A 51,899-nucleotide genomic window follows, 5' to 3' on the forward strand; every position below is an offset into this window, starting at 1 on the left:
ACTGGAACCCAATTCTTGATATTGATTAACCCATCTTCTTACAGTTTCTACAGTGATTTCATTTTCACTTGCAAGTTGTATCTTACTTTTCTTTCCGCTTAAATATTGTTCACATATAGTTACTTTTTCTTTTTCTGATAATTTATGTCTTCTTCCCATACAAAAATCCCACCTCCATAGTTACACGTTTGTTTTTTTCGTGTGTCTACTTTAGTGGGATCATATCATTCCATGACAGATCTTTTTTAATCGGAATAAACGTAATCAGATAATTTCTTTGCTTTAGCACTGGCATTCATCACTAAACCGATAACGATGAAGTAAGAGAGCAGTGAAGAACCACCGTAAGAAATAAAGGGGAGCGTTATGCCGGTAATTGGCAGTAAACCAACGACCATTCCCATATTTTGAATCTGCTGATATACCATCATGGCAAGGAATCCGCAGATCATGTATTTCTCAATTGGATTTTTAGATTGTATCGTAATCGTATACAATTTAAAATCGAGCGCAAAACATAAAATCAAAATAAATAATGCGCCGATGAGTCCAAAGCTTTGACCAAAAACAACAAAGATTAAGTCAGTATGCGCTTCAGCGATGAAAATCGTGTCCGGCTGCAGACCGATGCCTGTCAAACCCGCTGATCCTAAAGCCAACAAAGCAGTATACAGCTGATGACCTTCATCGATGTAATTCTTTTCCGGATAGATCCAACCGTCAAATCGTTTCAGCTTATAGGAAGCAATGAATTGTTCAAGGAACGGGCGCTGAAATAAATAGAGATAGAAAAACAGCGCGCAGACAATCAGTACCAAAATCAATCCTATTGTGAACCATTCCTTGCGTACACCTGAACATAAAGTCATGATTGCGATGCTGATAAAAATAATGATACAAATACCGGTATCCGGCTGTAAAAGAATTAATAATACAGGAACCAGACATGTTTTAATGATTTTATAAAATAAATTTAAATCGCTTTCGTATGTATCATCTGTTTTATCCTTGTTATGTTCATCTATGATGAGCGCAGTTTTCACAATCAATACAATTTTCATAAATTCAGATGGCTGAAAGGTTCCAATACCCGGTATCTGATACCAGGATACAGCACCGTTGATATCTTCAATCAACCCGCCGGGGAAGTGACGTCCGGTAATTTTCCAAAACATCATGTCCAAGAACAGAACCACCAGCATGACAAGCAAAATCCAATAAACGATTTTAATAAAATCATAAAGCGCATCATTGCCAAAGTACATAATTACGATAATGGCAACTAAACCTACGACCGCCCACATGAGCTGTTTCAAGATTAACCCATATCCGCCATAAGATGCCGGCACCAGCTTTAAAGAAGAATAAATAGAAAGCAAACTGGTCAGAATCATGACAACGATAATACTAGCTAATATGAAATCAAAACGTTTGGGTTCCTTTACTCTGGATAATTCCTGCTTCATAGTTCCTTCACCATCATTCGGTGCTGGATATCCGCATCGAGAAAAATATCTCCATAAGCATGATAACCTTGTTTCTCATAAAATGGCAGTGCGTGAAGCTGCGCGCCAAGCTCGATTTTTTTATAACCTAGCTTTCGGCAATGCTTTTCTACTTCTTTAAGCATATAAGCTCCATAGCCATGGCCTCGAGCTTCCTTTAAAACAGCAACTCGGCCAAGATGTGCAACGTCACCATGCTTCAGAACACGGCATGTTCCAACAGCTTTTCCTTCATCATCATAGAGACAATAATGAGTACATGTCTTGTCTTCTTCATCAAGCTCAAGACTGATATCAACATTCTGTTCAATCATGAATACCCGGGATCGAATGAGCATGCATGAAAAGAAATCAGATTGGTTTTCGGCAATTTTCAGATTCATAAAACAACTCCTTTCTGTTTGATAAGAAACTATAATAATGGTATCATATATGAAGAGGTGATGGTATGTCAAAATGGCATTCTTTATTAGAATTTATGCAATTTCCGTTAAAAATCCTCTTTTTAGCAACCGTTTTGTTAGGGGTCGGCAGCGCAATAATCAATCCTAATGTAGCATTTTTATGGTCAGTTACGAATCAAAACATCATTCGTGCCAGTGAAATGTTTCGATATATAGGTGCTTTCCTGATTAATATTTTTCCTGTGCTGGTATATTTAAAAGTTTTATCAAAGAAATTTGAAGACAGTGTGCCGGTTATTGTAGGTGTCATTGCCTATCTGTTGATTAATATATCCATGACTTTCTTTTTGGATACAACATTTCCATCATATTTCTATAAGGAAGTCTTAGGTATTTCAATCAACTTTGATGTTTTGCCAATCAGCGGTTCAGGGATTGTAGATCCATATAATATGGGTATTTTTTCATTAGTTATCAGTTATTTTATTACGATGAAATGCTATCAGCATTCACGCCATCATTCAGTATATGGTATCTTTTCCTTCATTGATCATGATGCTTGGGCAGTAATCACAATTCTGATATTAAGTGTGGTCAGCGGTGTCGCACTGGCATTTATATGGCCTTATATAATCCAGGGGTTAAACCTATTCTTTGACTTAATTGCCAAGGATATTACGAATCCGATTAACTTAATGCTGTATGGCATGTTTGAAAGAATAAGCGCTATTTTAGGACTGGTCGATATCCCAAGAAATATTTTCTGGTTTACAAGTTCTGGCGGAACATGGATGAATGAAGTAGGGTTAAATTTCTTTGGCGATGTCGCTATCTGGACAGCCCAAAAGGCACAAGGTGTTCAGGCGACGACTACCGGTGGTTTTATTACACCATATTATGTGATTAACCTATTTATTATTCCGGCTTTTTATATCGCGTATTATAGTTTGTGTACGAGCCGCAAAGACCGCGGGCGTTATTGGCTGTTCTTTTTACTGGCCATCTTAATATCGGTATTCTGCGGGAATCCGCTGCCGGCGGAATTTTTGATCCTGCTGCTCTCACCGATGTTATATGGTTTCTATATTGTAATCGTTGGTTTGTTATATGCGTTCCTGCATATCTTTAATGTAATTATTGGTTATAATTTCAGCGATGCACTTTTATTTGCCAATCCGGGTGCTGGTTTAGATCTTATTCAGTATTTCCGCAGTGCCTATGTTTTGCCAAGCTTAATGAAAATGTTGATTATCGGTTTAGGTGCCGCGATTTTATTTGTTTTCCTGACCAGAGCTTATTTTAGTAAATATGCTTTCGGCCTCTTCCAATTTGTTGATAAAGAAAAGACAACAAATGAGATTATTAATGCTTTGGGCGGTATCGATAATATTATTGATGCCCAATCAACACCGGATAAATTAACGGTGGAACTGAAAAACCGCGAATTGATCGATTATGCTGTTCTGCAGAGTTATGGGGCTTATTTGATTTTGGAAGCGAAGGGCGGTTATCTGATTCGTTTGGGAAATATGTCAACGATTATCCGTAATGAAATATTGCACCGAAGTAAATCGGTGGCTGAATTAAATCAGCGCAAAAAGCTGCGCGTACGGAAACGTAATAAGGCTGAGGAGGCTTGATTCCAAGGCCTTTTTTCTTTCATTGAATAGGTAATTTTGTTATAATAGAGAAAGTGAAATGAGGGTGTAAGAATGTCAGAAGAAGTAAAATATACACCGATGATGATGCATTATCTTGAAGAAAAAAAGAAGTATCAGGACTGCATTGTTTTCTATCGGCTCGGTGATTTCTATGAGATGTTTTTCGATGATGCGAAAACAGCATCAAGAGAGTTGGATTTAGTATTAACAGGCAGAAATGCCGGTGCTGAGGAACGTGTGCCAATGTGCGGTATTCCTTATCATGCCGCGAATGGTTATATCCTGCGTCTGACTCAGAAGGGATATAAGGTTGCGGTTGTGGAACAGCTGGAAGATCCCGCAACGGCTAAAGGTATCGTACAGCGCGGCTGTATCAGAATTATTACACCAGGTACGGTGATGGATGAAAATGGCAATGAGAAGGAAAGTGTTTATCTGGCTTCATTGATTGATTATCAATATGGCATCGCTGCTGTTTATTGTGAGATGACTACCGGTGATATGCATGCGCAATTATTTGATCGCAATGCAGCGGGTATTCAGAAGATCTGTTTAAGCTGTAATGTTCGTGAAGTAATTCTGCCTAATAATTTTGATAAGAAATATATCAAGCTGATTGAGGATTTTGAAACTGTGACAATATCTATGTTTAATGATATTCAGCTTAAGGATGAATATCGGTCACTGATGGAAGCGATTGATAACCCGCACGTTCAGCATGCGGTTGGTTTGCTTACGAATTATTTGGATGAAACACAGAAACAAAAGATGGAGCATCTGACACCAGTTGTACTGCTTGATGAGGAAGACAGCTTGCAGATGGATTTTTCTACCCGTCAGAATCTGGAATTAACGCAGACATTAAGAACCTCAAGTAAATCAGAAACGCTTTGGAGTTTTATGGATCACTGTCAAACGGCTATGGGATCAAGAATGCTGCGCCGCTGGATTGAGTATCCGCTTGTTGATCAGGCGAAGATTGAACAGCGTGAGGATGCTATCGATTATTTGAACAGCAATTTCATTCTGAAGGACGAGCTTCGGGAAGAATTATCTAATGTATATGATCTTGAACGCTTATGCGCCCGTATTGCTTACGGCAGTGCTAATCCCAAAGACTGTGTCAGACTCTTTGATTCATTGACGGCTATTCCGGCTGTTTTAAGATCATTTGCTGACTGCGCGCCTTACAGCTACCTCCAAAATCTTGATCCATGTACTGAATTAAAGACGATGCTTGACGGTGCGTTTGTTGAAAATCCACCGATCAGTATCAAAGACGGTAATATCTTTGTGGAAGGATACAATGCTGAATTAGATGAACTGAAGCGTATCAGTAAATCCGGACAGGATTGGATTTTAGAGCTTGAAGCTAAGGAACGTGAACGGACACAGATCAAGAATCTCAAGATTGGTTATAATCGTGTGTTTGGTTATTATATTGAAGTCAGCAAGGGGAATGTTCCTTTAGTAAAAGATGAATATGGTTATATCCGTAAACAAACACTGACGAATGCGGAACGTTATGTAACTAGTGAATTAAAAGAAAAAGAAGATGCGATCCTGCATGCTCAGGAAAAAAGTATCCGGATGGAAATCGAATTGTTTAATCAGCTGATTTCACAAATTAAAACATATCTGCCAAAGCTTCATGAACTGGCATCGGCAGTGGCGATGATTGATGCTTTGTATTCATTAGCTATTGTATCAAATGAAAACGGTTATGTTCGGCCTGTGTTCCATAAGACTCATGAAATTGACCTGGTTGATGCAAGACATCCAATTCTTGAGAAAGTATTAAAAAATAACCGTTATATCGCCAATGATTTAAAAATGAGTGAAACAAATGATATTGTACTGATTACCGGTCCTAATATGGGCGGTAAATCAACCTATATGCGTCAGCTTGCATGCATTGTCATCATGGCCCAGGTTGGCTGTTTTGTACCAGCTAAAAAAGCGCATCTGCCTATTTTTGATAAAATCTTTACACGCATCGGCGCCAGTGATGATATCATGAGCGGCCAGTCTACCTTCATGGTTGAGATGACAGAGGCAAATAATGCGCTGAAATATGCAACAAAAGATTCACTGATTTTATTTGATGAAATTGGGCGCGGAACTTCCACTTATGACGGTATGTCATTAGCCCATGCTATTCTGGAGTACATTGATCAGAAAATCGGCGCTAAAACATTATTCTCTACGCACTATCATGAATTGACCGCATTAGAAGAAAAATATCCTTCTATCCGGAATCTGCATGTCGAAGTACACGAAGAAAATGATCATGTAACCTTCTTGTATAAAGTGAATGAAGGCAGAGCTGATAAGAGTTATGGTATTAATGTAGCTCGTTTGGCGAAGCTTCCGGAATCAGTGCTTGAAAGAGCAAAACAGATATTGGCAGGTTTGGAATCTCAGCAGTCGCTTGATCTTGAAGCGGCCAGCGAATTCCAATTTCCTAAAGAGGAATATATTATCGAGCGTGATGTCTGCGATCAGCTGGCAGCAGTTGATTTAGATGCTATGTCAGCGCGTGACGCATTGGCATATTTATATGAAATAAAAGCAAAATTAAAACGCTGAGGAGGTGTTTCACGTGGCAAGAATTCATACGATGAATGAGCATTTAACGAATATGATTGCCGCCGGTGAGGTAGTAGAAAGACCGATGGGTATTGTTAAGGAATGTGTTGAAAATTCGATTGACGCGAAGGCTTCATCGATTGAAGTCAGAATCATCAACGGCGGTTTAGACTGCATTACAATTATTGATGATGGCATCGGTATGGATTTTGAAGATGCCCGCATGGCCTTTGAACGTCACGCGACAAGTAAGATTCAAAAAGATGAGGATCTGTGGAATATCCATACCTTAGGCTTTCGCGGAGAGGCACTGCCCTCGATCGCATCTGTGGCAGCGGTTGACCTTTTAACAAGTGACGGAACTTCATCGACAAAGGTTCAGGTACACTATGGCAAACAGCTGATGCATGAACGTTTTGCGGCACCAAAGGGTACACAGATTGATATTCGTGATCTCTTTCAAAGAACACCGGCTAGATTTAAGCATTTGAAGTCACCGCAATATGAATTTTCACTTATTTCTGATGTCATTCAGAAATTTGCCTTTGCGAATCCGGATATTGCTTTTCGATTGGTACATAATGATGTTGAGACATTCAGAACCAATGGCAGCGGCAATCTGCAGGAAGTATTAATGCAGATTTATGGCCGTGATCTCGCTAAAAGTGCCATCCGCATTGAAAACAGCGATGCCGACTATACTATCAGCGGTTATGCGGCACAGCCTAATTTCAACCGGGCAACGAAGTATTACATGCTGATTTATATCAATAAACGAATGGTGCGTTCAATGCGCCTGCAAAAAGCGATTCAAGATGCGTATGCGCCTTATCTGCCCAGTGATCGTTTCCCGATTGTTGTGCTGAATATTGAAATGGACGCACAGCTTGTTGACGTCAATGTGCATCCTTCAAAATGGGAAATTCGTTTATCAAAAGAAAAACAGTGTGAAAATCTGATTTATTTATCGTTAAGTGAAGGGTTAAAAAAGGCGCTTCAGGTCAGTGAGGTTAAAACCGTAAAAGAGAAAGTCATTGCGGAAATGCCTAAATTTGATTTTGATGAGAAAAAGGAACAATCCGTACAATTAAATAAAGAGCTAGCGAATAGCTTTGAAATGAATGAGGCTGAGGCATATCCAATCTATACCGCTGATTTCACTAAAAATGAAGCACAGAGTAAGCCGATGGTACCAAAGGATTCAGCGCCAAAGCCGGTTCAGCCAATGTTAAAAGAATCAGCCTCCATTTTTGTGCCGCTTCAGCAGTTTGCGAAAAAGGCAGAGCCTGTACAAATCGAACCAGCTTCAAAACCTTTGCCTGAACCAGAAAAAGACGCTTGTATTCCAAGTCAGGAGGATCTTGTTAAACAGGTTGATAAGGTTAATGAATCATTTCCTGAATTAACGGTTATCGGACAATTCCATAATTGTTATATTCTGGCATCGGGAGAAAAGGGCTTGTATGTTATTGATCAGCATGCGGCGCAGGAGAAATATCATTATGAACAGTTAAAAAAGAATATTTTCGCAAAGGATGTCATGATGCAGCAGCTTTTAATACCTGAAACGATTAAATTAACACCAGCGGCTATTGTCCAGCTTGAGGATATTAACGCGATGCTTTCACCGATGCATATTGAGTTGGAATTATTTGGTGAAGACAGTGTGATTCTCCGTGAAATACCGCTATGGCTTAAGAATACAAATTTGAATTATTTTGTTCATGACCTAGTTGATTTGTTTTTAAAAAATAATGAAATATCAGAAGCGAAGCTGCGTAAATCCGCGTTAGCTTCCTTGGCATGTCATTCAAGTATTCGATTCAACCGGGCTTTAACCATGGATGAAATGCGTCAGGTCATTGAGGATTTAAAAAAATGTGAGCAGCCGTTCCACTGTCCGCATGGCCGTCCTACAATGATCTGCATCACCGACGCTCAGTTGGAAAAGGACTTTTACCGGGTAGGATAAATGATGGAAAAAATATTAATATTAGCTGGTCCGACTGGTGTCGGCAAAACAAAGTGCAGCATTGAATTAGCAAAACATTTTGATGGTGAAATTATCAGCGGTGACTCGATGCAGGTTTATCGCGGCATGAGTATCGGTACCGCTAAGGTCAGTGAAGAAGAAGCTGACGGCATCGTTCATGAATTGGTTGATTGTTACGATTTTGATGAAGAATATAACGTGATGATTTTTCAAAGTGAAGCACGTAAGGCAATTCATTCAATGACTCAGCGCAGCAAGCTGCCAATCATTGTCGGCGGTACGGGCTTATATTTGAAATCACTCTATTATGACTATGAATTTCATGAAGAAGAAATTGATGAAGAATTCAGTGCATTCTTAAAAGAACGCAGTAATGATGAGGTTTATCATATGCTTTTGATTGTAGATCCAAAAGCATGCGACACGATTCATAAAAACAATCGCAAACGGGTGGAACGAGCATTAATGCGTGCCCATCTTGGTCAGCGAAAAAGCGATGCCGAGCAACAGCAGCAGCATAAACCAATCTATGATGCGCTGGTACTTGGTTTAACCTGTGACCGTGATGAATTATATCGCCGGATTAATCTGCGTGTAGATAAAATGATTGCTGATGGACTTGAAGAGGAAATTCGTAAGCTGATTGAGCCTCGTGATGAATCAGTTTGGGATTTACAAAGTATGCAGGGGATTGGCTATAAAGAATGGAAGCAGTATTTCCTGGGAAATCAGACAGTGGAAGAAACGGCGGAATTAATCAAAAAGAACTCCAGACAATTTGCCAAGCGGCAGTATACATGGTTCAACAATCAGATGCATGTGGAATGGTTTGACATTGGCGATGAAGATTGGCATGAGAAGCTGTTTGCCAGAGTTAAAGAATGGCTTGCGAATAAGGGTTAGCATCATAAACATAGGGATGACAGCCCTTTTTTCTTTTTGATCATCCTATCAAAAGTGTCATAATTCGACCATTTTGTTGATTTGTGGTATATTATATTGCAAAGGAAGTGATTGCATGCGGATTGCATTTATTGCGGATGTACATGAAGATTATAATCATCATCATGATTTTGTTAAGTGCTTTTCGGAATTTTGCGAGGATAATAAGATTGATATCCTGATCTTTGCCGGTGATACATCTACCGGGGCAGTGAAGACTTTGTATTTTTATCGTCAGCTGCAGAAATCATGCCGCGCGAAGGTAATGCAGATTCCCGGCAATCATGAACTCTATTGTGAACTGAAAAAGAATCTGGCCGGTGAGCGTATTCAGACCATGGAAGAATCACAGCATTATTTTGAACGGCTGATGCAGGATGAGACAAGTCTTGCAGCGCATCCGATTGAAACAAAGAATTGGATCATTCTTGGTGAATGCGGCTGGTATGATTTTTCCTTTGATCCAAGCTATCCAAACTTAGATTATCAAAAGCTCAGCAAGAAAAAGGTTTCGCTTATCCGCTGGCCTGACCGTAAATTTATCGACGGCAATATCGTTGATGAAAAACTAGATGTGGCACGCACTCAGGAAAGTCTTGACCGTTTGGAAAAACTGCTGGCCGCTGCCAAAAAAACCAATAAGAAAATTATGGTTGTTACACATATGCTGCCAACTCCGCAATGTATTAAAAAATGGAGGCTCCCGTATTTTAATACTGCAGCCAATTATTTAGGCAGCAGCCGCTTTTTAGAATTGTTTAAGAAATATGATGTAGAGATGAATATCTGCGCGCATTCACATATGCGGATGTCAAAAGAAATTGAAGGTATCCGTATTGTTAATGTATCGCTTGGATATAACTATCAATGGAAGCATATTTTAGATGCCAAGGCAGAAATCGCCGAAACATGTTATATATTGGAGGACTGAAGATGAACAATAGCACACGATTATTGAATGCGTTAGCATGGCTTTTAGCCAATTTAAAGAAGAAAGGAAACCGTTAAATGAATGAGGCTTTGCAGCGGGTTGAACTGCTGATCGGCGAAGCAGGTGTCAAAACGTTAAATGATGCTTGTGTATTAATCGCCGGTGTTGGCGGTGTCGGCTCATTTGCCGCGGAAAGTCTGGCGCGTTCAGGCATCGGCACATTGATTTTGGTTGATGCGGATACCGTCGCGGAAAGTAATTTGAATCGCCAGATTCATGCTGTATATACAACGATCGGAAAAGCCAAAACACAGGTGATGGCAGAACGGATTCATTCTTTTAACCGGGACTGTAAGGTAATTGAAAAACCCTTATTCTACTCAGCGGCAGTCAATGATGAAATCTTTGATCAGCCGATTGATTTTGTTATTGACTGTATCGATACAATCACCAGCAAAGCGGATTTAATTGAAGCATGCAAAGCAAGAAATATACCTTTTATTTCAAGTATGGGTATGGCCAACCGGTTCGATCCGACTAAGATTGAAATCTGTGATTTAATGAAAACCGCAAATGATCCGCTGGCTAAGGTCATGCGCAATATCGTCCGCAAACGCCGCATTAAAGGTAAAATACCGGTAATCTTTTCAAAAGAACTGCCGATTACCCAAACACGGGTGATCAATGAAGAAGGTAAGACACGAAAAGAGAAAATGCCGCCGGCAAGTACATCCTTTGTACCGGCAGCGGCTGGTTTAAGTGCCGGCAGTTATGTGGTGCGGGAGCTTATGAAAAAGGCAGAAATAAAAATAGTGTAATGCAGATTTTATCAGTAAAATTACAGAATTTTTATTAACTTATAAGAGGTGATTTATTTCATCTCTTTTTTCTTACGGAATCATTTAAAAATACATGACAATCTTTTAAAAAGCTTGTAAATAGCTGATAGTCAAGGGCTTATGCTTTGAAAGGAATTGCCTTTTTATCAGCTCTATGATAGAATTAGACCATATAAGAATGTCGCTGAATTTAATACAGAACCATGAAAATTGACAGTTGATGGACATGGATAAGTTAACTTTTTTTTCTTCAAATCCGTTTGTACTAGTATCCTGTATAATTCAAGGAACAAAGGGGGACATTGCATGTTTTCAAGAAGGAAGGTCTTGGTTGTTGAAGATAATGAGCTGAATCGAAGCTTGCTTTGTCAGATACTTGATTCCAATTATGATGTATTGGAAGCAGAAAATGGCGAAGAAGCATTAAAGAAGCTTAAACAATACGGTGAAGGAATTTCACTGATCCTTTTAGATATTGTAATGCCAGTCATGGATGGCTATACTTTTCTTTCTATCATGAAAGCTGATCCTTCTTATTCTTTTATTCCTGTTATTGTTACAACACAAAATGACGGCGAATCTGATGAGGTTGCCGCTTTATCTCATGGCGCTACGGATTTTGTAGCGAAGCCATATAAACCACAGATTATTCTGCATCGTGTAGCGAGTATCATCAATCTTAGAGAAACAGCTGCAATGATCAATCAGATTCAGTATGATCAGCTGACAGGGCTTTACAGCAAGGCATTCTTTTATCAGCGTGTAAAAGAAATTCTGCTGCGTAACCCGGATCGTAAATATGATATTATCTGTTCGGATGTTGAAAATTTTAAATTAATTAATGATGTATTTGGTATCCCGGCCGGTGACCGCTTATTGCGCGGTATCGCTGATATGTATAAAACAAGAGTGAATAATATCGGCATCTGCGGACGGCTTAATTCCGATCGTTTTGCGTGTCTTTTAGAACATAACAATATTTATACCAATGAATTATTCAGTGAAATCAGCACTGAGGTAAATAATTTTTTAGAAGTACGCAATATTGTGATGAAGTGGGGTATTTATTATATTGAAGACATCAGTGTTTCGGTTGAACAGATGTGTGACCGCGCGCTATTGGCTGCTCACAGCATTAAAGGTCAGTATGGTAAATATTTTGCTGTATATGATGATAAGCTTCGTAATGAATTATTAAAGGATCAGGCTATTACTGACAGTATGGAAGATGCTTTGGCTAAGGAACAGTTTTTGGTTTATTTACAGCCAAAGTATCGTATCAAGGATGAAAATTTAGTGGGTGCGGAAGCGTTAGTTCGCTGGATTCATCCTGAGCTTGGTTTTCAGCCGCCTGATAAATTTATCCCTTTATTTGAAAAAAATGGTTTTATTACGAAACTGGATCAATATGTATGGGATAAAACATGCGCTTTGATTAAGGAATGGGATGATCGTGGTTTTACTCCGATTTCAGTATCCGTCAATGTATCAAGAGCGGATATTTATAATGCTGATTTGGCAGATATTTTAATTAAAATTATTAATAAGTATGGTTTAGCGCCTTCACGGCTGCATTTAGAAATTACTGAAAGCGCCTATACGGAAAATCCTAAACAAATTATTGATACTGTAACCCATTTGCGTGAGTTAGGTTTTATTATCGAAATGGATGATTTTGGCAGCGGTTATTCATCTTTGAATATGCTGAATGAAATGCCGATCGATATTTTAAAGCTGGATATGAAATTTATCCAGAATGAAACGGCAAAACCAAACAGTCAGGGGATTCTGCAATTTATTATTGATCTGGCTCGTTGGATGCATGTCAGTGTTGTTGCTGAGGGTGTTGAAACAAAGGATCAGCTGAGCCGCTTGAGTGAAATAGGCTGTGACTATGTGCAGGGCTATTATTTCGCGCGGCCTTTACCAAAACTTGAATTTGAAAAGCTTTTATCTGCGGATAGCCGCAAAGATGCTGAAAGCGAACTGGACGATGTCTGTGAAATATTGACGGAGCTGCCGGTACTGCTGATTGCTGATGAAGATAAAACTTATTGCGAGAATATCCGCAAAGCACTGCGGGGTTCTTATCAGATTGTTGATACAAATAATAGTACAGAGACCTTCGGTTATCTTGAAGATCATCCGAATACGGCAGGCCTTGTAGTGTCGTTAACTTTGCCGCATGATGATGGTTTTAAAATTATCAATTTTATACAGAGTGAGAAGCAGTATTGGAATCTTCCGGTCATTGCGTCTTCAGCAGCTAATGCTGATTTGGAAAGCCGGGCGCTGGACAGCGGGGCTGATGATTATATTGCTAAACCGCATAATATGGACAGCTTATTAAAACGCGTACAGCGGTCTGTTCGTGACGCGGCGGCACAGCGCAAAATCCGTGAGCTGCAGGAAACCGCCTATAAGGATCATCTTACAGGTCTGTTAAATCGTCACGGTCTTGAAAATGCAGTCCGCAGCTTAAATAAAAAAGATCTGCCAGCAGCGGTATTTATTTTTGATCTTGATGATCTTAATAATCATAATGACGAATGCGGACACCGCGCGGGTGATCAGGAATTGACTCAGTTCAGTATGATTCTTCGTGCCTGCACAAGCGAAAAGGATTTACTGGCGAGAATCGGCGGCGATGAATTTGTCATCGTGGCTACTCAGACATCCGCTGAGGGTATTGAAAAGCTGGGTCATGAAATCTGTACCGCAAGTAATAACAAGTGTATTAAAAATGAATATACATGGTCATGTTCAGCGGGAGCTGCCGTTATGGAAGAGCTGGATATTTTTAGTGATGTTTTGGAAAAAGCTGATCAGGCACTGCTTCAGGCTAAAAAGGAAAACAGAGGCAGCTGTTGTTTTTGGAAAGAAGGATGAATGGAATGAGAAATGTCGATGCCAAGCAAACAGCTGTAAATTTTTGTATCGCCTGGTTTCAGGAGCGCGATCTAAAGCAGGCAGCTAATTATTTATGTGAAGATGTACAGTTTATCGGTACAAGTGAGAAAGAATTCGCAAATGGCAAAGACGAAATGATGAATTATATCATTGAGGATATTAAGGAAATCAGTGAGCCATTTCATGTAAAGCTGGAATTTATTTATGATCGGCAGTTAAGTGATACGGTTTATACACTTTCTGCACAGTTTACTCTTAAAAATTCAGTTTATGCGTGGCATTTGAATGGCTTTTTTGTGATGCGTAAAGATAAAGAGGAATGGCTGATCTGTAATCTTCATTTCTCAGAACCAAGTGTAACCCAGCAGCAGGATGAACATTATCCGAATACCATCGTTATTGAGAATGTGATGAAACAACGGCAGGAGCTGCTTAATGATGCAATTGCCGGCGGGATGATGGGCGGCTATATTGAGCCTGATTTTCCATATTATTTTGTTAATCAATGGATGCTGAACTATTTAGGTTATGCGAATGAAGCCGAGTTTGTAGAGGATATTAAGGGCTTAATTATTAATTGTATGCATCCGGATGATCAGCAGCGAGTGGATCAGGAAGTAAGTGAACAATTAGCTTATAAAGATGAATATATAGTAGAGTATCGGATGCGTAAAAAAGATGGCTCATATATTTGGGTTCATGATACCGGCCGTAAAATGAAAGCCGAAAATGGCAAAGATGCAATCGTATCCGTGTGCATCGATATCAGTGAACAGAAAAGAGCACAGGCAGAGATTTTAAATCTTTATAATAATATACCGGGAGCTGTTTTTCGCTGCCGCTTTGATGATGATTATTCCGTAATTGATGCCAATGACGGTCTTTTTGACTTTCTTGGCTATACCCGTGAAGAATTTAAAGCGATGGGCAATAAAATGTCGGCAGTTATCTATCCTGATGATTATAAAGTGATGAAGAATATATTAAATGAACAGCTTACCCAAGGGAATACGATACATAATGAAAATCGTCTGATTTGTAAAGATGGTTCAATTAAATGGATTTCAATTAAAGCCCAGCTTTTTATTGAGGGAGATGAACCATGTTTCTATTGTGTATTTGTCGACATTACCGATGAAAAGAAAGTACAGTCCAGAGTAAGAGATCTTTATGAAGAAGAGCTGGCTTATTTTACTGAGCTGTCTTCGGTAGGCGGAACGCTTCAGGGACGAATGAATGTAACTAAAAATATTATTGAAAATTATCTTGGCGCGTCTGAAGTTACCGTGGCGCATGTTGGGGATACGTATGATCAAACGATTGAGAGTCTGGCGGCTTCTGCTGTTGATATGATTGCCGGTGATCATATTCGAAAGACATTAAATCGTCAGAAGGTTCTCGCGGATTATCAAAATGGCAAAGTGAATTACCGGCTTGAATATCTGCGCCGGCGCAATGATGGATCAACTTTTTGGGTCAGTACCAATTTAAGGACTTATCTGAATCCGGAAACTGATGATTTGATTATATTCTTCTATACGTTTGATACAACGAAACAAAAGCTTCAGGAGCAGCTGCTTAAGCGGATTGCAGATTTAGATTATGATGTGATTGTGGATATTGATATTATTCAGGGGACTTATCAGATGGTTTCATTCACCAATAAGCCTGAAAATATGCTGCAGCCTGAGGGTGATTTTCAAAAAAATATTCATGATTTAGCCAAGCGCTGCATGAATGAGAAAGCAAGTCAGGAATATCTTGAAAAGCTTGATTTTGAGTATATGAAAACTCAGCTGGAAAAGCAGGATGTCTATACCTTCGTTGTTGAAATGAACAATAAAGAAAATATCCCTTTAGTGAAACGTTTCCAAGTGTTTTATATTAATAAAGAGCTTGGCCGTGTCTGCATGGCAAGAACGGATGTTACGGATGTGGTGCGTAAGGAACAGAAGCAGAAAGCTGAATTAGCAGCTGCATTGGTAGCGGCTGAACAGGCTAATGCTGCTAAGACGGACTTCCTTTCACGCATGTCTCATGAAATTAGAACACCGATGAATGCAATCATTGGCATGAGCACCATCGCGGCTCGTTCAATTGGTGATGATGAGCAGGTTCAGGACTGTATCTCTAAAATTGGTATTTCTTCCCGCTTCTTATTATCACTGATTAATGATATTTTAGATATGAGCCGTATCGAAAGCGGAAAGATGCTGCTTAAAAATGAAAAGATACCAACAGAAGAATTCTTAAATGGTATCAATTCAATTTGTTATGCACAGGCAGCAGCTAAGGGTGTTGACTATGAATGCATCGTTGATCCAACGCTTGATGATTATTACATGGGTGATGCAATGAAGCTTCAGCAGGTTTTAATCAATATTTTAAGTAATGCGATTAAGTTTACCAATGAGGGAGGCAAGGTTACCTTCTCAGCTGCTCAGCATCGTAAAACGAAGAATGATGCCGTGCTGCGATTCATTGTGAATGATACCGGTGTGGGTATGGATGAAAGCTTCCTGCCGCATATTTTTGAACCATTTGCTCAGGAAAGCACCGGTACAACCGCACTTTACGGCGGTACTGGTCTTGGTCTTGCAATTTCTAAGAATATCGTTGATATGATGGATGGTAAAATTACTGCCCGTTCAATCAGAGGTATTGGTTCAGAATTCACCGTAGATGTGAAATTAGGAATTACTGAAGAAGAGAAGCTTCGTCATAATCAAAAGAAGATTCATTACAATTTCTCACATTTGAAAACATTAGTCGTAGATGATGATGTGGCGGTTTGTGAAAGTGCAGTAATGACACTAGAAGAAATTGGCATCAAGGCTGAATGGGTAGACAGCGGCCGGAAAGCAATTGATCGGGTAAAGCATCTTTGGGGCAGCAGTAAATATTATGAAATGATTCTTATCGACTGGAAAATGCCGGAAATGGATGGTATTGAAACTGCCAGAAGAATACGTGAAATCGTTGGCCCAGACGTAACGATTATTATTATGACAGCTTATGATTGGATTGCTATTGAGCATGAAGCGAAGCTGGCAGGCGTAAATCTATTAATGAGTAAGCCGATGTTTAAATCTTCATTAATTTCAGCTTTCTCAAGAGTATTAGGTGAAAAAGAAGAAAAAGAAACATCGTCAGCCACTCAGGATTATGATTTCACAGGCAAGCGGGTGCTGCTTGTAGAGGATAATGTAATTAATACTGAGGTAGCTGTTATGCTGCTTGAAGATAAGGGATTTATGGTTGAAACAGCTGAAAATGGGCTGCGGGCGATGGAGAAATTCAGTAAATCAGAAGCTGGATATTATGATGCAATTCTGATGGATATTCGTATGCCGTTGATGGATGGTTTAAGTGCATCAATGAATATTCGTCATTTAAGTAATCAGGACGCATCTTCAATACCAATCATTGCCATGACGGCAAATGCATTTGATGATGATATTGAGAAAAGCAAAGCGGCGGGGATGAATGCTCATCTTGCGAAGCCAATTGAGCCTGAACGCTTATATCAAACACTTTATGATTTCATTTTCGGCAAGGAGGCTTAAGCTGATGGAAGATTTTAAGGAAATATTCGAAAATTATGGCGGTGATTATAATTCAACAATGCCTCGTTTCATGAATAATGAATCGATGTATCGGAAATTTTTAAATATGCTTTTTAAAGATGATAATTTAAAAAAGTTAAATGATGCTATACAAAGCGGTGATTTAGAAAAGGCTTTTGAGGCTGCCCATACATTAAAGGGTGTTGTAGCCAATATGGGGCTGACACCGATGTATAATGCAGTTTGTGTCATTGTAGAACCACTGCGGGCTAAACGTGAGGATGCAGATTATAACGCGATGCTGAGTGAAATTGAAAAAGAATATGAAAAAGTTCAGGAGCTTAGTCATTTGTTGGAAATGTAAAACTGAATCAGTAGTTATTGCTGAATTAAAATGCTTAAATAACCGCCTGTGGATGGATGATGCCATGGGCGGTTTTATTTATCGAGGTTATAAAGCTAATTATTCATTATAAATTCAATTAATGTTGCTGTAATAGCAGCATTTTTTCATTTTTGGTATTGACAATACCTATAACCTATTCTATTATTATATTGTCATATGAACAGATGTTCATATATTGAGGTGAAACTATGACAGATGAATTAGAACAAGGATCTGGTGTGATCCATCAGGATATTATTGATAAGGTAAAAGCAGAACTTCCTGCAGATGAGATTTTATATGATCTAGCTGAATTATTTAAGGTTTTCGGAGATTCAACAAGAATTAAAATTATTTGTGCATTATTTGAAAAGGAATTATGTGTCGGAGATTTATCAGTGCTGCTGAATGTTTCTCAATCAGCGATTTCCCATCAGCTTAGAACGCTGAAACAGGCGCGTTTAGTAAAATTCCGCAGAGATGGTAAGGTCATCTATTATTCGTTGGATGATGATCATATTAAGAATATATTCGATGCTGGTTATAAGCACGTAATTGAAGAATAGGAGGTTTAGTGAAATGAATGAGGTTAAATATTTACTTCAAGGTCTTGATTGTGCAAACTGTGCGATGAAGATTGAGAAGCAGCTTAATAAATTACCAGAAATTGAAACAGCGGTTGTAGATTTTGCTACCCTGAAGTGTGTTATTAATTATAAGACTTATTCAGAGGAGATTGAGCAAAAGGTTATTCAATGCATTATTGATACCGAAGATGAGGTAACGGTAATAAAAAAGAATGCTTCGCATAAGCATGAGGAGCATCATCATGAAGGTGAATGCAGCTGCGGTCATGATCATAAGGAACACCATCATGATCACCATGACCATGAGGAACATCATCATCATGAGGATGGCTGTAATTGCGGTCATGAGCATCATCATGAAAAGCAGCATGAAGCACATTATTTATTAAAAGGTCTTGATTGCGCGAACTGTGCAATGAAGATTGAAAGCCAATTGAACAAGCTGTCTGAAGTTGAAACGGCGGCGGTAGATTTTGCTACATTAAAATGTGTGGTTAAATACAAGGAATTTTCTGAAGCGGCAGAAAAACATGTTATCGATACGATTACTGAGCTTGAGGATGAGGTTGAAGTTATCAAAAAGGATAGTCACCATCATCACGATCATGAATGCAGCTGCGGCCATGATCATGAAGCAGTGTCAGAACGTGTTCAAAGCGGTAAGCACAAATGGAATATCAGCGGTCTTGACTGTGCTAATTGTGCATTAAAGATTGAGGATAAACTTAATACTCTTGATGGTATTAAACAAGCTTCATTGAATTTCACAACCGGCGCCTTGCTGTTTGATATTCAGGAAGGCTATGATGAAAAGCAAGTTAAGGAACTCATGAAGAAAACCATATTATCGATGGAAGATGAAGTGGTCATTGAAGAAACTGAAACAAAGTCAGTTAAGAAAGCCAGTGATGGTGTAAAGCAGCAGCTGGTTCCAATTGTAATCGGTGCCATCCTGCTGATTCTAGGTATTGTTTTCAGAGAGAATAATGTACTGTCACTTGTATTCTATTTGACAGCGTATCTGATTACCGGCTGGAAAGTTTTAAAGAAAGCAATTAAAAATATTCGGCGCGGAGAGATTTTTGATGAAAATTTCCTGATGGGTATTGCGACTATCGGTGCATTAGCAATCGGGGACTATAAAGAAGCTATTGCAGTTTTGATTTTCTATGAGGTTGGTGAAATGTTCCAAAGCTTCTCAGTAGGCAAATCAAGGGAATCAATTGCTAATCTGATGAATATTAAAAGTGAGATTGCCCACTGCATTAAAGATGGCAAAGAAATAGATGTGCATCCTGATACAGTAAAAGTTAATGATTTGATTCTTGTGAAACCAGGTGAAAGAATCCCGCTTGACGGCATTATTGTGAATGGCAGCGGTTCAGTGGATACATCAGCGCTGACTGGTGAAAGTATGCCGGCTGAGGTTGAAGAAGGTAATGAAGTTATGGCTGGCTGTGTAAATCTAAACAGTGTTCTTCAGATTAAAGTAAGTAAGCCTTATGGTGAATCAACGGTATCAAGAATCCTTGAGCTTGTGGAAAATGCCTCAAGTAAAAAAGCTGTTACTGAACAAAAAATCACAAGCTTTGCGCGGATTTATACACCGATTGTCTGCGGCTTGGCATTGGCTATCGCGATTATTCCTCAATTCTTTAATACTGGCTATGAATGGACTGAATGGATCAGCCGTGCATGTACTTTCTTAGTCATCTCATGCCCATGTGCTCTTGTATTATCTGTACCTCTTGGTTATTTCGCGGGTATCGGTGCTGCCAGCAAAAAAGGTGTGCTGATTAAAGGCGGCAATTATCTGGAAGTATTAAAAGATTTAGATACAATCGTATTTGATAAGACCGGTACATTAACAACCGGTACATTCTCAGTGACTGAAATTAATGGCAATGATGAAGATGCTCTGCTGCGCTATGCCGCTTATGCGGAAAGCTATTCTACGCATCCTATCGCGCAGTCAATCGTGAAACGTTATGGAAAAGCGATTGATAAAGCTGAAATCAGTGATGTAGAGGAAATTGCCGGACATGGTGTCAGTGTAGTTGTGAATGGCGAGCGTATCTATGCCGGTAATATAAAGCTGATGAATAAGTTTAATATTCAGGCTCCAACGGTGGATGCTGACGGTACTTTAGTTTATGTAGCAAAGGATAATCAATATCTTGGTTATTTGGTAATTGCTGATACAATCAAGCCATCTACCAAGAATGCATTAGCTGAACTTAAACATTTAGGAATTAAAAAGACGGTCATGCTGACGGGTGACCGTGAGAAAACAGCTTCTCATGTTGCTGAACAGGTAGGCATCGACGAGGTTCATGCGCAGCTGCTGCCAACAGACAAAGTTAATGAAATCGAAAAAATATTATCAAACGGCAAAAATGGCAAGGTTGCTTTTGTCGGTGACGGCATCAATGATGCACCGGTACTGGCTCGCTGTGATTTAGGTATCGCAATGGGCGGCATTGGCAGTGAAGCCGCGATTGAAGCAGCTGATATCGTATTAATGAAAGATAATATTGATGCGATTGGTGATGCTATCCGAGTAGCAAAGAAAACACAGAAGATTATGAATCAGAATATTGCCTTCGTATTGGCAGTTAAGTTTATAATCTTAATTCTAGGTGCATTTGGTTATGCTGATATGTGGATGGGTGTCTTTGCGGATGTTGGAGTGGCAGTGCTTGCGATTCTTAACTCAATGCGGATTCTTAAATAAAATAAATCTAAAGAAAGCAAGGTATTGTGTGATATGCACGATTACCTTGCTTTTTACTATTAGTTATAATGAGCCTTCACTGCCTAGCTGATAACCTTCAATGATTGTATTAGCTGCCATACTGCCATCCTCATAGAAGAAATACCACTTACCATAAATAAACTTCCAACCAATTACAGCCCCGTCATTTGTCCAGTAATACCATTTTTCATTTTCTGAATCTAGTTTCCAGCCTTCATGCATCTCACCATAATCGTTAAAATAATAGGTCAGATTATCAATAGACTGCCATCCTGTAAGAATATTGCCTGCTTGGTAATAAAGCCAATGACCTGAATCATTTCTTACCCAGCCGTTTGCTGTATCAGGATCTATCATTATTTCCACAAAGCGATGCAGCATTGCTGAACCCTCTGCACGATTAACATAAGCTAATGGATCGAATCGATTGCCGTCTTTGCCCTTGATAATACCTGCTTGATACAATGCCGTTACATCTTTTTCCGATTCTTTGCTGATTAGATTCTTGTCTATGAATGGCATTGAAACAAGTGTATCAGGAATTGTATAGCCTATCTGTTTTGCGTAATTCATCATCACATCAGCCATTTGTTCACGTGTGATTGGCGCGTTGAGATTAAATAATTCGTATCTGTTTGGAATGATGTTTTCTTGTATAGCCCAATCAATGTAAGGCGCATAAGCAGCATCAGCTTTGATATCTGTCATAGATGCTTCAAGCTGAATACCGGCAAGTTTACCCAATGCGGTTATTAATTCGGCATATGTCAGATTGGCGTTTGGGGAAAATTCATTGGTTTTGCTTACTATAAACAAATCTCTTGCAGCTACGAATTCAATATCATTCTTTGCCCAATGATCAGTGATATCTGTATAGGTTGGTGTTGATATTTTATAAGCTATGCCATAGGTTGAGAAGTGATCGACACCTGCGACCATGAAACCATTATGATAACTGGAATGATTCAGCCATTCGATACTCTTATCGTCTATATAAACAATAAATAGGCTGCCAAGTGATTCATTTTCTAAAGGCGTATAGTTAAGCTGAATCGCGGCCGAGCCAGCCGGGAACTCAGCATTTACCGGTACATTAACGCCCTTATTGTTTTTATATGTGATAGAAAAATCATAAGCAGGATGTGAATCGATGATTGTCTTTGTCTCAGGGGATTTACTTAAATCTGCAGGCATGGCTGTAAATGTCACCTTGCTGCCTGTTGTATTTGCCAGAATGGCTTTCAGCGCAGCCGGATCAAAGCTCATAACAACCATGTCGGATTCAAGCGTCAAGCTCTTACCAGCATTCGCAAGCCTTCTAAGGTTAGTACGAGTGATTGACTGATTGATGCTGTTTCCAGAAATTTTATAGCTGTCCTTAGGTATCGAAGGTGTATATGAACTACTTGAAGAAGTTGGTAAAATTATACTACCTTTGCTGTCATATTCTGTACGGTTTCCGTTTTTGTCAATAATGATACAATTTTGGTAGATTGGGTTAGAGACATTGGTGCCGTTATTTTTCATTACCAGCGTGGCTCCGCCCGTGACTGACAAACTGCCGCTACTTCTGCCACCTCCTATATCGGTACCACCACGAGCGCTGCTATACGCTGTAACAGTAGTATGCGGTCCAGAAATTTTAACTTCACCTCCATTGCCACTGTTGCCACTACCGATACCTATGGCAATTCCCGTTGCGGTGACTGAGCCACCAGTGATGGTGATCTCTCCGCCATCACCGGGGTCAAAGTAAATGCCACTAAAGCTGCCGCCAATACCAGCGCCGCCATTGTTGCTTTTTGCTATGACTACGCCGCCGTTGATGATAATCTTTCCCCCATCACCACCCTGACTACTATATCCACCACCAATGCCTGCACCATTATCACTTATTGCTGTAATTTCTCCGCCATTAATGGTAATCTCTCCACCGTCGCCATTGTAGCCTCCACCTCCAATACCCGCGCCGTCTCTACCTGTAGCTATGACAGAGCCTTTATTGATGGTTATTTTACCTCCATAGCCTTCATCGCCAACTCCACTACCGCCACCGATACCGGCTTGGTCACCTTTAACCTCTAGCCTTCCAGAGCCTCCTATGGTCAGTGTACCTTTACTTTCGCCGATGCAGATCACTTCTAGACCAGCACGATAAGAGCCGCTTATTAGGGTGTTATTTGAGTTGTCTGCCAGCATTATGTTGGCCGTACCACCAGGTTCAATGTAAAAGGCACAGAATCCTTTCGTGCTGCTCACGTCAATGGTTACACTGTCAAACGTTATGCTAGCATTCACGCCAGACGGTACGGTAATGACGGCTTTTTTTTCATTCGCACTCAGACTACCGCTCCATGTACCAGAAATGATGTAGCTGCCATCCTTAGTCAGAGTGAAGCCGCTGTCCTTTGTATATGTCACCTCGCCGCCGTTGTCAAAAATGATTTTTATTCCGTCCTGTTCGATGTAATTGTTAACCGTATAAGTATTCGTACCACTAAGCAGTACCTTGACTTTAATTGCTGCCGCTTCTGAAGCGAGTGTATATCCGCTTGCCAGTTCCGCCACAAAGGTATAATCACCGATTAATGGCCAGTTGTCCTCTGCATCCTGAATGAATGAATCACAGCTCCAGCCAACGATGCCGATCATGCTTGGGGATATTTCGCCCTCAAGATAAGCATTGATTGCGGTGGGCAGCATAGCAACTACCTCATCGAAGCTGAACTGATTTTCTTTGCTTATGTTATCAAGATTAAGATTACCATTATTCAGTTGTTCATCATTTATAAACGTCCAATCAGTGATGGATTTGACAAGGGTGTTCTCTGTCTTAAAATCATCTGCCATTATCACCATTGGCAGCTGTGTAATCACAAGTGCTGTTGATAAAAGCAATGCCCTTATTCTTTTTCGTTTCATATTGTTTCCTCCTTTTTTACTTTTAAATTATTACTGTTTTGCATCGGTGACTGCCGTCAGAAGTTCATGGCAATCACTTAGAATAGGCTGGCTCTGCCGTTCAGTGAGATATCCAGATTTTACTGCCATTTCCAGAATGTAGCTTATCTGTTGTAAATTATCAGCCGCTTCTTGATAATTATCTTTTCGGATAAAGATACCAGCACTGATAACACAGTCCAGCAGCTTATCACAAAGCGGAAAACCACTGTCATTTTCCTTTAAATAGCGGACAATTTCAGCAATCCTTACGGAAAAATCATACATCCTGTCCTCAATTGCCATAACCTCACCACCTCTATGACCAAAGCATAGCACAGGGCTATAAAAAATAAAATCATACGGTATGAGGTTTTAGCAGCATTATTTTAAATTATGTTATAATGAAACGATAAAGAATGTTTAATATTTAAGTGAGGCGATGATCATATGAAAGAGAAACCCATTTTTTTAAGTGATAAATTTGTTCCTGCTCAGCTTCCTGAAATTTGTGCTCCACGTAAAAGTCTATTAACATGTTTTGATGAAGCAGCAATGGATGGTTTTGTTTTTGTTTCTGCCCAAGGCGGCAGCGGCAAGACTGTGACTACATTATTATGGCTGAACAAAAACAAGCGAATCCCTGTATGGATAGGACTGGATCGTTATGATAATTCACCCTCTGTATTTTATAAATTGCTGGCTACAGGTTTATATTCTCTTCAGCCTGATAATGAAAATATGGGACGTATTCTCACAGATATTGCTTTTTCTGCGACACCGGTTGAACATACTGTGGAATTGCTCAGCGAATTACGTCCAGAAACGGAAAGATATGTCATTGTACTTGATGATTTTCATTTGATTACGAATAATGAAATTATAAAATCGCTGCCAATCATTTTACGTCGGCTGCCTCATACCTTCACTGTCTTTATCTTATCGAGAGGCGATGTTCCAGTTGAATTTGAGCCTTTCATCAAAGATAAAAAGAGGAATGTTATACGCCGCGAATCACTTAGGTTTACAGAGACAGAAATTCGCCAATATCTGAATAAACTGGGTCACTTTCTCACTCCCGATGAAACTAAATTCATTTATATGGCAACCGATGGCTGGGCCATAGGTGTTAATGCCATCGCGCTTTCCGGAAAGATTGCTGATGGCAGCGGGGATGATTTTGCTCATTTTTTTAAGGACTTAGCATGGAATGCTTGGGATAGTAAGCTGCGAGATTTTTGTATGCGTACATCAATTGCCAGTGAATTTAATGCTGAATTGGCCGCGGCTTTATCTGGCAGATGCGATGCTGCTGAAGTAATGGAAGATTTAAGCCGTTCTAATTCCTTTTTAAGCAGGCTTCATGGAGATGTTTATCGTTATCATCATCTGTTTCAGGAATTTCTTCAAAAACAGCTGAATGAATCAGGCGCTGATATTGCATCACTATATAAAACCGCAGCTCGTTACTACAAAGATCATGAAGACTATTCAAAGGCTCTGCGTTTCTGGCTGATGAGCGGTGACTACAAAGGAACAGATAATTTTCTATTTCTTTTTCTGTTTCGGGGAAATAAAAATGGCGTTGCTGATTATGCTGATTTTCTGCATAGCTTTTTTGCTAACCCGCTGCCCGAAAGAGCCGCTAAAGAAGCACCAGTTCTGCATGTCTTATATGCATGGTATTACTATTTGACAAGCCGTTATGAAGAATATGCTAAGCATATGGATGCTATACTTTTGAACTTACCCCGCATTGCTAAGGCAGGGAATGAATTTGTAGAATTTGCAATGTTGGCTTTTCATGTGGATTATCGGAGATCATTGAAAACTCAGGTTACTTTATTTTATCTGTTTCGCGGTGTGCTGAAAAACTATACGCAGGCAGGGCTTGCTACAAGCATTGCTTCTTTTACTCATAATCTTCCATATATGCACCGCAGTAATCGAGACTACTCTGAAATTGCTTTAAATCCAAAAATACTGGATAAAATTGATACAACTTATGCACCGTTATTAGGGAAGGAATGGGAATATCTGCGTCCAGGTATTCTGGCATCTTTCACTTATGAGAAGAATCAGCTTGAAACCGCGTTGAAACAGAATACTGAGGTTTTGAATATGATTAAAGCAGAAAATAAGCCAGATGGCCGCATCTGTGTAATGGTGCTTCAGCATAGTATTCTCTGGCAATTAGGTTTATACAGTGAAGCTGGAAAAGCAATGGAAAGCTTATCTTCATATATTAATGAGTCTGCTCAATATTTTAGACCTAACTTGAATGCCTATCATACAAAATGGGCACTGTTTAATGGTGACAAATCCGCAGCGCGTGAATGGATTGATTGTTACTATGTAACGGATATTGATCATATTGAATTTTTCCGTTCTTTCCAACATTTCACCACGGCACGAGCCTATGCAGCTTTAGGCAATATGGAAAAGGCTTTGCATTATCTGCATCTGCTTCGTTCATTTGGAAGCAATCTGAATCGCCCCTTGGACAGATGTGAGGCAGGCGCAATCCTTTCAGCGCTTTACTGGATGATGAATCGAAAAAAAGAAGCAGAAGTCGAACTAATTGAAACACTTGAGATTTTGCAGCCTTATGGATTTATTCGAGTGGTTGCCGATGAAGGTAAAGCCATTGTTCCTGTTTTGAAAAGAATTTTGTTAAGAATTGCTGAGAAGGAGTATACAGGCCCGCTTACTCGAGCCTATGTAAATGATATTCTGTTAGCGGCATATAGCTTTGGTAATAAACATGTGGGATATATAAATCAGTCAGATAAAAAGCAGGATAAACCAGTTAAGTTGTCAAAGCAGCAGACTTACATGCTGGAACTTCTTTCTCAGGGTTATAAGAATGCCGAAATTGCTGAAATGACAGGTTTAAGCATTCCTACTATTAAATCACATACTTCTCTGGCATATAAAAAATTAGAAGTGAATAATGCAATGGATGCGATACTAAAAGCAAAGGAATTAGGAATCATCGAGTAATTTTCAATCTATCAAAAGCCTGAAAGGCTGCACATTGATAAGGATGTCTTGCTGATACGCGAGCCGTATTTATCTATTTGTGCTTTATTTGAAATAATCAATCAACAAATTCGTAAATTAAGTGAATTAACGTTAAATATGATTTACATTTTCTATATAAGAGGTACAATGGACTTAACTAATATTCACAATGAATTTACGGAGGAAATCATAATGAATAGGCATTTAAAAAACTGGGCGATTGGTATTATGGCTTGTGCTTTAACTTTGAATCTCACAGGTTACACTGTTTATGCACAAGAGACTGAAGAGGAGATAAATGCAGATCAAATAACTGATGAATCTGAGGAAGAAGACTCCTTAAAGTCAAACCTAGCTTTGATTACAGGTTTTGATGTATTAGATAAGGATTATTTTATATTGAATGAAAAGCTGCCAATTGATGAAATAGGTTTTCCCGATCAATTGGGTGTTTATCTGGAAAAAAGCGACATCAGTGAAAGTATCAATGTAAGCTGGCAGTGTGATAGTTATAATGATACTGATGAAGATGAGTATGTTTTTACACCGCTATGGGATGAAGAAGTGTACGAATTGTCTGCGGATATAGCAGGTGATGTACCTGAAATAACGGTGGTTATTCAAAGTGTTGATAATGAAATTGAATGGATTGCATCAGAGCCGGTTAATCTATCTGAATCAGTCATGGTAACACCTACGGAAGATGATTATACCATTAATACTGATGGGACATTGACGGGGTTATCTATCACTTATTTAAATGGATTGAGTGCTGAGCAAAAAAAGAATATTAATTTAGTTATTCCAGATAGTGTTAAGGGCACAGCAGTAACAGCTATTGGTGATAAAGCTTTTAGTCTTTGGTATAATAACAAGTATTCTGGCTGTGATTTTGTTAGTCTTGATTTGTCTAATGCAACGAATTTAACCCGTATTGGCAATGATGCTTTTTATTATGCAAAGAATATCACAGGTGATCTTATAATTCCTGATTCAGTAACTATAATTGGCAATAATGCTTTCAGAGAATGCACAGGCTTAAACGGTAAATTAGTTTTACCAGATGATTTGTTGTCAATAGAATCGTATGCTTTTTTTTATTGCAGATTCACTGGGCAATTAAAACTACCTTCTAAACTTGAGAAAATAGGTAACAATGCATTTAAAATAGATCCTTCAGCAAGCTTTACTGGGAAACTTGTCATTCCAGAAAGCGTTAAAAGCATAGAAACTGTTGCTTTTTCCGGCCAACAAGGAATCACATCGGTTATTTTTGAAGGTAATAATATAACTGCTTTACCAGATTCAGTTTTTAGATATTGTAGTGGCTTGAATGGCACAATTATAATTCCAGATTCTGTACAAACAATAGGTAAAAATACATTTGGAGATACAGGAAAAATTACTGTGTATTTACCTAAACGTAAAGATTCAACAAATGATAAATTCATAACCAGTACTTCATTGAAATCAATTAATTTACAAGCTATCATTTGTGACAAGGAAGATTATACTGATATAATAAAAATGCTCGGCAGTAGTCAAAGTCATTATGTTGGTTATGAGATGAAAGTAAATTTTATAACCGACGGCCCTGAGAGTTTTGATCCAATCCTTAGACTATACAACCATGCCTTCAATATGGAAAAGCAAGATGATGGCCAATGGTTAACGACAAACTATAAATTTCCTCAATTAGAAGGTAAGAATTGGGGAGTTTCAAAAACATCAATATCTCCTTTAAAAGAAACAAGTGCTGTTACTTCTGATGTAATCTATGCGATTAAGGCATATGAGAAAGCTACTTATAAATTCAGTGCGAATATTGATAAAGTATATGATGGGCAGCCGATACTGTTGAAAGTTGAAGCCAGTCATCCGTCAGCTAAACCAATCGGATCAGCAAAAGATGGGGATGTTGTGTTTTATTATACATGGAGTTGGAGTACAATTAATTTTTCGCCTGCAGTATTATCAGGATATGATGAAAATATCTATGAGTTTAGTGATGTGAGAGAGCCAAAATATGAAATTTCGTGTGCAGTTAGAGTACAGACCTGTGTATTAAAGGATGGTAAGCCAATCGTAATCAATAGCGAAACCCATGATTTTAGCGTTTTTATTCGCCAGGCAGACCCAGTTATTCATCCACTCTATGACACTCGTCCGCAAATCATTGCCAATGGTTTACCAGAGATTCAGCTTTCTGAAGGTGATACACCCGGCACTATTGCGTGGGATGCTGGTCAGACATTAAAAACGGGTGAGCATGAGTATACATGGACTTATATGCCTGTAGAGAATGCAGAAAATTCATATAATTACAAGACGGTGACAGGCAGTGTTAAGTTGACCGGTATAGAAAAGGGATATAGTGTGGATTTCGGTACACCTGTTCATGGCAGTGTTATTTTAGATAAGCCTTATGGTGCAGTACAAGGTGATGACTTGTCAATAACTTTCATCCCTGATAATGGATATAAATTATATTCTGCAGTCTTAGATGGATACGATATAACAAATGATATAACCAATAATAAATATGTAATTAAAGATATGCAGGCAGACCATCAGCTTGTGATTGAATTTACACTTATGAATGCTGCTGATGTTGAATCAGCCATTGATAAGCTGCCGGATATCAGCGATAAGGAAGTTATAAGTCAAGAGGATAAAAACAACATCTTAGATGCAAAGCTGAACTATGATGAAGTAGGCAGTGAAATAAAAAATGATTCAAAGGAAAAGCTGTATGATGCAATTTCCAAATTAGATCAGGTTGAAATAAATGTTCCTTCAGATAAGGTAGCTGTTGCGAATCGGCTTTACCTATTAGAGAATATGGAAGCCGAAGATGCCAAGGCACTTAAGGATGATAATATAAAATTTACAGTTGATGTTAAGGTTACAGATAAGGCTATAGATGATGATGTAAGTCAAATTTTAAATACAGTATTACAGGATGCTGTTATCAATGAAAGTTTTGATATAAGTGTTGTAAAAAAATTAAGTGGTGATAATGTTAATAAAGAAATTCCACTCACAGATTTGAAAGAACCGATTCAGTTAGTTTTTGAAGTGCCGTCAGATCTTCCAAGTGTTGAAGCTGGCTTTGTCAGGGAGTTCTATATTGTAAGACTGCACACTTCAAACGGACAGACTCAGGCAGATGTATTACCTAATGAGGCCGCAAGTAGTGATATTATAGTGGTCAGCAGCGATAAGTTTTCAATATATGTAATTGCTTATAAGGATGTCAAGAAACCGGCAAGTATGCCGGGAGGCTCTGGTTCGCATTCAACATCTTATGCTGTCCGATTTGTATCAGAAAATGGCAAAATTATTGGCTATATCAGCGATATACGAGCAGGCGGGAAAATCAATGAACCAATGAAACCTACAAAGTCCGGCTATACGTTTACCGGTTGGTATTTAGATAAAGAGTGTACCCAGCCGTGGGATTTCGCAAAGGATACTGTAAAAGAGAATCTGATTCTTTATGCGGGCTGGGAGAAAATTGAACCAAGCCAAAAGAACTATGTCGTAATTTTTAATTATCTAATTGATAACGAGTATCATTCAGAATCAGTATCAGAAGGAAATATCACCGCGATGCCGGCTAAGCCATTTAAAGAGGGCTATACCTTTACTGGCTGGTATGTTGACCAGGATTGTACGATTCCATGGGATTTCGACAATCGCGTTTACAGCGATTTAACGTTGTTTGCCGGTTGGCAAGTAAATACTGAGGAATATCCATTCACAGACTATAAGCCGAATGAACAATCATCGGTTCATTTAGAGGCAGAAACAGATAAAAAAGAGCTGCCTGAGGAACCGGTAAAAGAAGGTTATATTTTTAAAGGCTGGTTTGTTGATGAAGATTGTACGATTCCTTGGAAGCCTGAAGATGATTTCGAAGAAGATTTGAAATTATATCCGGGCTGGGAAAAGGAAGCTGATGTAAAAACTGAGGAACCATCAGAAATTAAACCAACAGAAAATCAACCGGCACCAAAACAGAACGATTCAATGCTGCTGATGTTATCAGCGGCAGCAGCGGTAATTGTTGCTGGCACGATTCTGTATATAAAGAAAAGAAGAAAAACTAATAAATAATCTGAAAATTCAGGAATGTGTCCTTGTGTCAATATTCCTGAATTTTTATGTCTATGACCGATCTGTTCTGATTAAGTTATTACCGGCTGATAATTCCAAGAACCTTAACTTTTTATATCAGGTCACTTGTGGTATAATTTATAAGTCAGAATAGGCTCTAACGCTTATTTTGAAGTTTTAGAACAAAGAGAGGATACTGATTCATGAAGGGATACTTTATCACATTCGAGGGACCGGATGGCAGCGGAAAAACAACAATAAGTACAGAGGTACAAAAGCGATTAACAGCGGCAGGTTATGATGCCATCTATACAAGAGAGCCAGGCGGTATTGATATCGCTGAGCAGATACGGCGTGTAATCCTTGATCCAAAAAATGTTAATATGGACGCTAAAACAGAAGCTTTGCTTTATGCCGCAAGCCGCCGTCAGCATTTAATTGAGAAAGTATTGCCGGCTCTTGAAAAAGGGCAGATCGTGATTTGTGACCGATTTATAGATAGTTCATTAGCGTATCAGGGATATGCTAGAGGCTTAGGCATTGAAGAAGTGTTCCGCATCAACGAATTTGCGATTGAAGGACATTTTCCAGATGCAACCGTTTATTTGAATCTTGCCTATGAGGAAGGACTTAAACGGATTGAAACAAGAGCATTTAAAGATCGTCTTGATCTTGAAACAACTAATTTTCATAAGCTGGTTTCTAAGGGCTATGAAGAAGTTCTTAAGAAATATAAGCACCGCATGAAAATTGTTGATGCCAGTCAAGATATTGAACATGTATTAAATGATTCCATGAACTATGTGCTGGAGCTGATTAAAAATGTTTAAAGAACGTCTGTGTAAAGAACAGCCAATTGCTTATAAAATATTAGAAAATGCACTTATTTCAGAACATTATGCCCATGCCTACTTGTTAGTTGGTGAAAAAGGTACACCTAAAAAAGAAACGGCGATTTTATTGGCACAAAGTCTGCTGTGTGATGAAAAAGGCTTCGCCTGTGAAGTCTGCAACACATGTCAGCGAATTGCTGAACATAATTATGCGGATTTTATCTTTGTGGATGGTGAGAAAACCTCAATTAAGAAGCAGGATATATTGGGAATACAAGAAGAGTTTAATAAAACCTCAGTGGAAGCTAAAGGTAAAAAAATTTATGTTTTGCATTATGCTGAAAATGCAACCTTAGATGCGTTAAACAGCTTATTGAAATTTCTTGAGGAACCTGTGCAGGATGTCTTCGCGATTCTCACTGTGGAGCAGCTTGACCGCTTGCTGCCGACGATTCAGTCAAGATGTCAGAATATACCGCTGCGCAAAGCGAATGTCAGCACTTGCTATGAATATTGTATGAAAGAGAATATTGATCCATTAGATGCCTATTTGCTTTCGCATTTATCAGGATGCTGGGAAGAGATTGTATTAAAGCTTGAGGATGAAAATTATCAGCAGGCACGAATCATGGCAATGGATACGATACAGAAATTACATATAAGTCCGGATCAGGCGTTAGTTCATTTGCAGCGTGAAGGGTTTAAAGATAAAAAAGGTTCTGATAAGCTGCAGTTTATGATGTTTTTAGATATATTAAGCATCTTCTTTAAAGATTGTATCAAGGGTAAAACAATATGTACCAGTCAATCATGGTTAAATGCTATGAAGTCATATGATGCAAAGGATTGTATTGCTTATCTAAGCGCCTGTATGGAAGCAAAAGATAAATGCGGCCGTTCGGTTAATTTAAGTTTATTGTGCGATCAGCTGATTGCGAAAATGAAGGAGTTGAAACAATGAGTGAAGAGAATGAAAAGAAAGTGACGGAGAATAAGAAACGTCCAAATCACAACCGACATCGTCAAAATAAAGAAAATAAAAAGAAGAATGAAGAAGCTGTTAATGAAAGTATCAAGACTGAACAGCCTAAGAATACACAAGATACGAAAAAGACAAGCCATAAGAATGAAACGAATTCTGAACCGGTTAAAAAGGAAGCTGTGAAAAAGGAAGTTCATCAGCAGGAGAACCGGCCTAGAGAAAATAAACCAGCTGGTAAGACAATTCATTATGACTATATCGCATTTGTATGTTTTAAAGAGTCTAAAAAGATTTATACTTTTGGTACGAATGACGGCAGTCTTAAGGTGAATGATTCTGTAGTCGTAGAAACGGTTCGCGGTCTTGAGGTTGGCGAAATAGTGAAAGAAAGCCGTGCTTTCTGTGAAGTGCCGACGGATTTGGAAATCAAGCCAATTCTGCGTAAGGCTACACCAAAGGATTTAAAAGATATTGAGAATAATGTGAAAGCGGCTAAGGAGGCTTTGAAGGTCTGTGAGGCAGCAATTAATCGTTTGAATTTAGATATGCGTTTGATTGATGCGGAATATACACTGGATCGCAGTAAAATCATTTTCGTTTATGTGGCGGATGATCGTGTTGATTTCCGTGACCTGCTTAAAGATCTTGCGACACAGTTTAAATGCCGTATTGAATTAAGACAGATTGGACCTCGTAATAAGGCAAAGATTGTCGGCGGTTTAGGCGCATGCGGAATGGAAACCTGCTGTTCACGGTTTATGAATGACTTTGATGTAGTATCAATTAACATGGCTAAGAATCAGCTTTTAGCATTAAATGTGCAGAAGCTGTCCGGTCAATGCGGTAAATTAATGTGCTGTTTAAAGTTTGAGGATTCGCAATATAAGCAAATGCGTGAAGGATTGCCGAAAATGAATTCGCAGATTGAATATAAAGGAAATCGATATCGGATCACAAGCTTAAATGTCTTATTGAAGCAAGTAAAAATTGAAAATAAAGAAGATGTTCAATTCCTTGACTTCTCTGAGCTATGGCCTGAAATTGATTGGTCAAAACGATGAAAAGGCAGAAAAGCTTTGAGAATGGCAAAGCGACTTTATATTTAGTAGCTACGCCTATTGGCAATCTTGAAGAATTAACACCAAGAGCAATCAGAATCCTAAATGAAGTAGATATTATTGCTGCAGAGGATACTCGTAATACAATGAAGCTATTGTCGCATTTTGATATTAAAACCCGCTGCATCGCTCATCATTCACATAATGAACATGAGAGTGCAAAGGGGTTGCTTAATCTTCTTGATGAAGGTAAAAATATCGCAGTTGTGTCAGATGCCGGTTATCCGCTGGTTTCTGATCCTGGCCAGGTGATTGTACAGCTGGTTATTGAAGCAGGTTACAATGTTGTGCCGATTTCAGGGGCCAGTGCCGGTTTAAACGCGTTAGTCGCGTCTGGTATCTGCGCACAGCCATATATGTTTGTCGGCTTTTTGAAGGCAAGTGAAAATGAGCGGCGTAAAGAGTGTCTTGAATTAAAGGGTATCAGACAAACTTTAATATTTTATGAAGCACCGCATCGTATTAAGAAAATGCTGGAAACATGTCTGGATGTTTTTGGGGATCGTTTTATATGTCTGGCTAGAGAGCTGACTAAAAAACATGAAGAATTTATCCGCGGCAGAATATCCGAAATTATTGAAATTGTTGATGATTTAAAAGGTGAAATGGTTATTGTTATGGAAGGCAGCAAGGAAACAGCGATTCAGCCGGAAATCTTCCCGCCGCTTTATGAGCATATTAATTCATATATTTCACAGGGATACAGCACCAATGAAGCGATTAAAAAGGTTGCGAAAGAACGCGGTGTATCAAAAAATCAGATTTATAAAGAGTATCATGCCAGTTAGCTTGTAAAATCTGCTGACAGGTAATATAATAAAAAAAGGAAAAAACTGGGAACTAATTTTTTTATCGTCGATTAGGACAAATACCGACAGGTCGATGAGCGGGAAAGGGTAAATATGAAAAAAGGAAGTCTTCCAGTTATCAATGAGTATCATCCATTAACGGGGTTATATAATTTTGATGCCTTTTTTAAAAAAGCGGCAGAAATCATCGAAAAAAACGATAAGTACCCCATGTGTATTATCAGTTTAGATATTGAGCATTTTAAGATTTATAATGATTGGTATGGCCGTAAAGCAGGTGACCGACTCTTAAATTTGCTGGCAGGGGATATTAAAAAAGCAGCTGAAAGTGCCGGAACTATTGCCGGTCATTTTGGTAATGATGATTTTGCACTGTTATATCCGGTGACCGACGATTTAGAAAAATGGTTGGCTAAACAAATTGAGGAATTTGCTAAATACACAGATGCTATCAGAGAGTTTTTGCTGAAGGTTGGAATCTGTGAAATTAATCATTCTATGAGTCCGGCTGAAGCTTATGACTGTGCGCAGCTGGCGTTAAAGTCAATTGAAGGAATTCATGACCAACGGGTTGTTAAGTATGACTGCGACATGAAAAGAAAACTGATGAGTGAACAGTTTTTAACGCAGGAAATAAGACAGGCATTAAAAAAGAAGGAATTCACTTGTTATATGCAGCCTAAATGTCAGATTGATACAGGTGAAGTGATCGGCTTAGAGGCATTGGTTCGCTGGCGTCATCCTAATGATGGAATTGTAGGACCCGATGTGTTTATTCCCATTTTGGAACGTAATCGAACAGTTCATCAGCTTGATCTATTCGTATGGGATCTAGTTTGCAGTCAGCTTCATGAGTGGATCAAAGAAGGTCTTCACGTAGTGCCTGTTTCGGTCAATGTATCACGAATTGATTTTTATTCTTTGGATTTGCTGTCTATCTTTAAAGGATTATTAACTAAATATGATCTGTCGGCTGACTTAATAGAGCTGGAAGTAACCGAAAGCGCCTATATTGAGGATTATAAAATTGTTACGGATACAATTGATCAATTAAGCAAAGCGGGTTTCAGGATATCAATTGATGACTTTGGAAGTGCCTATTCTTCACTGAATATGCTGAAGGATATTGAGGTTTCAGTGTTAAAATTGGATATTAAGTTCATTCAATTCAACAGAAAAAACCTTTTGCGGACAATGGCAATTTTAAAAGCAATTAAACAAATGGCAAGAGATTTAGGGCAGACTATCATCGTAGAAGGTGTAGAGACGCAGGAACAGGTAAATCTTTTAAAACAGCTGGATTATCATTATGCGCAAGGTTATTATTTTTATCATCCATTGACGATTGAACAAGCGACTTGTTTGCTGAAGCCTGCAAAAGTTATGAATTAAAAGCTATCATTATTGAAGTTCAAAGGGATTTCAATAAGATAGCTTTTTTTGTTTATAATGGCTCAGAATGTGAACTGTGTCAAAAAGTATACTTTATGAGACACTTGATTTATCTCTATTATAGGCTGAATTATATCATTTGTAAACTGAATTTGGACATTTTTGTACTGAAAATGGTCTAAAAAGCACTGTCTTACAAAGTATACTTTATAAGATTTATACTTTGCTGACTGGCATTAACTTGATGATCTTACCCATAAGTTTATATATGGAGATAATCATCTTCAATGAGTATTATCTCCGCCGTTAAAAAGAGTGATGTTTTTTTCCCAAGTTCCATCACTCTTTTTTCTATACTGCAGGCTATTAAAAGTTGAATACACTGGCCCAATCAAATTCAGCGGATGCCTCATAGCTTTTCGGCCACTTCTGACACCATTAAACAAACCTCATCATAATAACGAAGCATGCGTACAAAAACCTGAGTCAGTTTTGAAAATTCACTGATTTTAAACATCATGAATTTCATTATAATGTCTGTTCCTTAATCAATGGAATAAAAATTTCAGTAATATATGCTAATTCCGAAGGCGGAATTTGAATGCCAAAGGTTTCATTCACATAACGCAGGTGATTTTCAATCAACTGAATCAGCTTGCTGTGTTCCTTAGTGAAGCGTTTTAATTTCTGATAATCAAGCGGTTCTTTGCGGATTACCCTTTCCAGCATGCTGGTTGTATGAGTGATAAACTTTACTAGAATTGATTCATCCGATTGAATATGCAGTTCATCAAGGATACCGTTTAATGAAACCAATAAAGTATCCACTGCCTTCTGCGGATTGATAAAGGTTAATATTTCGCCAAGAAAATCATCTGTCAGCCTTTGAATAAATTGAGAGTTGCTGGCCTCATTTTCGATGGCCGTGTTTTCAAAATTCTCAAAAGCATCAAGTGAAATCGTATAATTAGCATCACTGCTGCGTAATTCATCAACAATTTTTATCAGCATTGGCAGATTTAAGCCGGTCATGACTGCGGTTTTTATCCCCGTTGCTTCATATACTGCGCTTTGTAAAGAAGTGAAGGGCATCATATCCGTAAGAATCAGTACCCCAGAGCCTTGATTGACAAAGTGTGCCCGATCATAAATCTTAAGCAAGAATGCTTTTAATGATTCTTCATAGCCATAATCAAGCGCTTCAATTCTGAATTTATCCTTTTCCGTTGGATTGATAAAACGCACCATTTCTTTCGCAATGCAGCTGCCATGACTGATTACTAAAACACCGATCGGTTTTTGATATAAGACCTGATAGATGGCTGATAAGAAATCACAGATACCTTCTTTTTCAATTTGACTGATCTTAATATTATAGATAGCATTCATGCTCTGTACGATATCATTGCTTAATTCAGTGAATAATGGCTGAGTATGTTCATTTACTTCTGGGGTGAAAGGTGCCGGTATATTATTTTTAGTACGCTTGATAGCATTGGCTACCTGTAAGATTAACCCAATAAATAAATTAGAGTTCAGGCTTAAATTGGTAAAAATCATTTCCCGGGTGATTATTTCATAGATTGTATCAACAGCGATGGGTGTAAGCATTGCTTTAATAGCGATCTGCTGACGCTTCGGCATGACTTTTAAAAGGGATAAACGCTGGGCTGTATATTCAGACAAACCGATATTGTCCTCGTTATCCTCTAATAATTGTACGTTATTCTCATCATGATATAAATACTGTGTATCACTGCAACTACCATTTTCATCAAAGAAGATATTTTCATTAGGAAACTGATTCAGAATCAGCGAAATTTTCTTTTTGCTGTCACCATTATAAGTGCGGTTAAGCAGATCGTTTGATAGATGCTGGAAAGAAATTGTTAAGATCCTAGAATGGCTTTTTAGAATATCCAGATAAGCCCGTGAGCATGCGAGTTTGATCTCACTGCGCAGCTGAGTAATATTTGTCTTGTAACGCGCTTGAACAAAACAGAATAAAACATCTTTAGAGAACCGAATCGGTAATTTAATATTTTTAGCTTCTTTACTGAAATAGCTTAATATTAATTCAATCTTTTCTTTAATATCACGCTGATCAATATCCGGCAGACTGATTATGACTGGGAAGTATTTAGAAACAGAAATAATATTATCTGAATCAGCTTCTTCAGTTGTTGAGGCTAATATCATCGCGTTAACATCACGAAGATGTGACTCGCCCGGTTTAGTATATGTACCTTTATGAATCAGATCAATCAGCAGTTCTTTTCCTTTGCTGTCAAGCTTCTGTACTTCATCAAAGAATAAAATACCGCCATTAGCTTGTTCAATTAAATTTTTAGTCCGTTTTTCTAAGCTGCCAAATAAGCGCAGCCGCAGCCGCTGAGCATTGTTTGCATAGTCCATACAGTTAATAATCACAAAATTAGCATTATGAGAAAACTTACCGGTTTCCATCGCGTAGTCGTACATGTCATGGGCAAACTGCATTTTACCTATGCCAAGATTTCCGCACAATAAGGTAGGCAATCCATAAGGCGGGTAATTAATAGCTGCTTTTGCTGACAGAATTTGTTCAACCAGTGATCCGCGGGCGCCTACTTGCATATCGAATGAGGAAGCCTGATGTTTTGTTTTAGTTGGTTCATCACCAGCTTCCAGATAATCAGAAAGCTGCTTACCCTTAGGAATAAAGGTAGGTATATATTTAATAGGATATGCATTTACAAAATCCTCTAATGACAGATAAAGAATCGGTCTGCCTTGTATTTTAATTAATCGGCCTTCACGCCATAAGTCATTCAGCTCTTTGGAAGCATTGGAACGCTCGATTTTTAATATGATGGAAATGACATAAGCATCCATACCGATATTACTGTAATTCTTAGCGGCTATTGCTTTTTTGGTCAGATCCTGTACTACCTGATAGACTCTTTCTTTTCTTGAACTCTTAGTATCCATATACATCACAGCCTTTCTAAATAAAATTGTATCAAACTTTAATCATGAATAATACACAAGTTTGATAATATTTAAAAATATTTTATCTTATGTATCAAAATTGATAAAAAATTGATAAAAATATGTATTTATTTCAAGGTTTATCATTATAATATCGCTCATAAGCCTAAAATATCAATAATACACTTTAAATCTGTATTGCTTGTTTTGTATTTTTGACATGGATGTATTATGCTCATATAATGGTGTCAAAGGAAGTGGAAGAATGGCAAACTTATTAATTGTCAGTCATGGCAACCTGGCTAAGGAGATGACGGCGACAGCCAGAATGATTATGGGGGATTTTGAAGGTGTTCATGTACTTGGGCTTCAGGCTGATGATCACATTGAAACATTTTACGAAAAGATTAAAAAGGAATGTGAGCAGGCGTCTGATGGTTTGCTGATACTCACTGATTTAGCTGGCGGAAGTCCTTTTATTCAGGCTTCAAGATGTTACTATGATATGTTTGAAAGAAAAACAATTGAGGTGGTCACGGGTACAAATCTCGCAATAGTAATTGAGTGCATCAGTCAGAGAGCCTATAAAAATGTGCATGAATTAAAAGAGCTTGCACTGTCCGTAGGAGCAGGATCAATAAAATCTTTTGAAATTAACAAGGAGGTGAAATAACATGAATTTCACATTAGCAAGAGTTGATGAAAGACTGGCACATGGTCAGATCATTACATCCTGGACAAAGTATTTAGGTGTATCAACGATATGGATCGTTGATGATCAGATCTGCAAGGATGATTTTATGAAACAGGTGCTGCAGCTGTCTGCACCTTCCGGCATTAAGATTGAGATTTACAGTGTTCAGCAGGCCGTTGATAAAGCTGAACAGGAAAAAGATTCATCCGCTAAAGTATTATTATTGTTTAAGCGCATTCAGTATGTTTTAGATGCTGTGAAACAGGGGCTTGACATCAAGGAAGTGAATCTGGGTAATTTAGGTTCATTAGCTGGCCGTAAATCAATTTCAAAGAATGTAAACTTAAATCCCGCTGAAATTGAAATGGTTAAAGAATTAATGGAAAAAGGCCTGACCGTTTATCTCCAGATGCTTTATACAGATTCTAAAGTAGATATCAAAAATATGATATAGAAAGGTGGTAGAGTTTATGTTGCTGGTTTATGCAGTTATTGCAGGGTTGTTGTGCTGGATTATTTCATCTGGTGCGCCAATGTGGTCAAGATGGTCATTGTATTTTGGTGCTCCAATCATTGCAGGTGCATTCTGGGGACTTGTTCTGGGGGATTTAGGTTATGGTTTAGAAGTAGGTGCCACAATTATGATGGCATATCTTGGTTTAGTAGCTATAGGCGGCAGTATTCCAAGTGATCTCGCTTTAGCAGGCTATCTTGGTGTATTAATGACAATGCTTTCAGGTGCTGACGCATCAGTTGGCTTGGCAATAGCTGTGCCGCTTGGTGTTTTAGGATCATTATGTTCAACAGCCAAAATGTCATTAAATCCAATCTGGGTGCATATTGCGGATAAGTATGCGGCAAAAGGCGATACCCGCGGTGTTATTTTAATGAATCGCGTAGGTTCACAAGTATTTCCATTCCTGACTTATTTTATTCCAGTATTCTTATGCGTCTATTTTGGTGCGCCGGTATTGGAAACATTAATGAATAATATACCTGCGAAATTATTAACGATTCTTTCTTTAATGGGTCATATGATTCCAGCCTTAGGTTTAGGTATGTTGTTTAATTCTATTTATAAGAAATCAATTCTGCCTTATTTGCTGATCGGTTTTGTATTTGCTTCATATTTTGGCGCTAATACAATGTCATTAGCAATCTTAGGTGTAGCAGGCGGCTTGCTGCATCTGTACTTCAAGAAGAAAGAGGAGGCGGCTTAATATGGAAGAAACAGTTAAAACTGAAAATCAGATTACTTTATCGAAAAAGGATTTGAATAAATCTTGGTGGTATTGGGTATGCTGGGGTCAAATCTGTTATAACTATGAGCGTATGATGGGACTTGGTTTCTGTCAGTCAATGATTCCCGTATTAAAGGGATTATATGGTGACGATAAAGAAAAGCTCGCGGAAGGTATGACGCGGCATCTGACGTTCTATAATACTGAAAATACATGGGGTGCGGTGATTCCAGGCATCGTAGCTTCTCTTGAAGAAGGAAGAGCTAACGGTCAGGATATTGATGATGAAACAATCGATAATTTGAAAACAGGTTTAATGGGACCGCTGGCAGGCTTAGGTGATTCAATCACGCAAAGCTTAGTTAAGGTTATTCTGCTTTCAATTGCTATCGATATGGCTGTGCAAGGTTCAATTGTTGGCGTTCTGATTTTCGTTTTAGGCTTCTCAGCGTATGCGTTGGGTGTCAGCCACTTTGTATATTTCCAGGGTTATAAATTTGGTAAGACAGCAATTATGAAGATTCTTGGCAATGGCATGATTAAGGATATGACAGAGGCATTAGGCGCTCTGGGTATGATGATCCTCGGTGGCTTGATTGCGAATAATATTCCAGTAAAAACCGCTTTAACCTATTCTTTGCAGGGAATGTCAACAGAAGTTCAGGGCATGCTTGATTCAATTCTGCCTAATTTATTATCAGTTGCAACTTTTGGTGTTGTGGTCTATATGCTGAGAAAAGGCTGGAAACCGACTAAAATCATGATTTCTTTAATGCTCGCGTCGGTTGTGCTTGGCTTCTTTGGTATCTTAGCATAAGAAAGGATTCAATCTATGAACTATTTAGAAGAACACAAGAAAATATTCGGATGTGATAAACCAATTATTGGCTGTCTGCATCTGCTGCCTTTACCTGGCACCCCTTATTATAATGAGGAAACAACAATCGAAAAGAATATCGAACGTTTAAAGCATGATGCGGCGATTCTAATGGAAAATGGCGTGGATGCGGTAGTCTTTGCGAATGAGGGTGACCGTCCTTATCTGACATCAGTCGGCCCGGAAGTCATCGCTGCCTATGTGCGTGTAGTTACTGAGGTATTACCGATGATTCATGTACCATATGGCTGCGGATGTCTTATTGATCCGATTGCTACGCTTGCGATTGCGAAAGCAATTGGCGCTAAATTTATTCGTACTTATGTAACAAATAGTTATGAGGGTACGTTTGGTCATCAAGAATTCTGTCCGGCTGAAGTATTCAGATACCGTCATCAGATTGATGCTGATGATGTACATGTTTATACTTATTTTGATGCACACGCTGGAGTATGCTTGGATACACGCCCAATTGAAGCTCAAATTTCCAGTGGCTTAGCTGCGCTGCCGATTTCTGGTATTCTCGTTGGCGGGCCGCGGGCTGGATTACCGCCGGAAACAAGTGCATTTGCAAATGTAAAAAAAGCATTCCCAGAGATTCCATTGATTCTAGGAAGCGGTGCAAATAAAGACAATATTGCTGATTTAATGCCTTATTGTGATGGTTTGATTGTTGGCACAACAACGAAGCGTGATCAATATCTGTATAATGAAATGGACCCAGAGCGGGCAAAGGAATTCATTGCAGCGGCTAAGGCAGCAAGGAAATAACAAAATGAGGAGATCTGCAGTTAAATGCAGACCTCCTTTTTAGTACGATTTTTAATTATTTTATTTTGCAGGTGCTGAAGGGCAGCAATCATTGCAACTGGCAATATCTTGTTTAATTTCGTATACTATTATAAATAGCCATATTTGTTTCCTTTCTTTAAAAAATATGCACGAGAATATGCACCGATTAAAAAAAGTAACAAAAAAAGCCTTAAAATAAGGCTTTATGTTTCATTGGTGCAGAAGAAGGGACGAACGATTATTCTTACAAAGTATCATAATAAGCTATATTTAAGCATTATTGGATGCGAATATATACCATTTTTAGCGCAAAATTTTACTGAATGATATTTTTTGTAGGAATTTTGTAGGAGTATCAGTAATTAAATATTATTAAACGCTGATACTATAAGCTCTTTACTTTCTTTTAGTAAATGGCCATAAGTATTATTAACCATCTCAGGGGTATCACCTATTTGCTTTGCTATTGCAAATGCACTTATTCCTTGACTTAGCAGATAAGTAACATGTGAATGTCTGAAATCATGTATGCGTATTTTCTTTAAGTTAGCTTTTTGAGCATAATTTTTATTGGCTAGTTCAAGAGGAGTTAAACCAAAAGGAGCGAAGTAGCCAAAAACAAAGCGATCCATGTCTTTGCTTTTTATTTTATAGTAATATTTTAGTTCTTTCAAAGCCTCTAAGCATCTTTCAGGTATAAGCACAGTTCGATAACTATTATTTGTTTTTGGAGTAGTAACGATACGGTTTCGAGAGTCATATGTTTTTTCTATTTTAATACATTTATTTTTGAAATCAATATCATTCCATGTTAGAGCTAAGGCTTCACCTTTTCGTAAACCACAAAAGTATAAAGTAAGAAAGAAAGCTTTATATTTCAATGTGTCGGCTGCATCTATAAATGAATTAAATTCTTCAGGTGAATAAAATTTCATTTCTTTCTTTTTTTCTGATCTGAATTTAATCTTTTCAAAATTAATGTTTTTATCTATGAAACCATGTTTTAAACCATAATTTAAAGGCATTTTAAATAACGATTGTATTTTATCAAGATATGAATTAGAAAAATGAGTGCCATCTTTTTTAGTTGTCTCTAATAGTGATTGCTGCCATATCCTTATTTTTGCATTTGTAATAGCTGATATTTTCATATTTCCAAAATACTCTTTAATTCTATTATCATATAATTGTTGAAAATCTTGATAAGTTCTTAATTTTCCATCTTTTTGATAATCTTCAAGATATAAATTAAATAAATCTTCATAAGTTATTTCGTTGTTTATATCAGCTCTAGCTTTTATTATAAGGTTATTTTCATAACTTCTGGCAGCTTCATCACTGGTGAAACCAGCCTTATAATAATCTATACGTTTTCCATCAATAGTGATTTTCCCTTTAGCGTACCAGAATTTAGTTTTTCTTTTTCTTCCGGTTGCGGGATTTACTATTTCTTTATAATATTGTTTGATCATTTGAAACCCTCCTTGTCTTAATTTTTGATATGTAGTACAATTTGGGTACAATAAAAGGAATGTTCGCCAAAACACTATTTTATTGTACCAAAGCAATATTACTAGTATTGCTTATTATCTCCTGTTACCAGCGGGAGATTTTTTATTGAAGAAATTTGTTGGGTATTTCTACTCCATTCTTTTGTAAAAGTAGCAGATACTCTTTGTTACTTAATCTATTAAGTGATTCTTGATAATCTGTTTTAGCTTTTGCTAAGTTGATTTTATAAGTGTTTCTTTGATCAAGTGTATTAATTACTGAATGAATTGTTAGAATTATGAGTATAGAGCCTATTAAATATTCTAATGGGTGAAGATACGGCATATTATAATCATAAGCAACAAATAATCCATCAAATATAAATAATGTCCAATTCCAAGAAAATGTTTTATCTGGATAATTAGCGCCTACAATACGAAGTCCGGGTTCTATATAATCCTTATCAAAAAACTGTTGACCACAAGATTTGCATGTGATAACAGGACAGCCATATATTTTTTGATTCTTAGGTATTCTAACCAAGTATTTATATTTACAATACGGGCATCTTTTATCCACATATTCCATAAATATATCTCCCTAAATTTTCCCTAGTACTCTACCAATGCAAATAGTACTTTCAGTTAAATTAATATCGTTAAAAGATTTGTTATGACTGATAAGTACTCCATCACCTAACTCTTTAATATAACCGCTACCATCTATCATGAATACACCGATTTCACCTCTGCTAATGCAGGGGCTTTTTTTAACGGCGACTTTATCTCCATTATAATATGTAGGCTGCATACTGTCACCAGACACACCAATAACAAAATCAGCCTCCTTGTATTCTTCAGGAACATTAATGACCTGAGTAGGAATATCATCAAATACAAACAAACCTGTGCCTGCTGATAGACCTGTAAGATATTCCGTCTTGGTATAAAGATAAGGTGCTGGTACTTCATCTAATTGTAAAGATTGTTCTACTATGCGCGTATATTCGACATCAAGTAGTTGATCTATTGCTTTTTTTCCGTGCCTATCAAGGGTGCGGTATTTTTTTATATGTTCTTGTTCATAAGGTGTTACCTTAAATTCGTTTTGTTTCTTACTTACTCCATCTTGAAATAGATAATTCGCATCGCATTCTAATACATCTATTAGTTTATATAACACGGATTCTTTAGGACCACTTAAGTCTAATTCATAGTTTCCGACAGCAGATTTTGTGATTCCGAGTAATTCTGCAAGTTGGCTTTGAGTTAATCCTTTTGATTCGCGCAGTTCGCGTATTCTTTTTCCAATGCTCATTTTATCCATCCTTTCTATAACTATATATTAGGTAAAAAAACTGTGTATGTCAAGAAAAAAATACAGAAAAAGTGTTCTGAAAGTCTTTACAGACAATAAATAATGTGCTAATATATCGGTGTACAGAAAAAGTGTACAGAAAGGAGTTGATTAATTTGTATATGAGTTATATTGCTTTGAATACGAAGAGATTAATTCAAAGCAAGGGGTTAAAACAAAAAAGGGTTGCAGAAAAAGCTGGTTATAATCCAAAAAAATTCAGTGATATGTTGAATGGCAGAAAACTCATTACTGCGGACGATGTTTTACCTATTGCGGAAGCATTAGAAGTTAGTGCTAATGATTTATTAAAGAGACCTAATGATATTGTAATCAAATCAGAAGATTAGAAAGGAGGTGAATACATGTGTAAGAAAAATGATTACTCTACTAGCAATATTGAAAAAGAGCAAATCATCCTAAAGTGTTTTATTACAAAGGAGGATATAAAAAAATTGCGTAATAGCAGTAATCATGACAGCGCAATAGAAATATTCAATTTAGCAAATAAAATGAATGAAGAAAATGACACTTATGTTGATTCAAAGTATGTGCAGGTTTCCAATGTCCTTAAAGTACTAGGAATCAAAGAGAAGGATATTTTCCGTAATGCTGCCATTGAGAGAAAAATATTGTTTGAAAAAGAAAATCAAAAAAGAGACGTTCCCACAGTGCGAAGTGAAACGTCTCAAAGTTGATAACTGTAGTAAATTATCAACTAAATTATAGCACACAAAAGGAAAGGAGGAAACATGAATCCTGAAGAAATGTACTGGCGATTTGTAAATGAATTACTAATTGCTTTAAAAATTAACCGTTACTTAATTATCTTGAATATCCTTATGTCAATCATGATGGTTGCACTGGTGATCCGATATGGAAGATAAAGAATTATTCAATTTACTCTACAAGCAAATTGAAGATAGATCAGAAATTTTAAAGGCAATCTTACATATAAGTTTGCTTATGAATTTACTGCTACTAATCATCACAGGCTGTTTGATCCTATTACATATCCAATTAGTATGAGAACTATTGCCCACATACATTGAAAAATGATATTGGTTAACTTAAGTCTTAATTCATGATAGTATTTCCAACCTTCGTCAGTCCCAATAAAGGATTGATTCTTGTAATCATCTGAACCTTTTAAATATCCCATCTTAGTTAAAATAGCTAGATGTTTAATAAGGGATTTTGCAGATAAACATATAAGCTTTATCTCTGATAATGGAATCTCTATTGAAGAAGTTGGATAAAAACCTATTTTAGAATGCATGAATAAGACACATTTAAGCACTCGGTAATGATTAAATAAGTAAATCATACAATCACCTCAAAAAGATTGTAGCACAAGGAAAAGAAAAGGCAAGGTGAACTAATGGAAATTGATAAAGTACAGAAAGAACTAGAACGATTGAACAAAATGAGTGCGGTTAGTATTATTACAGAATTATTATCTAAAGAAAACGTTATTCTAAAAAGGTGTCTATTATTATCAGCACTAGTAAACATTGCTCTAATAGTTTTTACATTTATTGCTTTATTTTCCTAAAGTGGAGGAAAAATGGACAAAATTAAAACCCGTTTTAAGTTGGAGACATTGCCTACAACAACGTTGATAGACATGTGGAACAATTTCAATCTAGCACCTTATCATTGTGGTTATTGGGATGAAAGATTTCCTGATAAACCATATTTGTTTGACCTGCTGCCATTCGATTGTAAAAGGTTTAAAAGATTCACAAAATTCCATTACCTTATCGAAGCGATGAAAATGATTGAAATGGTGGTAGGACAAAGGAAAATCATTGAGGAATTAAACAAGAAACAATCTAGCATTAATACCTAAAAAGGCAAGGAGAAACCAATGATCAAATACATAAGAAAACCAATCTGGAAGAACTGGGTTATTTTAGGACTTGTGATTTATTCGGTGGCGGTTACAGTGCAAATTTATAATTGCAACCGTTTAGCCGAGGAACAAACCGAAAAGATAGCGCAGCTGCAAAGCGAAAAAGCAGAGCTGCAGGTGCTAGGTGAGATTATCACACCAGTAATTGAAGAAGATTACTGAACACCTATGAGTAGTGCTGAAACTCGTATAGACGAGAATCACACACCATTAGATGCAATCAGCAGCCGTCTCACTCCTCTCTCGGGATTAGAATTTTATGAGATGGCTACTGATTATGGAATAGATGCATCGTTTGCACTTGCCACCTGGGCGTGGGAAACGGGATGGGGCACAAGCGAGTTATGGCTCAATAGTAATAACCCAGCAGGCATTACTTGCGGTGATGTTTATTGCTCGTATGACAGCCAAAAACAAGGCTTACAGGCTATGTTTAATCTCATGCGATATTACGTCAATGAGCTAGGCAGAAATACGGTAGCAAGCGTGCGTGAAAAGTGGAGTGAGAGCGAAGATGCAGAAATGATCGTACAGATCATGGAGGAAATACATGGACCTAACAAATCTAGTTAGCGACTTTTTTAAGACACAATCAGTGATTTCGAAAGAGTCGCTAAGAGCAGAAAGGGAATTACAGGACTATCATGACAGTTTAGTTGATTGCGACAATTTTCCGACCTGTGACTGGTGCGGTGAAGCAATCACAGAAGATTGGTATGAAATAGATGCAGGAAAAACAGTTGATATTGTTTGCCCTGAGTGCATTGAAATGTGCAGAAAGGAAAGAAAATGAGTGATAAAACATTAAAAGAAATCAGTGCAGAAGCTAACACACTGACTGATTATAATAATGTGTTCGCAGTGTTAAACGCAATCAATGTGAATGATAAGAAAGAAGAAAAGAATGGTTTATCTTACTTATCTTGGGCGTGGGCATGGGGCGAAGCTAAAAAGATTTATCCTGATGCCACTTATACAATTTATGAGAATGCAGCAGGTTGGTGTTACCACACAGACAATCTGACATGCTGGGTTAAAACAGGAGTAACGATCAATGGTTTAGAACATATCGAATACTTGCCTGTCATGGATTACAAGAATAAATCAATACCAGCAGATAAAGTGACGTCTTTTGATGTAAATAAAGCTATCCAGCGATCCTTAACCAAAGCGTTAGCAAGACATGGATTAGGACTTTATATCTATGCAGGTGAAGATTTGCCAGAAGTAGATAAAGGCAAAGAGATTGCAAAACGTCAAGAAGAACAGATGCTTAGATGGAGTGAATATCGGTCAAAGTTAACTGACTTGAAGGTTGATTTTAGAGAAGATGAAGAAACAGTAAACTACATACTTAAAAATGCGAAGGTTAAAAGTCAAGATTTAGACAAACTGACGGTTGATGAGACTGATAGGCTGCTTAACGTTTATCTTGGTATCATACAAAACAAAGAGAAATCTAAAGAAGTGAAACAAGGAAACGAAAAGCCAGAAGTCAAACCTGAGCAGACAGAAACAAACAAGCAAGACAACATCAAAGCTTGCATGGCTTATCGTGATGAATTAAAAAAAGTTGGTATTGATTACTTATCATCAAAGGTGGTTGAGTGGTGTAAAAAGAATACAAGAACCGGCATTACCACAATGGACTTAACGAAGCTTAATAATGAGCAGATCATTGACATGATAAATCTATACGCAAGATTACACGCCGAAAAGAAGGCTAAAGATCATGAAAAGCAAGCGCAAAAAAAGGCATGAGATATTTAACTCTCTACTTCAAGATGAAAAAGTATGCTATAGAACACAATCAACGATAAATCTACATAAGCATCACATCTTTGCAGGTAGTCACAGAAATAAATCAGAAAAATATGGACTTTGGGTATGGCTGCGAAACGACTGGCATAATGGAGCGTCTTATTCTGTACACGCTGATCCAACAGGTGAATTAGCTGTACATCTAAAGCAAGAAGCACAGCGTAGATTTGAAGCTATCTATGGGCATGAGAAGTTCATGAAAGAATTCGGAAAGAACTATTTATGAAGCTAGTAGGAGTATATAAGAGAAAAGTAACTGATGAGGATAACAACCTTGAGGTTACTTTCTCTTTTCAAGGTTACGATTCTAAGCGTGATTGTGAAGAATTGGAAAAGGAAAAGAAGTACACGCTTGAAATAAATGAATTGAAGTCCAAACGTACAGGTTTGCAAAATCGTTATTTTTGGAAATTAGTTGATGAAATAGATATTAAAATCAATGGTCATAGAAAAAATAAAATGAATTTATACATTCAGCTACTAGAAATGGCAGATGTGAAATCAACATATCTGCAGGTGTTAGAGGAAGCTCTTGAAATAGTAACTAACAATTTCAGAACATACAAAATCATTGAACACCGTATTGTTAACGGAAAAGATACGGTAATGGTTAAAGTATGGGATGGGCAATCGAAATTTAACACTACTGAAATGGCATCACTTATAGACGTAACCCTTGATTACGCAGAACAAGTAGGTGTACCAACTGCATTTTATAGGGAGGTGCTTTAATGGAATGGTATGACAATATATACGATATAGGTTTACCGATTGACCTCAGACAATGGAAAAAGAAGCATGAAATCGTGAAAGAACTGCGTGAAAAAGGCGTTAAAGTATCAGATGATGCCCGTGAATTTAGACTGCATGTAGAAAAGTACAATGAAGGCTTTTATGAGCATCAGCAGTCAACGTATATAGCTCACAGTACGTCTAAAGGCTACATTGTTACCCAAGATATAAACCTTATCAAAAAGTCGTTAGACGATTACGGAAAGCGGCCATTCAATCAGCTTAGAAAGCGTGCTAAAGGTATGAAAGCGATTGATGAGAATTATAATTTGCGTGTTGATTTAGAGAGAGAAAGTTTATGGTAAAGTTTGTGATTAAAGGTCGTTTAGCTGGACTTAATGAATATACAGAAAGCAACCGCTCTAACCCTCGCAAGGGTAATAGAGTAAAGCACAGGGAACAACAAATAGTCACTACGGCAATCAGAAGCGCTCATCTCACGCCGATACATAAACCGGTAGTAGTTTACATTGATTGGTTTGAAAAAGACAACAGAAGAGATGTAGACAATATCACGGCAGCCAAGAAATTCATTATGGATAGTTTAGTTGATACTGGCATCTTAAAAGACGACAGCAGACGTTATGTAAAGCAGATCGTAGATTGTGTTTTTACTGATACCAAGAATCCACGGATTGAAGTTGAATTGGTTGAGGTGGGTTGATATGGCAGAAGGATATATCAAGTTATTTCGCAAGTTTGTAACATGGGAATGGTATGACGATATAAACACATCAAGGCTTTTTTTGCACCTATTATTAACTGCAAATTGGAAAGATGCTGAGTGGCATGGAATCATAATTAAACGTGGTTCCAAGCTCACTTCACGGTCAAGATTAGCAAAAGAGACTGGTTTAACGGAAGATCAAATTAAGACCAGTCTAAATAAGCTGATTTCCACCAACGAGATTACCAAAGAAAGCACCAACAAATACACAATCATAAACATTGTAAAATACGGCGATTATCAAATTTCAAGTAATGATGATACCCAGCAAAACACCCAACAAGATAACCAATCAATGCCAAACAATTACCCCAACGAATGCCAATCAAATGCCAATCAAATCCCCACAAATAAAGAAATAAAAGAATTAAAAGAATTAAAAGAAGATAATAATACTTCTTTAAAAGAAATAAATAAACAAATAAACAATCAAGAAAAGCCGACACTTTTTGAATTGTTTGAAGATGAATTTAAACGGCCATTAACCCAAATCGAAATCAAAAGGTTATTTGATTGGCAACAAGAGCATGATGAGCAGTTAGTTGTGTATGCTTTGCGTGAGGCTTCAATCAACAAGAAATGGAACTTTAATTACATCGGTCAGATTTTATATGAATGGCAGCGCAATGGCATGACGGCTGAAATGTACGAGGAGCGTGAAGATAATGGAAATCAATGAAATATACAAGCAAGCCATAGAAACTTATGGCAAAGATGCACAGCTAAAGATGGCGATTGAAGAAATGGCAGAGTTAACACAAGCCATCTGTAAAAGCTTTAGAGGTAAGGATAACACTGACAATATCGTTGAGGAGATTGCGGATGTTGAAATCATGCTTGCACAGCTAAAGCTGATTTATGGCATTGAGCAGTACAAAGTAGACATGCATAAAAGTTTAAAGCTCTTTAGACTTACTCAGAGGTTGAACAATGTTGATG

46 protein-coding genes are annotated in these 51,899 nt (G+C 37.9%); 37 read left to right on the forward strand and 9 right to left on the reverse strand.

From position 1 onward, the window contains the following. Positions 1-245: 245 nt before the first annotated feature. Entirely contained in the window at positions 246-1,466 is a 1,221-nt protein-coding gene (locus DAHG_RS16235; RefSeq protein ID WP_022939404.1) for an FtsW/RodA/SpoVE family cell cycle protein, read from the reverse strand. Further along, positions 1,463-1,888, reverse strand: a complete 426-nt coding sequence (locus DAHG_RS16240; protein ID WP_022939405.1) for a GNAT family N-acetyltransferase — start codon at positions 1,886-1,888, stop codon at positions 1,463-1,465. The genes DAHG_RS16235 and DAHG_RS16240 overlap by 4 nt, the downstream gene beginning before the upstream one ends. Before the next feature lie 65 nt (positions 1,889-1,953). Between DAHG_RS16240 and DAHG_RS16245 the strand changes: the two genes are divergently transcribed. The 11 genes from DAHG_RS16245 (at position 1,954) to DAHG_RS16295 (ending at position 21,046) form a co-directional block, all read left to right on the forward strand. Continuing rightward, complete coding sequence (locus DAHG_RS16245; RefSeq protein WP_022939406.1) at positions 1,954-3,549, forward strand: hypothetical protein; 1,596 nt, start codon at positions 1,954-1,956, stop codon at positions 3,547-3,549. Positions 3,550-3,621: 72 nt separating this feature from the next. Continuing rightward, on the forward strand, positions 3,622-6,159 hold the full coding sequence (mutS, locus tag DAHG_RS16250) for a DNA mismatch repair protein MutS (RefSeq protein WP_022939407.1): 2,538 nt from the start codon (positions 3,622-3,624) through the stop codon (positions 6,157-6,159). A gap of 13 nt (positions 6,160-6,172) precedes the next feature. Next, positions 6,173-8,131, forward strand: a complete 1,959-nt coding sequence (mutL, locus tag DAHG_RS16255) for a DNA mismatch repair endonuclease MutL (protein ID WP_022939408.1) — start codon at positions 6,173-6,175, stop codon at positions 8,129-8,131. Next, a complete protein-coding gene (gene miaA / locus DAHG_RS16260) occupies positions 8,132-9,055 on the forward strand; it encodes a tRNA (adenosine(37)-N6)-dimethylallyltransferase MiaA (RefSeq protein WP_022939409.1) in 924 nt (307 codons plus the stop codon). Positions 9,056-9,170: 115 nt separating this feature from the next. Continuing rightward, complete coding sequence (locus tag DAHG_RS16265; protein WP_022939410.1) at positions 9,171-10,025, forward strand: metallophosphoesterase; 855 nt, start codon at positions 9,171-9,173, stop codon at positions 10,023-10,025. 77 nt (positions 10,026-10,102) lie between these two features. Then, positions 10,103-10,843, forward strand: coding sequence for a tRNA threonylcarbamoyladenosine dehydratase (locus DAHG_RS16270; RefSeq protein ID WP_022939411.1), 741 nt, complete (start codon positions 10,103-10,105; stop codon positions 10,841-10,843). 327 nt (positions 10,844-11,170) lie between these two features. Then, entirely contained in the window at positions 11,171-13,753 is a 2,583-nt protein-coding gene (locus DAHG_RS16275) for an EAL domain-containing protein (protein WP_022939412.1), read from the forward strand. A 5-nt stretch (positions 13,754-13,758) separates the two neighbouring features. Continuing rightward, the gene (locus DAHG_RS16280) at positions 13,759-17,340 is read left to right on the forward strand and encodes a response regulator (protein ID WP_022939413.1); all 3,582 of its coding nucleotides are present in this window, start codon (positions 13,759-13,761) and stop codon (positions 17,338-17,340) included. A 4-nt stretch (positions 17,341-17,344) separates the two neighbouring features. Next, the gene (locus DAHG_RS16285) at positions 17,345-17,704 is read left to right on the forward strand and encodes an Hpt domain-containing protein (RefSeq protein ID WP_022939414.1); all 360 of its coding nucleotides are present in this window, start codon (positions 17,345-17,347) and stop codon (positions 17,702-17,704) included. A gap of 230 nt (positions 17,705-17,934) precedes the next feature. Beyond that, positions 17,935-18,291, forward strand: a complete 357-nt coding sequence (locus tag DAHG_RS16290) for an ArsR/SmtB family transcription factor (protein ID WP_022939415.1) — start codon at positions 17,935-17,937, stop codon at positions 18,289-18,291. 13 nt (positions 18,292-18,304) lie between these two features. Next, positions 18,305-21,046, forward strand: coding sequence for a heavy metal translocating P-type ATPase (locus tag DAHG_RS16295; RefSeq protein ID WP_022939416.1), 2,742 nt, complete (start codon positions 18,305-18,307; stop codon positions 21,044-21,046). A 63-nt stretch (positions 21,047-21,109) separates the two neighbouring features. Here DAHG_RS16295 and DAHG_RS16300 read toward each other — a convergent pair whose 3' ends face one another. Together DAHG_RS16300 and DAHG_RS16305 are read right to left on the reverse strand one after the other, a co-directional pair. After that, on the reverse strand, positions 21,110-23,770 hold the full coding sequence (locus DAHG_RS16300; protein ID WP_205408125.1) for an S-layer homology domain-containing protein: 2,661 nt from the start codon (positions 23,768-23,770) through the stop codon (positions 21,110-21,112). 249 nt (positions 23,771-24,019) lie between these two features. Continuing rightward, entirely contained in the window at positions 24,020-24,313 is a 294-nt protein-coding gene (locus tag DAHG_RS16305; protein ID WP_022939418.1) for a hypothetical protein, read from the reverse strand. A 144-nt stretch (positions 24,314-24,457) separates the two neighbouring features. Between DAHG_RS16305 and DAHG_RS16310 the strand changes: the two genes are divergently transcribed. From DAHG_RS16310 to DAHG_RS16345, 7 genes are all read left to right on the forward strand, one after another. Then, complete coding sequence (locus DAHG_RS16310) at positions 24,458-27,010, forward strand: LuxR C-terminal-related transcriptional regulator (RefSeq protein WP_022939419.1); 2,553 nt, start codon at positions 24,458-24,460, stop codon at positions 27,008-27,010. Between the two features lie 168 nt (positions 27,011-27,178). Further along, on the forward strand, positions 27,179-31,150 hold the full coding sequence (locus DAHG_RS21005; protein WP_022939420.1) for a leucine-rich repeat protein: 3,972 nt from the start codon (positions 27,179-27,181) through the stop codon (positions 31,148-31,150). Positions 31,151-31,353: 203 nt separating this feature from the next. After that, positions 31,354-31,980, forward strand: a complete 627-nt coding sequence (tmk, locus tag DAHG_RS16325; protein WP_022939421.1) for a dTMP kinase — start codon at positions 31,354-31,356, stop codon at positions 31,978-31,980. Further along, the gene (locus DAHG_RS16330; RefSeq protein WP_022939422.1) at positions 31,973-32,944 is read left to right on the forward strand and encodes a hypothetical protein; all 972 of its coding nucleotides are present in this window, start codon (positions 31,973-31,975) and stop codon (positions 32,942-32,944) included. The genes tmk and DAHG_RS16330 overlap by 8 nt, the downstream gene beginning before the upstream one ends. After that, positions 32,941-34,026, forward strand: coding sequence for a regulatory iron-sulfur-containing complex subunit RicT (ricT, locus tag DAHG_RS16335; protein WP_022939423.1), 1,086 nt, complete (start codon positions 32,941-32,943; stop codon positions 34,024-34,026). The genes DAHG_RS16330 and ricT overlap by 4 nt, the downstream gene beginning before the upstream one ends. Beyond that, complete coding sequence (gene rsmI, locus DAHG_RS16340; RefSeq protein WP_022939424.1) at positions 34,023-34,871, forward strand: 16S rRNA (cytidine(1402)-2'-O)-methyltransferase; 849 nt, start codon at positions 34,023-34,025, stop codon at positions 34,869-34,871. The genes ricT and rsmI overlap by 4 nt, the downstream gene beginning before the upstream one ends. Positions 34,872-34,985: 114 nt before the next feature. Then, the gene (locus DAHG_RS16345; RefSeq protein ID WP_022939425.1) at positions 34,986-36,284 is read left to right on the forward strand and encodes a putative bifunctional diguanylate cyclase/phosphodiesterase; all 1,299 of its coding nucleotides are present in this window, start codon (positions 34,986-34,988) and stop codon (positions 36,282-36,284) included. A gap of 528 nt (positions 36,285-36,812) precedes the next feature. On the opposite strand, the gene DAHG_RS16360 is transcribed toward DAHG_RS16345, so the two are convergent. After that, positions 36,813-39,254 (reverse strand): PRD domain-containing protein, encoded by a 2,442-nt coding sequence (locus DAHG_RS16360; protein ID WP_161650561.1) that lies wholly within the window; start codon positions 39,252-39,254, stop codon positions 36,813-36,815. A gap of 265 nt (positions 39,255-39,519) precedes the next feature. Here DAHG_RS16360 and DAHG_RS20055 point away from each other — a divergent pair, with 265 nt between their 5' ends. The 5 genes from DAHG_RS20055 to DAHG_RS16385 are packed head-to-tail and all read left to right on the forward strand — an operon-like array spanning position 39,520 to position 42,837. Further along, entirely contained in the window at positions 39,520-39,927 is a 408-nt protein-coding gene (locus DAHG_RS20055; protein ID WP_022939429.1) for a PTS sugar transporter subunit IIA, read from the forward strand. 1 nt (position 39,928) lies between these two features. Next, positions 39,929-40,402, forward strand: a complete 474-nt coding sequence (locus DAHG_RS20060) for a PTS system mannose/fructose/N-acetylgalactosamine-transporter subunit IIB (protein WP_022939430.1) — start codon at positions 39,929-39,931, stop codon at positions 40,400-40,402. 16 nt (positions 40,403-40,418) lie between these two features. Further along, positions 40,419-41,168, forward strand: coding sequence for a PTS mannose/fructose/sorbose/N-acetylgalactosamine transporter subunit IIC (locus DAHG_RS16375; protein WP_022939431.1), 750 nt, complete (start codon positions 40,419-40,421; stop codon positions 41,166-41,168). 1 nt (position 41,169) lies between these two features. Continuing rightward, the gene (locus DAHG_RS16380; RefSeq protein WP_022939432.1) at positions 41,170-42,006 is read left to right on the forward strand and encodes a PTS system mannose/fructose/sorbose family transporter subunit IID; all 837 of its coding nucleotides are present in this window, start codon (positions 41,170-41,172) and stop codon (positions 42,004-42,006) included. Positions 42,007-42,021: 15 nt separating this feature from the next. Continuing rightward, positions 42,022-42,837: a BtpA/SgcQ family protein gene (locus tag DAHG_RS16385; protein WP_022939433.1), complete on the forward strand. Its 816-nt coding sequence runs from the start codon at positions 42,022-42,024 to the stop codon at positions 42,835-42,837. A gap of 383 nt (positions 42,838-43,220) precedes the next feature. Here the strand turns inward: DAHG_RS16385 and DAHG_RS20710 are convergent, their stop codons facing one another. From DAHG_RS20710 to DAHG_RS16400, 3 genes are all read right to left on the reverse strand, one after another. Then, positions 43,221-44,330, reverse strand: a complete 1,110-nt coding sequence (locus DAHG_RS20710) for a site-specific integrase (RefSeq protein WP_022939434.1) — start codon at positions 44,328-44,330, stop codon at positions 43,221-43,223. Between the two features lie 142 nt (positions 44,331-44,472). Further along, a complete protein-coding gene (locus tag DAHG_RS16395; RefSeq protein ID WP_022939435.1) occupies positions 44,473-44,937 on the reverse strand; it encodes an Rcat domain-containing protein in 465 nt (154 codons plus the stop codon). A 12-nt stretch (positions 44,938-44,949) separates the two neighbouring features. Continuing rightward, on the reverse strand, positions 44,950-45,666 hold the full coding sequence (locus DAHG_RS16400) for an XRE family transcriptional regulator (RefSeq protein WP_022939436.1): 717 nt from the start codon (positions 45,664-45,666) through the stop codon (positions 44,950-44,952). A gap of 161 nt (positions 45,667-45,827) precedes the next feature. Between DAHG_RS16400 and DAHG_RS20070 the strand changes: the two genes are divergently transcribed. The 3 genes from DAHG_RS20070 to DAHG_RS22020 are packed head-to-tail and all read left to right on the forward strand — an operon-like array spanning position 45,828 to position 46,592. Then, positions 45,828-46,055 carry a helix-turn-helix domain-containing protein gene (locus DAHG_RS20070; protein WP_022939437.1) on the forward strand — a complete coding sequence of 76 codons (228 nt, stop codon included), beginning with the start codon at positions 45,828-45,830 and terminating at the stop codon, positions 46,053-46,055. Positions 46,056-46,070: 15 nt separating this feature from the next. After that, positions 46,071-46,403 carry a hypothetical protein gene (locus tag DAHG_RS16410; RefSeq protein ID WP_022939438.1) on the forward strand — a complete coding sequence of 111 codons (333 nt, stop codon included), beginning with the start codon at positions 46,071-46,073 and terminating at the stop codon, positions 46,401-46,403. A gap of 54 nt (positions 46,404-46,457) precedes the next feature. After that, positions 46,458-46,592 (forward strand): hypothetical protein, encoded by a 135-nt coding sequence (locus DAHG_RS22020; RefSeq protein ID WP_022939439.1) that lies wholly within the window; start codon positions 46,458-46,460, stop codon positions 46,590-46,592. 101 nt (positions 46,593-46,693) lie between these two features. On the opposite strand, the gene DAHG_RS16420 is transcribed toward DAHG_RS22020, so the two are convergent. Beyond that, complete coding sequence (locus DAHG_RS16420; protein WP_022939440.1) at positions 46,694-47,032, reverse strand: hypothetical protein; 339 nt, start codon at positions 47,030-47,032, stop codon at positions 46,694-46,696. 240 nt (positions 47,033-47,272) lie between these two features. Between DAHG_RS16420 and DAHG_RS16430 the strand changes: the two genes are divergently transcribed. From DAHG_RS16430 to DAHG_RS20090, 11 genes are all read left to right on the forward strand, one after another. Then, positions 47,273-47,557, forward strand: a complete 285-nt coding sequence (locus DAHG_RS16430; protein WP_022939442.1) for a hypothetical protein — start codon at positions 47,273-47,275, stop codon at positions 47,555-47,557. Between the two features lie 18 nt (positions 47,558-47,575). Next, positions 47,576-47,782, forward strand: a complete 207-nt coding sequence (locus tag DAHG_RS16435) for a hypothetical protein (protein WP_022939443.1) — start codon at positions 47,576-47,578, stop codon at positions 47,780-47,782. A 6-nt stretch (positions 47,783-47,788) separates the two neighbouring features. Continuing rightward, positions 47,789-48,193 carry a glucosaminidase domain-containing protein gene (locus tag DAHG_RS16440; protein ID WP_022939444.1) on the forward strand — a complete coding sequence of 135 codons (405 nt, stop codon included), beginning with the start codon at positions 47,789-47,791 and terminating at the stop codon, positions 48,191-48,193. Continuing rightward, positions 48,171-48,413 (forward strand): hypothetical protein, encoded by a 243-nt coding sequence (locus tag DAHG_RS16445; RefSeq protein ID WP_022939445.1) that lies wholly within the window; start codon positions 48,171-48,173, stop codon positions 48,411-48,413. The genes DAHG_RS16440 and DAHG_RS16445 overlap by 23 nt, the downstream gene beginning before the upstream one ends. After that, complete coding sequence (locus tag DAHG_RS21760) at positions 48,410-49,381, forward strand: Sak single strand annealing protein (RefSeq protein WP_022939446.1); 972 nt, start codon at positions 48,410-48,412, stop codon at positions 49,379-49,381. The genes DAHG_RS16445 and DAHG_RS21760 overlap by 4 nt, the downstream gene beginning before the upstream one ends. Further along, positions 49,353-49,667 (forward strand): hypothetical protein, encoded by a 315-nt coding sequence (locus DAHG_RS16455; RefSeq protein ID WP_022939447.1) that lies wholly within the window; start codon positions 49,353-49,355, stop codon positions 49,665-49,667. The genes DAHG_RS21760 and DAHG_RS16455 overlap by 29 nt, the downstream gene beginning before the upstream one ends. Beyond that, positions 49,664-50,173 carry a hypothetical protein gene (locus DAHG_RS16460; protein ID WP_022939448.1) on the forward strand — a complete coding sequence of 170 codons (510 nt, stop codon included), beginning with the start codon at positions 49,664-49,666 and terminating at the stop codon, positions 50,171-50,173. Before DAHG_RS16455 ends, DAHG_RS16460 begins: the two co-directional genes overlap by 4 nt. Continuing rightward, positions 50,173-50,538, forward strand: a complete 366-nt coding sequence (locus tag DAHG_RS16465; protein ID WP_022939449.1) for a hypothetical protein — start codon at positions 50,173-50,175, stop codon at positions 50,536-50,538. The genes DAHG_RS16460 and DAHG_RS16465 overlap by 1 nt, the downstream gene beginning before the upstream one ends. Continuing rightward, on the forward strand, positions 50,532-50,897 hold the full coding sequence (locus tag DAHG_RS16470) for a RusA family crossover junction endodeoxyribonuclease (RefSeq protein ID WP_022939450.1): 366 nt from the start codon (positions 50,532-50,534) through the stop codon (positions 50,895-50,897). The genes DAHG_RS16465 and DAHG_RS16470 overlap by 7 nt, the downstream gene beginning before the upstream one ends. 1 nt (position 50,898) lies before the next feature. Continuing rightward, positions 50,899-51,639, forward strand: coding sequence for a DnaD domain-containing protein (locus tag DAHG_RS20720; protein WP_022939451.1), 741 nt, complete (start codon positions 50,899-50,901; stop codon positions 51,637-51,639). Next, on the forward strand, positions 51,626-51,899 hold a 274-nt coding region (locus tag DAHG_RS20090; protein WP_022939452.1), incomplete at its 3' end, for a nucleoside triphosphate pyrophosphohydrolase family protein. The genes DAHG_RS20720 and DAHG_RS20090, both read left to right, overlap by 14 nt.

It is taken from the genome of Dielma fastidiosa, assembly GCF_000313565.1.
Classification (GTDB): Bacteria; Bacillota_I; Bacilli_A; order Erysipelotrichales; family Erysipelotrichaceae; genus Dielma; species Dielma fastidiosa.

What these genes read in the sequence shown, in the direction of transcription:
- DAHG_RS16385 (WP_022939433.1), top strand. Translation starts at nt 42,022, where the DNA reads ATGAACTATTTAGAAGAACACAAGAAAATATTCGGATGTGATAAACCA.
- DAHG_RS16265 (WP_022939410.1), top strand. Translation starts at nt 9,171, where the DNA reads ATGCGGATTGCATTTATTGCGGATGTACATGAAGATTATAATCATCAT.
- DAHG_RS16460 (WP_022939448.1), top strand. Translation starts at nt 49,664, where the DNA reads ATGAAGCTAGTAGGAGTATATAAGAGAAAAGTAACTGATGAGGATAAC.
- DAHG_RS16295 (WP_022939416.1), top strand. Translation starts at nt 18,305, where the DNA reads ATGAATGAGGTTAAATATTTACTTCAAGGTCTTGATTGTGCAAACTGT.
- DAHG_RS20710 (WP_022939434.1), bottom strand. Translation starts at nt 44,330, where the DNA reads ATGATCAAACAATATTATAAAGAAATAGTAAATCCCGCAACCGGAAGA.
- DAHG_RS20720 (WP_022939451.1), top strand. Translation starts at nt 50,899, where the DNA reads ATGGCAGAAGGATATATCAAGTTATTTCGCAAGTTTGTAACATGGGAA.
- DAHG_RS16410 (WP_022939438.1), top strand. Translation starts at nt 46,071, where the DNA reads ATGTGTAAGAAAAATGATTACTCTACTAGCAATATTGAAAAAGAGCAA.
- DAHG_RS16395 (WP_022939435.1), bottom strand. Translation starts at nt 44,937, where the DNA reads ATGGAATATGTGGATAAAAGATGCCCGTATTGTAAATATAAATACTTG.
- DAHG_RS16345 (WP_022939425.1), top strand. Translation starts at nt 34,986, where the DNA reads ATGAAAAAAGGAAGTCTTCCAGTTATCAATGAGTATCATCCATTAACG.
- DAHG_RS16290 (WP_022939415.1), top strand. Translation starts at nt 17,935, where the DNA reads ATGACAGATGAATTAGAACAAGGATCTGGTGTGATCCATCAGGATATT.
- DAHG_RS16300 (WP_205408125.1), bottom strand. Translation starts at nt 23,770, where the DNA reads ATGCTGCCCACCGCAATCAATGCTTATCTTGAGGGCGAAATATCCCCA.
- DAHG_RS16270 (WP_022939411.1), top strand. Translation starts at nt 10,103, where the DNA reads ATGAATGAGGCTTTGCAGCGGGTTGAACTGCTGATCGGCGAAGCAGGT.
- DAHG_RS16400 (WP_022939436.1), bottom strand. Translation starts at nt 45,666, where the DNA reads ATGAGCATTGGAAAAAGAATACGCGAACTGCGCGAATCAAAAGGATTA.
- DAHG_RS16380 (WP_022939432.1), top strand. Translation starts at nt 41,170, where the DNA reads ATGGAAGAAACAGTTAAAACTGAAAATCAGATTACTTTATCGAAAAAG.
- DAHG_RS16435 (WP_022939443.1), top strand. Translation starts at nt 47,576, where the DNA reads ATGATCAAATACATAAGAAAACCAATCTGGAAGAACTGGGTTATTTTA.
- rsmI (WP_022939424.1), top strand. Translation starts at nt 34,023, where the DNA reads ATGAAAAGGCAGAAAAGCTTTGAGAATGGCAAAGCGACTTTATATTTA.
- DAHG_RS16305 (WP_022939418.1), bottom strand. Translation starts at nt 24,313, where the DNA reads ATGGCAATTGAGGACAGGATGTATGATTTTTCCGTAAGGATTGCTGAA.
- DAHG_RS22020 (WP_022939439.1), top strand. Translation starts at nt 46,458, where the DNA reads ATGAATCCTGAAGAAATGTACTGGCGATTTGTAAATGAATTACTAATT.
- DAHG_RS16285 (WP_022939414.1), top strand. Translation starts at nt 17,345, where the DNA reads ATGGAAGATTTTAAGGAAATATTCGAAAATTATGGCGGTGATTATAAT.
- DAHG_RS16245 (WP_022939406.1), top strand. Translation starts at nt 1,954, where the DNA reads ATGTCAAAATGGCATTCTTTATTAGAATTTATGCAATTTCCGTTAAAA.
- DAHG_RS16430 (WP_022939442.1), top strand. Translation starts at nt 47,273, where the DNA reads ATGGACAAAATTAAAACCCGTTTTAAGTTGGAGACATTGCCTACAACA.
- tmk (WP_022939421.1), top strand. Translation starts at nt 31,354, where the DNA reads ATGAAGGGATACTTTATCACATTCGAGGGACCGGATGGCAGCGGAAAA.
- mutS (WP_022939407.1), top strand. Translation starts at nt 3,622, where the DNA reads ATGTCAGAAGAAGTAAAATATACACCGATGATGATGCATTATCTTGAA.
- DAHG_RS16445 (WP_022939445.1), top strand. Translation starts at nt 48,171, where the DNA reads ATGGACCTAACAAATCTAGTTAGCGACTTTTTTAAGACACAATCAGTG.
- DAHG_RS16420 (WP_022939440.1), bottom strand. Translation starts at nt 47,032, where the DNA reads ATGATTTACTTATTTAATCATTACCGAGTGCTTAAATGTGTCTTATTC.
- DAHG_RS21005 (WP_022939420.1), top strand. Translation starts at nt 27,179, where the DNA reads ATGGACTTAACTAATATTCACAATGAATTTACGGAGGAAATCATAATG.
- DAHG_RS16240 (WP_022939405.1), bottom strand. Translation starts at nt 1,888, where the DNA reads ATGAATCTGAAAATTGCCGAAAACCAATCTGATTTCTTTTCATGCATG.
- DAHG_RS16330 (WP_022939422.1), top strand. Translation starts at nt 31,973, where the DNA reads ATGTTTAAAGAACGTCTGTGTAAAGAACAGCCAATTGCTTATAAAATA.
- DAHG_RS16360 (WP_161650561.1), bottom strand. Translation starts at nt 39,254, where the DNA reads ATGGATACTAAGAGTTCAAGAAAAGAAAGAGTCTATCAGGTAGTACAG.
- DAHG_RS16375 (WP_022939431.1), top strand. Translation starts at nt 40,419, where the DNA reads ATGTTGCTGGTTTATGCAGTTATTGCAGGGTTGTTGTGCTGGATTATT.
- DAHG_RS16470 (WP_022939450.1), top strand. Translation starts at nt 50,532, where the DNA reads ATGGTAAAGTTTGTGATTAAAGGTCGTTTAGCTGGACTTAATGAATAT.
- DAHG_RS16455 (WP_022939447.1), top strand. Translation starts at nt 49,353, where the DNA reads ATGAAAAGCAAGCGCAAAAAAAGGCATGAGATATTTAACTCTCTACTT.
- DAHG_RS20055 (WP_022939429.1), top strand. Translation starts at nt 39,520, where the DNA reads ATGGCAAACTTATTAATTGTCAGTCATGGCAACCTGGCTAAGGAGATG.
- ricT (WP_022939423.1), top strand. Translation starts at nt 32,941, where the DNA reads ATGAGTGAAGAGAATGAAAAGAAAGTGACGGAGAATAAGAAACGTCCA.
- DAHG_RS16235 (WP_022939404.1), bottom strand. Translation starts at nt 1,466, where the DNA reads ATGAAGCAGGAATTATCCAGAGTAAAGGAACCCAAACGTTTTGATTTC.
- DAHG_RS16310 (WP_022939419.1), top strand. Translation starts at nt 24,458, where the DNA reads ATGAAAGAGAAACCCATTTTTTTAAGTGATAAATTTGTTCCTGCTCAG.
- miaA (WP_022939409.1), top strand. Translation starts at nt 8,132, where the DNA reads ATGATGGAAAAAATATTAATATTAGCTGGTCCGACTGGTGTCGGCAAA.
- DAHG_RS16465 (WP_022939449.1), top strand. Translation starts at nt 50,173, where the DNA reads ATGGAATGGTATGACAATATATACGATATAGGTTTACCGATTGACCTC.
- DAHG_RS16280 (WP_022939413.1), top strand. Translation starts at nt 13,759, where the DNA reads ATGAGAAATGTCGATGCCAAGCAAACAGCTGTAAATTTTTGTATCGCC.
- DAHG_RS16275 (WP_022939412.1), top strand. Translation starts at nt 11,171, where the DNA reads ATGTTTTCAAGAAGGAAGGTCTTGGTTGTTGAAGATAATGAGCTGAAT.
- DAHG_RS16440 (WP_022939444.1), top strand. Translation starts at nt 47,789, where the DNA reads ATGAGTAGTGCTGAAACTCGTATAGACGAGAATCACACACCATTAGAT.
- DAHG_RS20070 (WP_022939437.1), top strand. Translation starts at nt 45,828, where the DNA reads ATGAGTTATATTGCTTTGAATACGAAGAGATTAATTCAAAGCAAGGGG.
- DAHG_RS21760 (WP_022939446.1), top strand. Translation starts at nt 48,410, where the DNA reads ATGAGTGATAAAACATTAAAAGAAATCAGTGCAGAAGCTAACACACTG.
- DAHG_RS20060 (WP_022939430.1), top strand. Translation starts at nt 39,929, where the DNA reads ATGAATTTCACATTAGCAAGAGTTGATGAAAGACTGGCACATGGTCAG.